At 43.5% G+C, this 56199-nt stretch carries 64 protein-coding genes and 1 pseudogene (2 of these 65 running past the window's edge); 37 read left to right on the plus strand and 28 right to left on the minus strand.

Annotated features, from left to right (window positions below; genetic code table 11):
* Positions 1 to 219 carry the 5' end (the start) of an RNA-guided endonuclease InsQ/TnpB family protein gene (locus ADH67_RS06440; protein ID WP_066593254.1) on the minus strand. 1104 nt of this gene lie to the left of the window's left edge, so the window shows 219 of its 1323 coding nt (coding positions 1–219); its start codon is at positions 217 to 219; its stop codon lies off the left edge, out of view.
* A 14-nt stretch (positions 220 to 233) separates the two neighbouring features.
* Here ADH67_RS06440 and ADH67_RS13790 point away from each other — a divergent pair.
* From ADH67_RS13790 to ADH67_RS06460, 3 genes and pseudogenes are all read left to right on the plus strand, one after another.
* Positions 234 to 416, plus strand: a pseudogene (locus ADH67_RS13790) (ESPR-type extended signal peptide-containing protein); the annotation flags it as partial.
* Positions 417 to 434: 18 nt separating this feature from the next.
* The gene (locus tag ADH67_RS06450) at positions 435 to 1790 is read left to right on the plus strand and encodes a hypothetical protein (protein ID WP_089275723.1); all 1356 of its coding nucleotides are present in this window, start codon (positions 435 to 437) and stop codon (positions 1788 to 1790) included.
* A 189-nt stretch (positions 1791 to 1979) separates the two neighbouring features.
* Positions 1980 to 2714, plus strand: coding sequence for a tyrosine-type recombinase/integrase (locus tag ADH67_RS06460; RefSeq protein ID WP_066593264.1), 735 nt, complete (start codon positions 1980 to 1982; stop codon positions 2712 to 2714).
* Positions 2715 to 2719: 5 nt separating this feature from the next.
* On the opposite strand, the gene ADH67_RS06465 is transcribed toward ADH67_RS06460, so the two are convergent.
* The 6 genes from ADH67_RS06465 to ADH67_RS06485 are packed head-to-tail and all read right to left on the minus strand — an operon-like array spanning position 2720 to position 7680.
* A complete protein-coding gene (locus ADH67_RS06465) occupies positions 2720 to 3343 on the minus strand; it encodes an ATPase (protein WP_089275724.1) in 624 nt (207 codons plus the stop codon).
* On the minus strand, positions 3315 to 3548 hold the full coding sequence (locus ADH67_RS06470; RefSeq protein WP_066593271.1) for a hypothetical protein: 234 nt from the start codon (positions 3546 to 3548) through the stop codon (positions 3315 to 3317). The genes ADH67_RS06465 and ADH67_RS06470 overlap by 29 nt, the downstream gene beginning before the upstream one ends.
* A gap of 54 nt (positions 3549 to 3602) precedes the next feature.
* Positions 3603 to 4553, minus strand: a complete 951-nt coding sequence (locus ADH67_RS13335) for a restriction endonuclease subunit S (RefSeq protein WP_201415722.1) — start codon at positions 4551 to 4553, stop codon at positions 3603 to 3605.
* Complete coding sequence (locus tag ADH67_RS06475; protein ID WP_066593275.1) at positions 4528 to 6150, minus strand: N-6 DNA methylase; 1623 nt, start codon at positions 6148 to 6150, stop codon at positions 4528 to 4530. Before ADH67_RS06475 ends, ADH67_RS13335 begins: the two co-directional genes overlap by 26 nt.
* 17 nt (positions 6151 to 6167) lie before the next feature.
* Complete coding sequence (locus ADH67_RS06480; RefSeq protein WP_066593276.1) at positions 6168 to 6746, minus strand: recombinase family protein; 579 nt, start codon at positions 6744 to 6746, stop codon at positions 6168 to 6170.
* A 4-nt stretch (positions 6747 to 6750) separates the two neighbouring features.
* Positions 6751 to 7680, minus strand: a complete 930-nt coding sequence (locus tag ADH67_RS06485; protein WP_066593277.1) for a Fic family protein — start codon at positions 7678 to 7680, stop codon at positions 6751 to 6753.
* Positions 7681 to 7977: 297 nt separating this feature from the next.
* Here ADH67_RS06485 and ADH67_RS06490 point away from each other — a divergent pair, with 297 nt between their 5' ends.
* Both ADH67_RS06490 and ADH67_RS06495 read left to right on the plus strand, forming a co-directional pair.
* Positions 7978 to 8736 (plus strand): hypothetical protein, encoded by a 759-nt coding sequence (locus tag ADH67_RS06490; RefSeq protein WP_066593278.1) that lies wholly within the window; start codon positions 7978 to 7980, stop codon positions 8734 to 8736.
* A gap of 346 nt (positions 8737 to 9082) precedes the next feature.
* Positions 9083 to 9871 carry a Fic family protein gene (locus tag ADH67_RS06495; protein WP_236578524.1) on the plus strand — a complete coding sequence of 263 codons (789 nt, stop codon included), beginning with the start codon at positions 9083 to 9085 and terminating at the stop codon, positions 9869 to 9871.
* A 341-nt stretch (positions 9872 to 10212) separates the two neighbouring features.
* Here the strand turns inward: ADH67_RS06495 and ADH67_RS06500 are convergent, their stop codons facing one another.
* Both ADH67_RS06500 and ADH67_RS06505 read right to left on the minus strand, forming a co-directional pair.
* Positions 10213 to 11508 (minus strand): L-cysteine desulfidase family protein, encoded by a 1296-nt coding sequence (locus ADH67_RS06500; RefSeq protein WP_066593281.1) that lies wholly within the window; start codon positions 11506 to 11508, stop codon positions 10213 to 10215.
* A 284-nt stretch (positions 11509 to 11792) separates the two neighbouring features.
* Positions 11793 to 12095 (minus strand): hypothetical protein, encoded by a 303-nt coding sequence (locus tag ADH67_RS06505; RefSeq protein ID WP_089275726.1) that lies wholly within the window; start codon positions 12093 to 12095, stop codon positions 11793 to 11795.
* Positions 12096 to 12308: 213 nt separating this feature from the next.
* On the opposite strand from ADH67_RS06505, the gene ADH67_RS06510 reads away from it, so the two are divergent.
* The 6 genes from ADH67_RS06510 (at position 12309) to ADH67_RS06535 (ending at position 17483) form a co-directional block, all read left to right on the plus strand.
* Entirely contained in the window at positions 12309 to 13073 is a 765-nt protein-coding gene (locus ADH67_RS06510) for a basic amino acid ABC transporter substrate-binding protein (protein ID WP_066593285.1), read from the plus strand.
* Between the two features lie 87 nt (positions 13074 to 13160).
* Positions 13161 to 13829 (plus strand): amino acid ABC transporter permease, encoded by a 669-nt coding sequence (locus ADH67_RS06515; RefSeq protein ID WP_084081492.1) that lies wholly within the window; start codon positions 13161 to 13163, stop codon positions 13827 to 13829.
* Between the two features lie 20 nt (positions 13830 to 13849).
* Positions 13850 to 14569, plus strand: coding sequence for an amino acid ABC transporter ATP-binding protein (locus ADH67_RS06520; protein WP_066595792.1), 720 nt, complete (start codon positions 13850 to 13852; stop codon positions 14567 to 14569).
* Between the two features lie 213 nt (positions 14570 to 14782).
* Complete coding sequence (locus ADH67_RS06525) at positions 14783 to 15775, plus strand: ABC transporter substrate-binding protein (protein ID WP_066593287.1); 993 nt, start codon at positions 14783 to 14785, stop codon at positions 15773 to 15775.
* Between the two features lie 12 nt (positions 15776 to 15787).
* Positions 15788 to 16675 (plus strand): ABC transporter permease, encoded by an 888-nt coding sequence (locus tag ADH67_RS06530; protein ID WP_066593296.1) that lies wholly within the window; start codon positions 15788 to 15790, stop codon positions 16673 to 16675.
* A gap of 1 nt (position 16676) precedes the next feature.
* The gene (locus tag ADH67_RS06535; RefSeq protein WP_066593297.1) at positions 16677 to 17483 is read left to right on the plus strand and encodes an ABC transporter ATP-binding protein; all 807 of its coding nucleotides are present in this window, start codon (positions 16677 to 16679) and stop codon (positions 17481 to 17483) included.
* Positions 17484 to 17538: 55 nt separating this feature from the next.
* Here ADH67_RS06535 and tilS read toward each other — a convergent pair whose 3' ends face one another.
* The 4 genes from tilS to cysS are packed head-to-tail and all read right to left on the minus strand — an operon-like array spanning position 17539 to position 21982.
* Entirely contained in the window at positions 17539 to 18936 is a 1398-nt protein-coding gene (tilS, locus tag ADH67_RS06540) for a tRNA lysidine(34) synthetase TilS (protein ID WP_066593298.1), read from the minus strand.
* Between the two features lie 8 nt (positions 18937 to 18944).
* Positions 18945 to 19913: an acetyl-CoA carboxylase carboxyltransferase subunit alpha gene (locus ADH67_RS06545; protein ID WP_066593299.1), complete on the minus strand. Its 969-nt coding sequence runs from the start codon at positions 19911 to 19913 to the stop codon at positions 18945 to 18947.
* Between the two features lie 2 nt (positions 19914 to 19915).
* Entirely contained in the window at positions 19916 to 20584 is a 669-nt protein-coding gene (locus ADH67_RS06550) for a DNA-3-methyladenine glycosylase family protein (protein WP_066593308.1), read from the minus strand.
* A 3-nt stretch (positions 20585 to 20587) separates the two neighbouring features.
* Positions 20588 to 21982, minus strand: a complete 1395-nt coding sequence (gene cysS / locus ADH67_RS06555) for a cysteine--tRNA ligase (RefSeq protein ID WP_066593310.1) — start codon at positions 21980 to 21982, stop codon at positions 20588 to 20590.
* Positions 21983 to 22092: 110 nt separating this feature from the next.
* Here cysS and ADH67_RS06560 point away from each other — a divergent pair, with 110 nt between their 5' ends.
* From ADH67_RS06560 to ADH67_RS06590, 7 genes are all read left to right on the plus strand, one after another.
* A complete protein-coding gene (locus ADH67_RS06560) occupies positions 22093 to 22641 on the plus strand; it encodes a tetratricopeptide repeat protein (RefSeq protein ID WP_066593313.1) in 549 nt (182 codons plus the stop codon).
* Between the two features lie 79 nt (positions 22642 to 22720).
* Complete coding sequence (locus tag ADH67_RS06565) at positions 22721 to 23281, plus strand: peptidylprolyl isomerase (RefSeq protein ID WP_084081493.1); 561 nt, start codon at positions 22721 to 22723, stop codon at positions 23279 to 23281.
* Between the two features lie 14 nt (positions 23282 to 23295).
* The gene (locus tag ADH67_RS06570) at positions 23296 to 23787 is read left to right on the plus strand and encodes a peptidylprolyl isomerase (protein ID WP_066593315.1); all 492 of its coding nucleotides are present in this window, start codon (positions 23296 to 23298) and stop codon (positions 23785 to 23787) included.
* Positions 23788 to 24576 carry a UDP-2,3-diacylglucosamine diphosphatase gene (locus ADH67_RS06575; RefSeq protein WP_066593317.1) on the plus strand — a complete coding sequence of 263 codons (789 nt, stop codon included), beginning with the start codon at positions 23788 to 23790 and terminating at the stop codon, positions 24574 to 24576. It begins immediately after the preceding gene.
* A 12-nt stretch (positions 24577 to 24588) separates the two neighbouring features.
* On the plus strand, positions 24589 to 25368 hold the full coding sequence (locus ADH67_RS06580) for a TatD family hydrolase (RefSeq protein ID WP_066593320.1): 780 nt from the start codon (positions 24589 to 24591) through the stop codon (positions 25366 to 25368).
* On the plus strand, positions 25358 to 26008 hold the full coding sequence (locus tag ADH67_RS06585) for an ankyrin repeat domain-containing protein (RefSeq protein ID WP_066593322.1): 651 nt from the start codon (positions 25358 to 25360) through the stop codon (positions 26006 to 26008). Before ADH67_RS06580 ends, ADH67_RS06585 begins: the two co-directional genes overlap by 11 nt.
* A 46-nt stretch (positions 26009 to 26054) precedes the next feature.
* Positions 26055 to 27941 carry a peptidase U32 family protein gene (locus ADH67_RS06590; protein ID WP_066593325.1) on the plus strand — a complete coding sequence of 629 codons (1887 nt, stop codon included), beginning with the start codon at positions 26055 to 26057 and terminating at the stop codon, positions 27939 to 27941.
* Here the strand turns inward: ADH67_RS06590 and ccmI (ADH67_RS06595) are convergent.
* The 12 genes from ccmI (ADH67_RS06595) to ccmA form a co-directional block, all read right to left on the minus strand.
* A complete protein-coding gene (gene ccmI / locus ADH67_RS06595) occupies positions 27924 to 28820 on the minus strand; it encodes a c-type cytochrome biogenesis protein CcmI (RefSeq protein WP_066593332.1) in 897 nt (298 codons plus the stop codon). The two genes, ADH67_RS06590 and ccmI (ADH67_RS06595), sit on opposite strands and share 18 nt — an antisense overlap.
* Before the next feature lie 12 nt (positions 28821 to 28832).
* Positions 28833 to 30068: an MFS transporter gene (locus tag ADH67_RS06600; RefSeq protein ID WP_236578525.1), complete on the minus strand. Its 1236-nt coding sequence runs from the start codon at positions 30066 to 30068 to the stop codon at positions 28833 to 28835.
* An 89-nt stretch (positions 30069 to 30157) separates the two neighbouring features.
* Positions 30158 to 31807 (minus strand): ammonia-forming cytochrome c nitrite reductase subunit c552, encoded by a 1650-nt coding sequence (locus ADH67_RS06605; protein ID WP_066593334.1) that lies wholly within the window; start codon positions 31805 to 31807, stop codon positions 30158 to 30160.
* 228 nt (positions 31808 to 32035) lie between these two features.
* Positions 32036 to 33433: a c-type cytochrome biogenesis protein CcmI gene (ccmI, locus tag ADH67_RS06610; RefSeq protein ID WP_066593336.1), complete on the minus strand. Its 1398-nt coding sequence runs from the start codon at positions 33431 to 33433 to the stop codon at positions 32036 to 32038.
* A complete protein-coding gene (locus ADH67_RS06615; RefSeq protein WP_066593341.1) occupies positions 33433 to 33939 on the minus strand; it encodes a cytochrome c-type biogenesis protein in 507 nt (168 codons plus the stop codon). Before ADH67_RS06615 ends, ccmI (ADH67_RS06610) begins: the two co-directional genes overlap by 1 nt.
* Complete coding sequence (locus tag ADH67_RS06620) at positions 33936 to 34472, minus strand: DsbE family thiol:disulfide interchange protein (protein WP_066593342.1); 537 nt, start codon at positions 34470 to 34472, stop codon at positions 33936 to 33938. Before ADH67_RS06620 ends, ADH67_RS06615 begins: the two co-directional genes overlap by 4 nt.
* A 12-nt stretch (positions 34473 to 34484) precedes the next feature.
* Positions 34485 to 36446, minus strand: a complete 1962-nt coding sequence (locus ADH67_RS06625) for a heme lyase CcmF/NrfE family subunit (RefSeq protein WP_066593343.1) — start codon at positions 36444 to 36446, stop codon at positions 34485 to 34487.
* Between the two features lie 15 nt (positions 36447 to 36461).
* Complete coding sequence (ccmE, locus tag ADH67_RS06630) at positions 36462 to 36905, minus strand: cytochrome c maturation protein CcmE (protein ID WP_066593346.1); 444 nt, start codon at positions 36903 to 36905, stop codon at positions 36462 to 36464.
* The gene (gene ccmD, locus ADH67_RS06635; protein ID WP_066593348.1) at positions 36902 to 37090 is read right to left on the minus strand and encodes a heme exporter protein CcmD; all 189 of its coding nucleotides are present in this window, start codon (positions 37088 to 37090) and stop codon (positions 36902 to 36904) included. Before ccmD ends, ccmE begins: the two co-directional genes overlap by 4 nt.
* On the minus strand, positions 37090 to 37824 hold the full coding sequence (ccmC, locus tag ADH67_RS06640) for a heme ABC transporter permease CcmC (RefSeq protein ID WP_066593350.1): 735 nt from the start codon (positions 37822 to 37824) through the stop codon (positions 37090 to 37092). The genes ccmD and ccmC overlap by 1 nt, the downstream gene beginning before the upstream one ends.
* 11 nt (positions 37825 to 37835) lie before the next feature.
* Positions 37836 to 38504, minus strand: coding sequence for a heme exporter protein CcmB (gene ccmB / locus ADH67_RS06645; RefSeq protein WP_066593352.1), 669 nt, complete (start codon positions 38502 to 38504; stop codon positions 37836 to 37838).
* Positions 38497 to 39180, minus strand: coding sequence for a cytochrome c biogenesis heme-transporting ATPase CcmA (gene ccmA, locus ADH67_RS06650; protein ID WP_066593354.1), 684 nt, complete (start codon positions 39178 to 39180; stop codon positions 38497 to 38499). The genes ccmB and ccmA overlap by 8 nt, the downstream gene beginning before the upstream one ends.
* Before the next feature lie 338 nt (positions 39181 to 39518).
* Between ccmA and ADH67_RS06655 the strand changes: the two genes are divergently transcribed.
* From ADH67_RS06655 to ADH67_RS06745, 19 genes are all read left to right on the plus strand, one after another.
* A complete protein-coding gene (locus tag ADH67_RS06655; RefSeq protein ID WP_066595802.1) occupies positions 39519 to 40619 on the plus strand; it encodes a hydrogenase small subunit in 1101 nt (366 codons plus the stop codon).
* Positions 40619 to 42379 carry a nickel-dependent hydrogenase large subunit gene (locus tag ADH67_RS06660; protein WP_066593356.1) on the plus strand — a complete coding sequence of 587 codons (1761 nt, stop codon included), beginning with the start codon at positions 40619 to 40621 and terminating at the stop codon, positions 42377 to 42379. Before ADH67_RS06655 ends, ADH67_RS06660 begins: the two co-directional genes overlap by 1 nt.
* 12 nt (positions 42380 to 42391) lie before the next feature.
* Positions 42392 to 43135: a Ni/Fe-hydrogenase, b-type cytochrome subunit gene (gene cybH, locus ADH67_RS06665; RefSeq protein WP_066593358.1), complete on the plus strand. Its 744-nt coding sequence runs from the start codon at positions 42392 to 42394 to the stop codon at positions 43133 to 43135.
* Positions 43136 to 43155: 20 nt separating this feature from the next.
* Positions 43156 to 43500: a HigA family addiction module antitoxin gene (locus tag ADH67_RS06670; protein WP_236578526.1), complete on the plus strand. Its 345-nt coding sequence runs from the start codon at positions 43156 to 43158 to the stop codon at positions 43498 to 43500.
* A 212-nt stretch (positions 43501 to 43712) separates the two neighbouring features.
* Positions 43713 to 44345 (plus strand): HyaD/HybD family hydrogenase maturation endopeptidase, encoded by a 633-nt coding sequence (locus ADH67_RS06675; RefSeq protein WP_066593361.1) that lies wholly within the window; start codon positions 43713 to 43715, stop codon positions 44343 to 44345.
* Positions 44346 to 44348: 3 nt separating this feature from the next.
* Positions 44349 to 44669: a HypC/HybG/HupF family hydrogenase formation chaperone gene (locus ADH67_RS06680; RefSeq protein ID WP_066593363.1), complete on the plus strand. Its 321-nt coding sequence runs from the start codon at positions 44349 to 44351 to the stop codon at positions 44667 to 44669.
* 2 nt (positions 44670 to 44671) lie between these two features.
* The gene (locus ADH67_RS06685) at positions 44672 to 45115 is read left to right on the plus strand and encodes a thioredoxin domain-containing protein (protein ID WP_066593366.1); all 444 of its coding nucleotides are present in this window, start codon (positions 44672 to 44674) and stop codon (positions 45113 to 45115) included.
* Positions 45109 to 46026, plus strand: a complete 918-nt coding sequence (locus ADH67_RS06690; RefSeq protein ID WP_066593369.1) for a hydrogenase expression/formation protein — start codon at positions 45109 to 45111, stop codon at positions 46024 to 46026. The genes ADH67_RS06685 and ADH67_RS06690 overlap by 7 nt, the downstream gene beginning before the upstream one ends.
* A complete protein-coding gene (locus ADH67_RS06695) occupies positions 46026 to 46256 on the plus strand; it encodes a rubredoxin (RefSeq protein ID WP_066593379.1) in 231 nt (76 codons plus the stop codon). The genes ADH67_RS06690 and ADH67_RS06695 overlap by 1 nt, the downstream gene beginning before the upstream one ends.
* Positions 46243 to 46806, plus strand: coding sequence for a [NiFe]-hydrogenase assembly chaperone HybE (hybE, locus tag ADH67_RS06700; protein ID WP_066593390.1), 564 nt, complete (start codon positions 46243 to 46245; stop codon positions 46804 to 46806). The genes ADH67_RS06695 and hybE overlap by 14 nt, the downstream gene beginning before the upstream one ends.
* Positions 46803 to 47909, plus strand: coding sequence for a hypothetical protein (locus ADH67_RS06705; protein WP_066593391.1), 1107 nt, complete (start codon positions 46803 to 46805; stop codon positions 47907 to 47909). The genes hybE and ADH67_RS06705 overlap by 4 nt, the downstream gene beginning before the upstream one ends.
* A gap of 1 nt (position 47910) precedes the next feature.
* Positions 47911 to 48252: a hydrogenase maturation nickel metallochaperone HypA/HybF gene (locus ADH67_RS06710; RefSeq protein ID WP_236578589.1), complete on the plus strand. Its 342-nt coding sequence runs from the start codon at positions 47911 to 47913 to the stop codon at positions 48250 to 48252.
* Positions 48253 to 48270: 18 nt separating this feature from the next.
* Entirely contained in the window at positions 48271 to 48477 is a 207-nt protein-coding gene (locus tag ADH67_RS06715; protein ID WP_099421376.1) for a hypothetical protein, read from the plus strand.
* Between the two features lie 62 nt (positions 48478 to 48539).
* Complete coding sequence (gene hypB, locus ADH67_RS06720) at positions 48540 to 49202, plus strand: hydrogenase nickel incorporation protein HypB (RefSeq protein ID WP_089275728.1); 663 nt, start codon at positions 48540 to 48542, stop codon at positions 49200 to 49202.
* 4 nt (positions 49203 to 49206) lie between these two features.
* On the plus strand, positions 49207 to 51516 hold the full coding sequence (hypF, locus tag ADH67_RS06725; RefSeq protein WP_066593395.1) for a carbamoyltransferase HypF: 2310 nt from the start codon (positions 49207 to 49209) through the stop codon (positions 51514 to 51516).
* A 2-nt stretch (positions 51517 to 51518) separates the two neighbouring features.
* Positions 51519 to 51737: a HypC/HybG/HupF family hydrogenase formation chaperone gene (locus ADH67_RS06730; protein WP_066593397.1), complete on the plus strand. Its 219-nt coding sequence runs from the start codon at positions 51519 to 51521 to the stop codon at positions 51735 to 51737.
* Between the two features lie 10 nt (positions 51738 to 51747).
* A complete protein-coding gene (gene hypD, locus ADH67_RS06735) occupies positions 51748 to 52857 on the plus strand; it encodes a hydrogenase formation protein HypD (protein ID WP_066593400.1) in 1110 nt (369 codons plus the stop codon).
* Positions 52858 to 52877: 20 nt separating this feature from the next.
* A complete protein-coding gene (gene hypE / locus ADH67_RS06740) occupies positions 52878 to 53927 on the plus strand; it encodes a hydrogenase expression/formation protein HypE (RefSeq protein ID WP_066593403.1) in 1050 nt (349 codons plus the stop codon).
* Between the two features lie 127 nt (positions 53928 to 54054).
* A complete protein-coding gene (locus ADH67_RS06745; RefSeq protein WP_084081495.1) occupies positions 54055 to 54639 on the plus strand; it encodes a LuxR C-terminal-related transcriptional regulator in 585 nt (194 codons plus the stop codon).
* 39 nt (positions 54640 to 54678) lie between these two features.
* Here the strand turns inward: ADH67_RS06745 and ADH67_RS06750 are convergent, their stop codons facing one another.
* From ADH67_RS06750 to secF, 3 genes are all read right to left on the minus strand, one after another.
* The gene (locus ADH67_RS06750; RefSeq protein ID WP_066593406.1) at positions 54679 to 55074 is read right to left on the minus strand and encodes a hypothetical protein; all 396 of its coding nucleotides are present in this window, start codon (positions 55072 to 55074) and stop codon (positions 54679 to 54681) included.
* A gap of 130 nt (positions 55075 to 55204) precedes the next feature.
* The gene (locus tag ADH67_RS06755; RefSeq protein ID WP_066593409.1) at positions 55205 to 55657 is read right to left on the minus strand and encodes a DUF805 domain-containing protein; all 453 of its coding nucleotides are present in this window, start codon (positions 55655 to 55657) and stop codon (positions 55205 to 55207) included.
* A gap of 75 nt (positions 55658 to 55732) precedes the next feature.
* On the minus strand, positions 55733 to 56199 hold the 3' portion of the coding sequence (gene secF, locus ADH67_RS06760; RefSeq protein ID WP_066593412.1) for a protein translocase subunit SecF. 469 nt of this gene lie beyond the right edge of the window; the window shows 467 of its 936 coding nt (coding positions 470–936); its start codon lies beyond the right edge, outside the window — the gene reads right to left on this strand; its stop codon occupies positions 55733 to 55735.

Below are 56199 nucleotides of genomic sequence, written 5' to 3' on the forward strand. Positions count from 1 at the left end.
CTGAGCGGATGCTGCGGACGGCATCCGGCGGTAGAGCGGGTCGTTGTTCTGTTTGAAGCACTTATCGATTTTTCGGTAATCCACGACTTCATGCTTGAAGAAAGCCTGACGCAGTTGGTAGTTACCACTGTTGTAGAGGGTACGGGTATGGAAACACGCCTTTTCACAAGCAGGGAAAAGGGCGTGATTTCGGCCGATTCTGATTTCCTCTACACGCATGGACCACTCGAAAATTGTTTACAGTTCAAAGTGTATTATGGTTTTTTAGGGTTTCCTCAAAGAGAGACAGGGTATTTACGCCCTTACATCCCCGCACTGAGGTACGGGGTATTACGGGCGTTTTAGATAAAAAAATATGGAACAAAGCTCGGGGATGCTTTGTGGTAGCTTCTGAAATTTCTTGCTCTACTTGCACAAGTTCTGGCAAGAGCTTCATGCTAATCATTCCATCGCTTTTACTGTCCAGTTCAGTTGCTATTTCAACTGAATACTCAAGCGAGCAAAAATTCACTGGCTATATTTTGAATACCGGGCAAACGGATGAGTTTTTTGTAGGTACCTCTCAAAGAGGACGATGGGAGACTCATGGCACAATGATTATGCATGGCACAATGCTTATGTCCGGAAGCAATCCTTCAGGAGGATCCACCGACGATATTCTGATACATTCTGACGGTGCCTATCAGCTTATGTCAGACGGAATAGTAAATGCAAAACAGTCCAATAGCGGAGACATAGCCGAGCACGGTTTCGAGAATCAAGGAACTCTATATAGTGCTACAGGATCCGTGATGAATTTCCTGTCCCCGTACAGCAAAATAAAAAATTATGGGAACGGTTACACGGAACTAAACGGAACACTTAACCTTTCCGGCCATATAGATAACAGTTCCAATTTTGTGATGAACGGGGCTTTGTCAGTAACTTCTGACGGACGCATCATGAATGCAGGAAGTTTTGCAAATAATTCAACAGTAGATTTTGCAGGAACGTGGAGCGGAACTGGAACCCTTACAAACAACGGGACATTTAACCAAAATGGCGGTTCGTTTAATCACAAAATAGCTGGGAATGGCAGGTATGTGTATGCAGGAGGTTCTTTTTCCACGCCATCGCTTACAAATAACCTAACTTTGCAGATCAATTCAGGCCTTTCTGCCTCTATAGCTTCTGCTAGCGGTGCTAATGTTGAGAACTACGGAAGTTTCACCCTTGGTGGTGGATTTCTTCACTCTCTGGACAACAAGGCTAATTCCACAGTTTGGTTTAATAATAGCTCCAAAGCTACTTCCATAAATAACGCTGGGATCATTCATACAGGAAATTTAGAAGTCAGTTCTCTAACCAACTCAGGTTCCATAAACGCCAACGGAAGTATCAGCTTTAAAGGAACTGCTAATAATTCAGGGATCTTGAACACTACTGGTATTTGGTCTTTTGCCGGAGGAAAACTAAACAACAACGGAACAATTGAAACAGATAGAGCCTCCAATATTTTCGAGTCCCTTGGCGCTCAGGGCCGAACTCCTTTATCGACTATCAGTCTTCAAGTTACAGGACCGGAAGAAACAAAAACGGCACTGACTGACTTATTTCGTCACTATGTTCCCGGAAGCGTTGCTCAGAATCTGATTGACCACGCCAAATTTACCGGCGGAAAAGTCATCGTTACCGGCGTCAATCTGACCCAGACGCAGGCAGATGATTTGATGGAAGCATTCAAATCAAAGTTTGTTGTCTTTGAGTTTTATAGACTTTCTTCTTTTTCTTCCTCCTGGAGAACCAAATGAGCGAATCAGAAAATGTACTGTCCCTTCCTTCCTGCCGTTCAAATTTATTTAATCCGGCCGATTCATATGTAAGAACTTTGGGATCGAAGCGTTCTCAGACAACCGTAGAAAATTGCGTCCGGAACATTGCAAAAATCTTGGGACACACTTCCTCTGACAGAGTTGAATGGTCTAAATTAAGAAGGTGTTTTGGGTGCTCTTGAAGAGAAAGGGAGCTCACCTTCAACTAAAAATCTTTACTTAACTGTGTTTAAAGGAGTTGCTAAGGAGGCATGGTCTAATGATTTGCTTCCGCAGTCGGCTTATCTGAAAATCAGTAGTCTGAAAAGTTTGAAATTTGAAAGACTTCCCAAGGGCCGCAGTTTAGACTTGGAAGAAGGAAGAAGACTCTTAGAGTCTTGTTTCAACGGCACCACAAAAGGCTTCCGTGACCGAGCCATTTTTGCCGTAATGATGGGTTGCGGGCTGCGCAGAGCCGAAGTCGTCTCCTTGAAACTTGCGAACTGGAATTGTATTGATAGAAGTTTTTCTTTTATCGGCAAAGGAAACAAAGAGAGGCGGGTTTATCTACCAAAGAATTTAGATAAGTACATTGATGAGTGGCTTATAAAAAGAGGACTGGGAGCCGGAACTTTTTTCCCTCCTATTTGTCAAGGGAAAAACACAGACAAATTAAAACTGGACAAGGAGCTCACTTCTACTTCAATTTACCGGTTGTTGATGAATCAAGCAGATTTTGCCGACTTGGGGAAAATCCGCCCGCATGATTTACGCCGTACTTTTGCAACTCGGATGCTGGAGGCCGGCAGCGACCTCTTTATATTGCAGAAAGCGATGGGCCACTCTTCAGTAGCTACCACCGCTCGCTATGACTACCGCAACGAACAAAGCCGCCGCAAGGTGTGTAAAGAACTTACTTTCTGAAACTTTTATCTTTCTAGCTCCTCTTTTTTTATTTTTGTCACATCTATGAACTCTTGTATCCACTTTTGGTTAATTCTCCCACGTATGAGTTTTTGTTTTTTTACAAGTAGAGAAAGAAATGGTTTTCCTCTGCTGTTATCCACTACATAGAGCCTATCGCACAAATTAACGATCTTTATGTAGTTAGCAGCAAGTCTTGATACTCTTCTTTCAACATCTGTCGGAGGTACAAAATGACCACCCAAAGAAACTCTCTGTAGGATTCTTTGAACATTGATACTAGAATCGCTTACACCAACTAGAACTCCGTTGATCTTATAGCCTCGGTTTTTATCCTCTTCCAATAATCGAAATTCTGACTTACCTGAAAAAGTACTTTCAAATACAAAAGGTATATTTAACGAAACCAGTTTCCTTCGTTTTGCAAGAGCCTCTTTTGCTCCAGCAAAGAAGTTGCCGTGATTTTTCTCGGTTAAGAGATCAGGATTAATGTACTGCATATAGGCCAGAGCTGGAATCTTCCTTTTAGCAACCTCGTAGATAGTAGATTTTCCAGCTCCATTTACGCCGGCAAAGAAAACAAGTTGAGGCTTGGGCAAGTCAGACATATTTAACCACTTTTTCCCCATTAGGGTACTCGGTTATTACTTTATTAGGATCTTTTGAATCTTGATAAGTAATAGGGATTCCTTTTGCAAAATGTTTCTCCCTAATCATTTTTTCAAATGAGCCATCCGAAGTCAATTCTTCCAACGTCTTCTCAAATTGCACCTCCATGATGTTATCTAGTATTCGGTTTTGAATATCAACAGCTTTTTTAGTTACTTCATCCATAACCTTTTCCTCTTTCTCTAATCCAACTTCGACATTTTGAGCCGACGCAGGCCCTTATCTATTTAATGGCTTGCTTACTTTGTTCAATGTTTTAACAACCTCTGTAACAATCAGTTCTTTTATCGCTCTAATAAAAGCCTCCATGTAGTCCCAATCCGGAGAGCCATTGTCCTTTACGGGCAAAGAAACCGTGTCTTTTTGAATCTTTTTAAAAGAAATTGAATTTCCCCATGAATATTTAGGTTTAAGACTTTTATAAACAGCACCAGCTAAAAAAAGACCTAAATCTTCTTTAAGAGAATCTTTCCGCTCCTTGAGATGCAAAGTAAGATTATGACTGTCATTAGAGTAAAAATCACTCTCCTGAAAGGATACGACTAACGTTTTGCCGCCAATGAAAACACAATGGCCTTTGTCTTTTCTCAGATTGTTGTCCTCAACAGCATAGGATGCGATTGAGTTGTCTCCTTCCTTGGCCGTTAGGTATGGAATTCCTATCTCAGAGGGAAGAATTTGGGACTTGAGAATACTTTCTGTGTTGGCAATTTCAAATAAAGAAGTAAGTGGGAAATCCCTCCAGCTACACGGTTTATTCAATATTTCAACTTCTTTTCCCAAAGAGTTACTCTCTTTTTGAATAATTTCCGACAACTTCCAAGATAAGTAATTTTTGACAGTCTTCCGAAAGTCTTCCAGCGTGGGCTCAGTATCCGGCTTGGCATGCTGGGAAAAAGTCCAGTCCTTACCCGTTAAGGAAATAGTGTCTCTGATGAGTTTGCCATTGGCCTCGGTGAAGTAGGCCGTAGAAGTTTTTTTGTTTAAGATTCGAGCAACCAGCTCGGCATACCGCCCTTTGGCATCATCTGTATCTCTCAAGTTCACATCTTGCCCGGACTTTCTTCTGTTCATTCGAGTGTACCCGTCTTCGGAAAAATCAACAAAGGTCACCAAATTGTCTTGATTGTGAGGTTTGCCGGCTTCAAAGAGATAAATAGCTGTCTGCACTGAAGCTTTCCCGGAAAATAAATCTACAGGCATCTTGATACTTGCAACCAGAGAACTTTTCTTTAATATCTTTTTTGGATACCCCCCCGTTTCCTGCGCCTGCACTTTCTTGAATCAAAACACAAGCGAACCCTTTTTGCATTTTCGAAAGAGCTTGTTCTACAAAGTTAAATCCTTTTCCGTCTGCTGAATACGGAGGATTAAGAAGGAAGACAGTTGCAGGGAAACTAATAGGATTCCTTAGACTGTCGGAATGCTGTAAGTTTGAAGATCCGTCCCCAACCAACACCATATTCATCACAGCAAGCATGAAAATGGTATCCAGAATTTCAACACCACAAATTTGCTCAGATTTAATTTTCTTTATCTTCTCTTGCAAAGCTTCTTGATCTGAAATCGAGTCTTTAGCATCTTGAAGCATTATTTCCAGGGCAGAAACTAAGAAACCGGCTGAGCCCATTGCACTATCGAGCACATAAGAATCTTTACTAGTTTGTGCTAGCTGGGCCATTAAGTTGGTTACATACCTTGGAGTAAGCACAACATCATTTACCAAATCAGTACTGATATTTGCCCATTCGCTGAGTTTGTTAAAAATTTTCCCGGTAAAATCTAAATGTAGATTTGAATTAAAATGGGGTATTATATCGTTTAAAACCTGGGTATAGAGGTTCCTTAGCTTACTTTCCCCATTTGTTGGACTATACAAAGTCGAATTATTAAATATATTACCAAGTAAGTTGAGAATAATTTGTCGTTTTTCGTCGGACGTTCCTCTATCTTTCAAAAACTCTTCTATGCGGGTGTACAGGGTCAGTCCGTCGTTATTTCTTGCCGATTTATTTCCCTTCAAATCGGCAGGAGTTAAGTTCGCCACGTCCTTAATAGGGAGAGCAGCCATAATCAAACCGCAGAACAGATAAAGTTTTTGATCGGTATTTAGAAGAGGTTTAAGAATTACATCGTCATAAAGGCTCTGGTGAATTTTTTGAATACTTTTCTCTAAACTCGACTCGGCTTCTTTTTTTAATTTTTCTAACTCTTCTTCCGATAAATTCACCTTATCCAACAGATCAACAAGGTGCTCCAAATTGGTTTCCTTAAACAAAGAAAAATCCGTTACATCATCCAATAATTTTGGATACAACTCATTATTGCGAGAGAGATAAAAGGCTTGAAACTCTGTTTCTAGAGAACCGTCCGGTTTTTTATACCCGTTCAATCCAACTGCAATTACCTCTTCGTAATCAGAGTGCTGAAGAACCACCTTAGCGTAATGCACAGCTCCGTTGACTGCATAGCCAGTTACCGCCGCAGTAGACTGATCAATATTTTTAGATTTATCAAGTTTGATAAGCTTGTTTTTTAAACCCTTAACCTCAATCATCACAGGGATGCGTCTTTGATTTTGTGTCTCCAGGAAAACCTTGATATCTGGAAAGTTTCCTCCGTCTTTATTAGCCTTTGATGGGCCTTTTTTTAATGCATTATCAATAGAAGGGTTAATGGGTTCAGTCTTAGTAAAGTACTTAACCTTTAATTTTTTTAATTCTCCCTTGAAGATATCTTCTACTTGTTCTTCTACACTTTTTGCCATAATTATTTCCAGTTTTTTTAAATCTTCCACTCATAGCCGGACGGCTTTTTCTTTGCGTACTTATACAAAGTACTTTGAGCAACTCCCAGCTGCTTTGCTACTTTTCCCATAGGCAGCCCGTTCTCAACCAGAACCTTTGCGCTTTTCAAAATTTCCGAATCTATAGGTTTTCGTCCTTTGAAAGCTCCTCTTTCCTTTGCTTTTGCAATTCCCTCTTTTTGTCTTTCGAGAATCAGAGAACGTTCAAATTGCGCAACGGCTCCCAGCAGATGAAGCAGCAGCACCGATATAGGATTCTTTTCCTTGTCTGGGCTAAATTCAATAGACTCTTTCTTAAACTTTACGGTCACTCCTCTTTTATTAAAAGTTTCAACCAGAGTAAGAAGATCCTGTAAGTTGCGTGCAAGTCGGTCCATGCTATGGACATAAACAACATCACCGGCAGAAACTTTTTCTAGAAGACAATGCAGTTGAGGCCGATCAGTATTCTTTCCGGACGCCTTATCAATGAAGGTCTGATCTAAGGCGATTCCATCCAATTGCCGGGCAGTATTTTGATCAACTGAACTTACCCGGATGTAACCCAAATTTGCCAAAGCTTTACCTTTCTAGTTCGATTGATGGTCTAGGGAAATCTTTTCTTTGTTGAGGCGTATAGAGTTCTTTCAAGTTATTTTCAAAGAACTTAAACATACCGTTAGCATCACCAGTTTCATAGAATTTTCCAAGTTCTTTATGAAATAGTTCGGCTTCACGATTTAAGACGGTTATGGGAAAATAACCATCTTTCATTAAGCAGCCGTTCATCATCAAAGAGGCAGTTCTTTTATTGGCATCGTAGAAGGGTTGAGTTCTTGCCATGAACAAAAAAGTTGCAATAGCTCTTTCCGCAGGAGATTTAATTTCCTTCGTCAGATAATTAAACCCTCCCTCTAAAATCTGGGATAGATTTTCTGTCGGCGGTACATATTTAATGTTATGGAGAGATACTGCTTTATTTCTGATCACTCCCCATTCAAGCGCATCTTCCTTCGCAACAAAAGAATGTATGAGACAAGCAGATTTAATACTTAAAGAAAATTCATCGTTAAACAGTTGCCAAATTAAATTTTTACAGCCGTCTCCATAATTTTTCACTTGCATTAAGTCAAAAATACTTATACCTCCAACAGATTGGCCTTCGAGAATTGTAGCTGTCTGTGGTAGAGTCGTTGGGTTGTTTTCAAGACTTCTCATGCAATTCCAAGTAATTTCAACCAGATTCTTCTTGAATATTGCACAAGCCTTTTTTGTATCTCCAATGTACGGCAGATCTAGATCAAATGAGCCTGTACTCCAAAACATACCGTTAAGTTCTTTTTGCATTCCTATATATCCGCCGGTAAAGAGGCTTGTTTTTCTATTTAGACTCTTTAAGTTAATCAGAATTTTTCCATTTTTATCGATTATAGACTCTAAATAGAAGAATTCTCCCGGTGATATTTTTCTAAATGAAGTGTACTTAAAAAGAATCAAAGTTCTTCTCTTCATAAGTTATTCAGGAAGTCAAACTTCCGCATGCGGAAGTTTTTAACTAATTCCGCAATAGCGTTAATTCATCTGCCGACCTGAAAATCTTCCTTCTAAGACCTCAATTTTCGAAGAACATTAACAATCCTGCGCTCCATACATTGAAAGAACTCATTTTTAAGGGACTTTCCCGCAAGTTCAAGATCTTCACTCTTTCAAAATAAAGATAGTTTCAACAATTCCGTTGAAACATTCAATAAGAGGTTTTTATCATGATGAAGCAAAAAAATACAATTATCTAAACCTTTGCTGGGTGCGGTGGTCGTTGATTTAGACGGCACCCTTTATGATGACAACATTGGCAGGGAAACTCTGACCAAGTCGGGCTGGACCGAATATTTCAAATTATGCGACTCCTTTCCTTTTGACGAAGATGTTTTTAGAGAACTTACTTTTTTCTCTATGGAAGGAATGCAGATCTTCTTTATCAGCGAGCAACCGGAATGTCTTAGACGGGTTGTAGAAAGAGGTTTAGTTAATTTTTCTGATTTTGAACCGTGGCAACTCATTCTCAAGCCAGAAGACTGCACGTTAAGCGGTCCTCGCTTCAAGATGTCGGAACTTCAAAAAATTTATGAGAATCATGAAATCTGCATAATTATTCAGAGCATGTCTCTGAAGAAATTGTGTAAAGAAGCAGGTTTTAAACGACTCTACCCGGTTAATCCGAAAAACAATTTTAATTGCCCCGAGCCTGTAGCTCTCTGTGCAGTTCCTCCCGAACAAGCCGTTGATTTCCTCCTCTTCGTTAACGAAGATGAGGAGGTTAACAACGTTTTTGCTAAAATTGCCGTACCTACTCTGAAGGACATGGCAGAGCAAGGAATTGGAAAGTTGCTGGTAATCTTTCCAGTCTGTGCAGAAACCAAGCAAAACGGCTCAGAACCTTCAATTCCGAGCCGCCTTATAAGGATGAGATCCATGTTCCAAACTAAATCTCACGCCTCTAGTATAAAGCGAATAGTCAGAAAAATCATTAAATTGATTCTGGCCATTACGCTCATGTTATACAGCTAGGCACTAAGGTAAAGAACCCCAAAGCGTAAGCCGAGGGGTTCAAGTGTTTTAGAGGGCTCTCTCACCTCCGGACCCTGAAAGTTTCGAAAGCAGACAAGCTATGGATAAGTACGAAACGGTTCGGAACAAAACGTTGCTCTGCAACATTAGCGAGGGGAATTATTATGACAACCTATGAGTATGCGGTTGTGTTCAAGCACGTAAAACTCTTTTTGGAGAATGTTTAAATAGAACCAATGTTCTCTCTTCGTTAAGGAATTCAAGGAAGTTTGGACTTCTTCTCGACAAGAGAAGGTATCATTATCAAATCTGAGTACTAATTATTAAGTTGATGAAAGAAGCTCTCTTGAAAACACTTTCTGAGTATTGCCGCCTAGGCATACCTCAACAGTTGGATTACTCAAAATTTTATTTATATTCAATCATTACTCATTCCACAGCTATCGAAGGATCTACTGTTACAGAAGTTGAAAATCAACTTCTTTTTGATGAAGGAATAACTTCTAATAAAAGAAGTCTCAGGGAACAGTTGATGAATCTGGATTTGAAAAATGCTTATGCATTGAGCAATAGGTTTATCAAAGAAAAAAGAAACTTTTCTCTTCCAATGCTCAGAGAATTAAGTGCTGCTGTAATGAAAAATACAGGGAGTATTTATAATACTCTCCAAGGCTCATTTGATTCGTCTTCCGGAGATTTTAGAAAACTGAACGTTAGTGCCGGAACCGGCGGACGCTCTTATTTAAGTTTCACAAAAATCGAGGATAGATTAACTAAGTGGTGCCAAGAAATAAACGCCCGAAGAAGCAGTCTGTTTAGCAACCCAGAAATCTATGAAAAATATTTATTCTCCTTTGATGCCCATTTTGATTTATTAACTATTCACCCTTGGGCAGACGGAAACGGAAGAACTTCACGGCTAATAATGAATCATCTTCAAAACGAGTTACACGTGTTCCCTTCAAAGATTCTAAAAGAGGACAAAGCTCAATACATTCAAGCTTTAATAGACTCTAGAGAAAAAGAGAACAAAGCTATTTTCTCGTCTTTTATGATAAGGAATCATATAAAAAATCTTCAGTTGGAGATCGCAGAATACAAAAAATCTAGAGAAACTCAAGATCTTCAAAGATAAAAATTCCCGAAAATTTTTATAAAATCGGTGACATTTTGGTGACATTAAAGTATTTTATTTATTAACTTTTTGATTTTACTATAGTTTAAATTCTCTCTTCTTCCGCCAATTTTCTTCTATAAAATCAATAAGTTATAAACGATTTTCTCTAAAATTCTAATAGTTTCACACCGATTTTGGCATTTCTTTCGGCTTTTTCGATACGAAATCATTCAGAAACTTTTTAGTTTGTCCAATCCAAATTCAATTCTCTTTACGGTCTTGATTAACGAAAAAACGAGATGCCTTTTGAATTGGAAGGACATCTCGTGCTTATCAATGTTCAATCGCTGAACAGAATCTTATTTGCAAATCATGATCTGAAGTACCTGTTTATCTGTTTCCATCATAGATTCTTTGCCGATAGCGGTTAAATTTCTAATCGTTTCATCAATATCGTCGCTTACTATGCCTTCCAGCTTAGTCACGCAATGTTCATTCATCGCGAGAAGCGCGGACATCATCGCAGTAGAGACACCGGATGAAATCTTCAGAGAACAAGCAGGTTTCGCACCGTCACACAACATTCCGGCCAAGTTAGCAATCATATTCTTAATTGCTGCGCACACCTCCTCATATTTGCCTCCCATCAGCCAAGTGATTCCGGAGGAAGCTCCGGTAGAAGCTACCACGCAGCCGCATAAGGCTGAAAGGCGACCAAGATTCTGTTTGATGTAAATACTGGTCAAATGACTTAAGGTCAGCGCTCTAATCAATTGTTCATCGGATGCATCGCAATCTTCAGCATAAGCAACTACCGGCATGGTTGCGGTGATGCCCTGATTTCCGCTTCCGGAATTGGACATCACGGCAATTGCTGCTCCGCCCATACGCGCATCACAAGCTGCAGAGGTATAAGAAATCATATGAGCTACGGTAGTGTCTCCAAAATACCTCGCCCCTCTATTTTTAATCATCGCCCCTAACGAGTGCCCATAATCATGCGCTAAGGCCAACTCAGCCGCCTTCTTATTCATATCTCTAGCTTTGAGAATAAAAGAGATCTCTTCAATGGGAGACTCAGTGGCAAACTCATAAACTGTCTTCATGTCGAGCTGAACTTCTTCAGCTTCAGCTTCGTCTTCTTCAGCGTCGGCATTGTTCCATCCCTCCTCCTCATAGAGTCTTTCTCCATTTTTTTCTAGAAAGACAAAGTGTGTATGGTTTCTTGAAATAACTGCACGTGCTGTTTGAGTTCCATGAGAAACCACGGTGTCGATAAAAAGATTAGAAGGAACCTCTTCATCGTGGATGATTTCGATGCAATCTTTATCCAGGAAAACTTTTGCCTTTTCTACGGCTTCTTCATTTACCTCTTGGAGAACTTCAAGACCCAAATCTGACTTTCCGATCAAAGCGCCCAGAGCCACAGCGATAGGCAGACCAATCATTCCCGTACCCGGAATTCCGACGCCCATTGCGTTTTTGATAATGTTTCCGCTCAAGGATAGCCGGATTTTTTCGGGCATCTCTCCGAGCAACTCCCGGGCCTTTGCAACGCATAACGCAACGGCAACTGGTTCCGTGCATCCCAAGGCCGGGACAACTTCTCGATTGATAAGAGAAATAATTTGATCACGTTTTGTCTTGTTGAGCATATTGATCTCTGAATACTAGAAACCTTTTGAGTTTCCGTTTCTTCCTTTGATGAATTAAAAGTTAAAATTTACCTTTTTCTACTGATTTCTGTAAGGGGTAATACAGCAGAAACAAAAACCTCTAACAAAAATAAGGATATACCCTAGGTATAAGCGTTTTCCGTTTCGAAATTTTTATTACTTTTTGCTGATTTTCATGAGAAAAAGCCGGAGTTTCCATACCAAAAGCAAGAAATCCTCTAATACAATTTGGTTGCCTTTAATGGTTTGTTCGCCATCTTGACTTACTTTTTCTTCTCTTGCTTTACGCAGTGATATTTGATGACGGCAGAGGCTCTCTGTGCATCGTAATTAAATACCCGGTTTTTATAACTTATAGAAAATACCTCCGGGACATAGTCGGGCCCAATAGTTTTGCACTGAGCGTCCGCCTGCATTTCAAGCCCTTGAACGACAACCGAGCCTTTCATTGTGAAATCAAAATAACCTGAAATTTCGTATGTATTAGGTCCGAGTTGGTCCGTCGACCAGCTGCAGCCGGCTAGGATAAAAGCTAAAGAAATAGACAACCCTGCAATCTTTTTCACTTTTCTTCTCCGCAACTAATTTTGCTCAGTCTATGTGAAGTCTCGTTACTCTTTTTTTCTTTTGACTCAATGCTGGCAATTTACAATCCACCTCCGATTTAACCCTAAGTTTGTAGCTTTATCCGTATTTGCTACTTCCTTCCGAGTTTCCAGGGCTTTCAACTATTAGACTAGGGAAGATCTGAACAGAATTCTTAAATTTAAGGAAAACAAATGCTGAAAAGAACCTTACTTGCACTTCCGCTTGTTGCATTGCTCAGCTCTAGCCTTCTGGCTGGCTGCGATGATAAAAAAGAAACTGCTGCTAAGCCTCAGGAAAAAATCCTTCGTGTCGGAACGAACCCAACATTCGCTCCGTTCGAATTCCAAGGAAAAGATGCTGAGCTTACCGGTTTCGATATGGATCTCATCAGAGCTATCGGCAAGCAGATGGGTTACAAAGTTGAATTGCACAACCTGGCATTTGACGGCCTGATCCCGGCTATTGCAACAGGCAATATCGATATGGCCATCGCAGGTATGACAATCAATGAAGATAGAAAGAAACAGGTTAACTTCTCTGTTCCTTACTACACTTCCGGCCTCATTATTTTGGTTAATCCCGACAATAATGAAGTCAAATCTTTGGATGATTTGAAAGGTAAAAGAATCGGCGTTCAATTGGGAACCACAGGTGCGTTCAAAGCGGCCACGGTTCCTGATGCAAAAGTCGTGACATTCAACAATTCTGATGAACAATTCTTGGAATTGTCTAACAAGGGTGTTGATGCCTGTATTAATGACCATCCGGTGGTTGCTTACTACCTCGTTCAAGGCGGTAAAGGCAAAATGATCGGAAACGTCATGGAAGAAGAAAGCTATGGCATCGCACTTAAGAAAGGCAATGACGAATTGACAAAGAAAGTTAACGATGCCATCGCTGAACTTAAGAAAAATGGAGAATTCGACAAAATCCATAAGAAATGGTTCGGCGCATAATTTTCCCTTCATCTCTTTGATTTAACTACTCAAAGCTTTCCTAGACGGTCCGTCTCTAGGAAAGCTCATTTACAAGAGGCGACATAAATGTCAATTGATCTTGACTTTGATCTCATAATCGACAATCTTCCTTTACTTTTAAAAGGCGCAGCTGTAACGCTTGAAATCACAGCACTCTCTGTTGGTATTGGTTTGTTAATCGGTATGGTAGTTGGTATTGCACGTCTTTCCAACTTCAAAGCCATCCGATGGCTGGCAGGTATCTACGTAGACTTTATTCGCGGAACACCGCTGTTGGTCCAAATCTTCTTGGTTTACTTTGCTCTTCCAAAAATCTTAGGGATGAGAATAGACCCATTTTTTGCGGCCGTCGCAGCTTGTTCCATCAATAGCGGTGCCTATGTTGCCGAAATCTTCCGAAGCGGCATCCAGAGTATTGACAAAGGACAGTTCGAAGCTTCCCGTGCATTGGGTCTTAACTGGTTCCAGTCAATGAAGTTTGTCATTATGCCTCAGGCATTTAAGAGAATCATCCCGCCTCTTGGCAATGAATTCATTGCAATGTTGAAAGATTCTTCTCTCGTGTCCGTTATCGGTTTCGAAGAGCTTACAAGAACAGGTCAGATGATTATCTCCAGAACTTACGCCGTATTTGAAGTCTGGATGGTCGTTGCGATCCTCTACTTAATTATGACTCTCTGTATTTCCAGGCTAGTTGCCGTTTTGGAAAAGCGTTTTAACACAAGCAAAAGGTAACGAACATGTCTGAAAAAACAATGATTTCCGTCAAGCATCTCACCAAAAAATTCGGAGATGTGTCAGTCCTAAAAGATATCAATCTTGAAATTAAAGAAAAAGAAGTTGTCTGCATTATCGGCCCGTCAGGCAGCGGTAAAAGCACAATCTTGAGATGTCTCAACTACCTGGAAGAACCATCCGGAGGCGACATCGTTATTGATAACATCAAGTTGGAAAAGGGAACAAATCTTAATGCCATCCGTAAAGAAGTCGGTATGGTGTTCCAGCGCTTCAACCTTTTTCCAAACATGACAGTTCTTCAGAACATCATGCTTGCTCCGGTTGAAGTTAGAAAGATTTCTAAACAGAAGGCTGAAGAAAAAGCTCTCGCTCTTTTAAGGAGAGTCGGCTTGGAGCACAAAGCTTCTTCTTATCCTGACGAATTGTCCGGCGGCCAGCAGCAGCGTGTTGCTATTGCACGTGCCCTTGCGATGAACCCTGAGGTTCTTTTGTTCGACGAACCGACAAGTGCTCTCGACCCGGAAATGGTTAAAGAAGTTCTCGATGTGATGAAAGCTTTGGCCAAAGAAGGCATGACGATGGTCGTAGTAACTCACGAAATGGGCTTTGCCAAAGAAGTTGCCGACCGAGTCATGTTCGTAGACGGCGGTTATATTTTGGAAGAGAACGAACCGGAAGAGTTTTTCTCTAATCCAAAGAACGAAAGAACCAAGAGTTTCTTGTCCAAAATTCTATAAGTTATTCTAGAAGGACTCCCCTGTCCTTCCTTTTTTAAACCTTTGTCCTCAGTGCACAAAGGTTTTTTTTGTTCATTGCCTTTTGATGTTCGAAAAAAAACGCCAAGTCTTCTCAGTGTTTTTCCTTCAAAAAGGTTTGTCAATTTTCGTCTTAAAAATTTCTCATTGATACAATCAGAAAGACGTTTATTTACTTATAAAAAGAGTTTTATTATGAAGTTAAACCGTTTAGTCCTTTTGGGAGCTGCCGTTTTGACCGCTTTCACCCTGACAGCTTGCGACGACAAAAAGGCCGCACCACAAAATACCGCAGCTGAAAAACAATATAACATCGGCGTTGTACAGCTTGTCGAACACAAAGCATTAGACGAAGCAAACAAAGGTTTTGTTGATGCGCTTACCGCCAGAGGTTTCAAAGAAGGAAAGAACGTCAAGTTTGACTTCCAAAACGCTCAGGCCGACCAATCTAATCTTAGAAATATTGCGCAGCGTTTTACAAGCAACAAGGTTGACTTAATCGGTGCTATTGCAACTCCGGCAGCCCAGACGATGGCTAATGCAACAAAAACTACTCCTATCGTTGCCACAGCTGTCACCGACTTTGAAATTGCTAAACTTGTCAAGAAAAATGATAAGCCGGGCACTAACGTCACGGGATCCTCCGACATGGCCCCAATCGACACATTGGTTGAATTAATGCTCAAGATTTATCCAGAAACCAAGAAAGTCGGAACTATCTATTCCTCCAGTGAAATTAACTCCGAACGACAAGTTCAGATTTTCAAAGATATTGCTAAAGCTAAGAACTTAGAAGTTAAAGAAGCTACAGTTTCCAGCGTCAATGACATTCAACAGGCAGCCCAAAGTCTTGTCGGAAAGGTCGATGCAATTTATATACCGACAGACAACACGATTGCTTCTGCAGTCCCGGCTCTATTGAAAATTACTGAAACGGCAAAACTTCCAATATTCGCGGGTGAAGGCGGCATGACCAAAGAAGGATGCTTTGCTTCCGTTGCTATTGACTATTATGAGTTAGGCAAGATTGCCGGCAACATGGCCGCCGATATTCTCGAAGGAAAGAGCAAACCTGAAGATATGGCAATTCAGTTCCAGAAAGAATTCAAAACTCTTATCAGTGAATCTTCTCTCAAGAACTTAGGTGCCAAGATTCCTGCCGGTCTTAACCATGAAGTCGTTAAATAATAAAAAATAAGAATGTTTGACTTAGTTGTATCCACTATTTCGCAAGGTCTCCTGTGGGCCATCATGGCCCTCGGAGTGTTCCTTACCTTCCGAGTCCTTGATATTGCAGACTTGTCGGTTGAAGGAACATTCCCCTTAGGAGCAGCCGTTGCAGCTATCCTGATTGCAAGTGATCAGCCTATTTGGCTGGCTACTTTGCTTGCAGTGCTTGCCGGCTGTGCCGCCGGTACCGTCACAGCTATCTTAACTACCAAGCTCAAAATTCCGGCACTTCTTTCCGGTATCTTGACCATGATTGGCTTATATTCCGTCAATCTCATGGTCATGGGAAAAGCTAATGTTCCTTTGCTCCGCAATGAAACTATCTTTACCCTGACAGAAAGCACGTTTGGCGTAAGCCAATCCATTGCGACATTTATTGTTGGATTTTGCGCCTGTCTTATCGTCGGACTCATCATGTATTGGTTCTTTGGAACGGTTCTAGGGACTGCCATCCGTGCTACCGGCTGCAATCCCCAAATGGCCCGTGCTCAAGGCATCAATACTGACCTGATGGTTATCCTCGGACTCCTCATCAGTAATGGTTTGGTTGCTCTTGCCGGCGCACTAGTAGCCCAAAGCAACGGCTTCGCTGACGTGGGGATGGGAACAGGCACCATCGTTATCGGTTTAGCTTCGGTCATTATCGGTGAGGTCTTATTCGGTACAAGAAGCTTTAAGAACTGGCTTATTTCCGTGGTTCTCGGTTCCATCGTTTATCGTATCGTCATCGCCTTAGTCTTAGAAATGGGTATGCCTCCAAACGATCTCAAGTTGTTTACCGCAATCTTGGTTGCCATCGCCCTCTCTTTGCCTCTTATCAGAAGCAAATTCGCTTACATGAAACAAAGGAGGTACTAAGATGCTTGAGATTGTTAACTTAAGAAAAACGTTCTTCCACGGAACTCCTAACGAAAAGAAAGCTCTTCAAGGCGTCAATCTGCGTCTAGAAGAAGGAGATTTCGTTACAGTTATCGGTTCTAACGGTTCGGGCAAATCTACCTTAATGAACTGCATTGCCGGCGTATTTCCACCGGATGAAGGGCAAATTAAGATCAATGACGTAGACGTCACTAAGATGTCGGAATTTGTCCGTGCCCGCTACATCGGCAGAGTCTTCCAAGACCCCATGAAAGGTACGGCCGGAGATATGCAGGTCGAGGAAAACTTGGCTATGGCAAGCCGCCGGGGTCAGCCTCTTTCTCTTCGATGGAGTGCAGACGCCAGCAGAAAAGAAACTTTTACTCAGCTTCTTAAAGAACTGGATTTAGGTTTAGAGAACCGTCTCACTACTCGCATCGGTACTTTATCCGGCGGCCAAAGACAAGCTATTACCTTGCTGATGGCCACTTTGGTAAAGCCGCAAATTTTGCTCCTAGATGAACATACTGCTGCGCTCGATCCGAAGACTGCTGAAAAAGTTTTAATGCTGACTAAGAAACGCGTCGAAGAAGGGAAACTTACAACTCTCATGATTACTCACAACATGAGAGACGCTTTGCGCTTCGGCAATCGTTTAATCATGATGCATGAAGGACGCGTGGTTGTTGATGTGGAAGGTGAAAAGAAGAAAAACTTAACTGTCCAATCGCTGCTTCAAATGTTCGAGAGAGCAAGCGGTTCCGAATTCTCTGATCCGGAAGCACTCCTTACTACACCGGCTAAATAAACGCTTTTCTTCAAGCTTTTAATGCGACGCCTCCGTTTCGGAGGCGTTGCTGTTATTAAAGGAGATGATCCTCAACCCATTCGAAGGAGTACTTCTTGCCGTTTCCTTGATAAAGTTTTTCTCGAATTTCTTCGCCGATTCCGGCCACATAAATTAATTTACCGTCACGAATAATCTTAGGCACCTTCCCTCTTTCATACTCGGAAATATTCATCTCTTGGTAAAGAGCTTTTAATGTCTTTGAAGGTCTTAATTTTTTTATTTTGATACGAGTACGGGATCTCTTAGCCAAAGTAAACAGAAGCGGTTTTTTCTTCAGATAACAATCCTCGAACCCGTCGGGACTTTCAACAAACCGCAAAGTACCCGCTAATCCCTTGAAGCGCATCTCTTTTTCGCCGTTCCAAGTAAATTCAACGGAATAATCCGGATTTTCATCAGAAGCTACTTCTCTTATAAGAAGAGTTCTTCCATTCACAACGATTGACTTTTTGCCTTGTGAGCGAAGACATATTGCCTTTTTCTTGCTCTCTCTAATCTGTCTGAGGATTTCCTCAAGTCGAGTGCGCGGAAGCGGAGGAAATTCTTTTTTCTGCAGCCACAATCTGAATACTCTAGCTTGCAGCGGAAGAGAAAATTTCTGCCACCTGTCTAATCGGACATTTCCATCCTCGTCTAAACACTTCTGAAGCGCTTTCTCATCAACCTCATTAAGAATTTGAGAGGTTTCTGCCAAAATTTCAATGCTGCGGCCGGCGGCAGATTTAAAGCCTGCCCTTGCGCGCTCAAGCTCCGGGATGACATTGAGCCGTAAAAAATTTCTAAGATAAGATTCGTCAGTGTTGCTGTCATCCTCCACCCAGCGCAAATGTTGGCTTCTTGCATACGTCTCAAGGCGTTTCCTGGGAATCTTCAAAAACGGACGGACGACAGGAATTTTTCCTTCCTTGATGTAAGGCATACCGATCAACCCGCTGAGCCCCGAACCTCTCATCCATTGAATCAAAAAGGTTTCGATTTGGTCATCTAAGTGGTGTGCCGTCACAATAGCCGAACAGTTTTCAGCCTCCGCTACTTCATTGAGCGCCCTGTAGCGTAAAGTTCTGGCCTCGGCCTCAAGCCCTTGTTCTTTGCTGCGAATAAAAACGTCTTTTTCTACGAACTCAACATTAAGTTTCTTTGCTCGGGCTTTGCATTTAGCCGCCCATTTATCCGCATTGGGAGAAATATGATGATTAACATAAACACAGATTACTCGGCCCTTCAAAGGTGATTCATACCCAGCGATAGCTTTAAGGAGACTGACGGAATCACAGCCTCCCGATACTGCCACGACAAGATCTACTTTCTTATTAACGAAACTCTCTAAGCCGTCACCGCGTTCAGAGAGATCCTTATAGAGCTTTTCTATAGCAGCGTTAACCTCTTTAGCAGCACTGGGCAGTATGCTCATCTTTCTCGTTATCCTTGTTCAGAAAAACTACCGAAATTCATTAACTTCCGATGTCGATTCTCCAAAAGTTCCTCCACAGACATTCTCTTAAGAACTCGGAGTGATTCATTTAAGTTCCGTTTTAAAGTAGCGGACATTGCAGCAAGATCGCGATGAGCTCCGCCTACAGGTTCAGGAATTACTTTGTCGACTAAGCCCAGCTCTTTCAACTTTGGTGCAGTTAAGCACAACGCCTCGGCCGCTTCCGGAGCTTTCGCCGCACTCTTCCAAAGAATGGAAGCGCAGCCTTCGGGAGAAATCACGGAATACGTACTGTTCTGAAGCATCTGTAAAACGTCGCAAACGGCAATCGCCAGAGCACCTCCGGAGCCGCCTTCGCCGATGATAGTGGTGATAATCGGAACTCGGAGCTGGCTCATTGCGTATAAGTTATGTCCGATAGCTTCCGACTGACCTCTTTCTTCCGCACCGATTCCGGGATAGGCTCCCGGGGTATCAACAAAAGTAAACAGAGGAATGTTGAATTTTTCCGCAAGCTTCATCAAACGCAATGCTTTGCGATAGCCTTCGGGACGGCTCATACCGAAATTTCTCAGAGTCCTTTCCTTGGTATCGCGCCCCTTCTGATGACCGATAACCATTACACTGTGACCGTTAAAACGAGCTAAACCCCCGACGATTGAGAGGTCATCCGCATAGCTTCTATCTCCATGAAGCTCATGAAAGTCGGTAAAAATGGTATTGATGTAATCAAGCGTATACGGTCTCTGCGGATGACGCGCAACTAAAGAAACATTCCATGGAGTGAGCTTGCTGTAGATATCTTTGAGAAGCTTGGTCTTTTTTCTTTCCAGCTTATCAATTTCACTTTGGATATTGATGGAATTGGGATCTTCGCTTACTTTTTGAAGTTCCGCAATTTTATCTTCCAAAACCGAAACTGGTTTTTCAAATTCAAGGTAAGTTAATTTAGCCATATTTAATATCTCACGGGCGAATTATTTAAGCTTCTCCACAAAAACCAGCTAGCAGCTGTTTTGTATGGTGCCCAGTTTTCAGAAAGTTTAAGTATTTTTATTTGCTTTTGCTGAGCGTCAAGAGCCTGAAGTTCCTCAGCAGAAAAGTAAAGCTTTTCTATTGCTTTAATTATGCCTAAGTCAGCAACAGGGAACACATTCTGCCTTCCCAAGGTAAAGATTAAAAACATCTCAGCCGTCCAACGTCCCACTCCTTTAATCGAGGTTAGGCAGTCAATAATTTCCTGTTCGGACATACCCTCCAATAACTCAAAGGTGATTTTTTCTTCCAGGAAATAACGGCAAATATCTAGGATGTAATCTATTTTTCTCTCGGACAGACCGCAGCTTCTCAAAGTTCTTCGGTGTTTCTTAGCGACTCGCTGGGGAGTCATCTCCGGGCAAGCCGCCGCAAAATTTCTCCAAATTGTTTGAGCTGCTTTTGTTGAAATTTGCTGACCGATGACGGATCTAATCAAAGTTCCAAAAGGATCTTGAACTGAAGTCAGAGCCGTATGGGAGTAAACATTAATCAACTCTGCCATCTTTTCATCACGTTTGCTTAACTCCTCACACGCTTCTTTCCACCAACCGGGAAGAACCGGCGTTACTCCGGCTAAGACATCTGCCATGGTTTAGGCCTTCTTCCATTCAGTAATTCCGCCCGGCTTGTCTTCAAGAACAATGCCTTTATCCTTCAATTCCTGACGGATAGCATCTGCAGTACCGAAATCTTTGTTCTTTTTAGCGTCCTTACGCTTTTGAATCATTTCCTCAACCCAGGCAGCATCCACTCCTTCTACTGCTCCCTTGATAAATTTTTCAGGATTCAGCTGGAGAAGCCCCAGAACTTCACCTAACTTTTTCAGCTGGCGGGCCAATTCGGGAGACTTTGTGGAATTGACTTCATTTGCCAATTCAAACAGCACGGAGACCGCCAACGCCGTATTGAAGTCATCGTCCATTGCCTCTTTGAATTTAGCCGCGTGCTTTTCATTCCAATCCAGCGGTTGTTCGTCAGGAGCAACTTCTTTTAAGGCATTGTAGAGACGAGTCAAGCCTGTATGAGCGTCTTCAACAAGAGCAGAGGAAAAATCAATAGGACTTCTATATTGAGACTTCAGTAAGAAGAACCGCAAGGTTTCGTTTCCGTTTCCTTGTCCGTATTGCTTGTTGGTTTCTTTCAATGCATCTCGGATAGTCCAGAAGTTTCCTAAAGACTTGCTCATCTTCTCTCCGTTGACGCGAAGAGGCCCCGAGTGCATCCAGGTGTTTACGAATTTCTTGCCCGTTGCTGCCTGGCTCTGAGCAATCTCGTTTTCGTGGTGAGGAAACTTCAAATCCGGACCGCCAGCATGAATATCGATTGTCTCTCCGAGGAGTTCGCATGCCATTGCGGAACATTCAATATGCCAACCCGGTCTTCCTTTACCCCATTTACTATCCCATTGCGGTTCACCCGGTTTTGCTTTTTTCCATAACACGAAATCTAACGGATCACGTTTTGTCTCATCAATAGAAACGCGTTCTCCGGCTCGGAGTTCATCAATCTTCTTGCCGGAGAGCTCTCCGTAATTCTTGAAATTACGCACGGCAAAGTCTACGTCTCCGCCTTTGTCTTGATAGGCATATCCTTTTTCTTCCAACTTCTCGATGAGAGAAAGCATTTGAGGAATGTAGGCTGTAGCGCGGGGTTCGTGAGTCGGAGGAAGGCAGCCAAGTTCAGCAAAATCTTCCTGCATTCTTTCTGCATAGATTTTGCTCAGCTCTTCAGGAAGAATTCCTCTTTCGGCCGATCTTTTGATGATTTTGTCGTCTACGTCGGTAATATTTCGAACAAATTTAACCTCATAGCCGCTTTTTTCCAACCATCTTCTTGCGACATCAAAAGCGATAAAGGTCCTTCCATGACCAATGTGACAATCGTCGTAAACCGTGACCCCGCAAACATACATTCCGGCCTTCCCCGGTTCAATGGATTTGAAAGGTTCAACTTTTCGAGTCAGAGTGTTATAAATTTTTAGGGCCATAAGTCATCCTAACTATTACCGTTCTAAATGACGGGGCTTCGCTCCCCGCGGTTCTAAGGTTACAATCTGTTGATTATAAGTTTTGTTCAATGACTTTGGATAGTTAAGAAATGCGCATTTCGAAATTAGTTTCCCTTCTTTGCTTCTCCTTGCTGCTAGGCTCCGCCCCTATGACATCAACGCAGGCCCAACTTTTTCAGCCTGAAGAAAATGAAGTTATTAATCCGGTAAGGGACGTCAACCAACTAATTTATCGCGGTAAACGTGCAGATGCCTTAGCTCTTGCAGAGAAAGAAATTGAAAACAATCCTAAGAATGTTCAGCTCCGATTCATCCGTGGCGTTATTCTTTCCGACCTCAAGAGAAACAAAGAAGCTAAGGAAGCTTTTGAAGAACTGATTCGAGAATATCCGGAAATCGCCGAACCTTACAACAACTTAGCCGTACTCTATGCAGGTGAAGGGAATCTAGGCCGTGCCAAAGAGCTGCTGGAACAAGCCCTATCCAACAATGCTAAATCCTTTACGACTTACAACAACCTCGGCGACGTATACCTTGCATTGGCAGCCCAATCTTACGGGGAAGCCTTAAAGCTTTCTCCGAAGAGCAAAAACACCAAGACAAAATTAGAAACGATTAGAGAGCTCATAAGTAAGTAATTTTTTCCATTTTCTTTTTGCTGCTAATACAATCCAAAGATTGGCTCAAGGAAGCCAGGAAACTTATTAGGTTTTGAATATGATATTTAATAAAAAAATTATTGCTTCTGCAGTCATTGCTTTAGCAGTCTGTACAGGTGCTTATGCCGGACAGAAGGTTGCAATCAATACCACTGAAGGCAGAATCGTAATTGAGCTTGATGAACAGAAAGCTCCTAAGACCTGTGCTAATTTTTTGAATTATGCTAAGGAAGGTTTTTACAACAACACTATTTTTCACCGTGTGATTCCGGGATTCATGATTCAAGGCGGTGGCTTTACTGCCTCCATGCAGCAGAAAAAAACTCATGCTCCGATCCCGCTTGAAGCTAAAAACGGACTGAAAAATAATGTAGGAACCGTCGCTATGGCGAGAACCAATGATCCGAATTCTGCTACAAGCCAATTCTTCATTAATGTCAAGGACAACGACTTTTTGAATGCTTCTGCTTCCAATGACGGCTATGCTGTTTTCGGTCATGTCATCTCCGGCATGGATACCGTGCGAAAAATCGTACGCCAGCCGACAACTTCGAAGGGCTTCCACGACGATGTTCCTGTAAGACCTATCGAAATTAAGTCTGTTGAAATTTTGAAATAAAGAAGGAAAAACAAATGATTCGTTTAACTACCAACTTCGGCGTCATTGACGTTGAACTAGATTTCAAAAATGCTCCTGTTACAGCCGCCAACTTTGAACAATATGTCAAAGACGGTTTTTACAACGGCGTTATTTTCCACCGTGTTATTCCCGGCTTCATGATCCAGGGCGGCGGCTTTACTCCCGACATGGTTCAAAAAGAAACAAGAGCCCCAATCAGAAACGAAGCTAACAATGGCTTAAAGAACAACAAATACACCATTTCGATGGCCCGCACAAGCGATCCACACTCCGCTTCCGCCCAGTTCTTCATCAACGTTGCCAACAACAACTTCTTAGACTTCCGCAGCGAAACTTCTCAAGGCTGGGGTTATGCAGTTTTCGGAAAAGTTGTCGCCGGGGAAGAAGTTGTTGATAAGATCGCCCAAGTCAGAACAACAAGTCATTTCCCTCATCAGGATGTTCCTGCTGAAGATGTGATTATCGAAAAAGCAGAGGTGATCTAAGTGTCTTTTGATGGCATCGCTCCTATCAATTCTTGTGTAAAGCAGCTTCCCGCTTTGGGAAAGCCTGTGTTTATTGCAGACCTTCATTTGTCTAATGACAAACAAGCTACGAAAGAAGCGTTTTTCCAGTTTTTGAGGCGAGATGCCATCAAATTCAATGAACTGATAATTTTGGGTGACTTATTTGAGTTCTGGGCAGGGGACGACCACATCGACGCCTTTCCGGATATTATCAACGCCCTTAAGAACTACAGGCTTTTAGGAAAAAGTCTGTATGCCATGCACGGCAATCGAGACTTTCTTTTAGGAAAAGTCTTCGAGAAACAGACCGGCGCAATCTTGATTTCCGATCCTGTTGTCACCTACGCAGGCCACGAAAGAATCCTTCTTTCTCACGGCGATGAATGGTGCACTCTCGACAAAGATTATCAACAGTTCCGCTCCACTCTCCGAAATCCCGATGTACAGGTTTCCATTCTGCAGGAAAAACTAAAACACAGAATCGACCTAGCCAACAGTCTTCGAGACCAAAGCAAAGACGAAAATACTCATAAAAGCTATGAGTTAATGGATGTCGTTGTCCATGATGTAGCCAGAGCAGCTCGTCAGGCAAATGTGGCTACTGTTATTCACGGACATACCCATAAACCGGCTCATCACACTCACGTCAATGACGACTTCCGTTTTGACCGTTGGGTACTTCCTGACTGGGATTTTGAAAATGGCAAGACTAGAGGCGGATATTTAAGCTATGAAGGCGGTTTCCTTCATTTTGAACGTCTTTCATAAGCTCTCTTACCTATGCTCATAGATTCACATTGCCATATCGACAGCCCGGAGTTCGTCGGAGAACTTCCGCGCATTTTTTCTGAAATGGAAAAGAATAATGTGAAAGGCGCATTGACGGTTTGCTGTGCTTTAAGAGAGTTTCCTCGCTGCCTTTCATTTTCTAAATCGCACAAAAATATTTGGTGCTCCGTTGGAGTTCATCCGAGCACGGATGACGACATTTCCGAGGCAACGATTGGAGAGCTGGTTGCTCTTTCAACCGATGAAAAAGTAGTCGGAATAGGAGAGTGCGGACTCGACTATTACTACAACTCCGAACCTTTGGACTGGCAAAGAGAAAGATTTGCACTGCATATTCAGGCCGCAAGAAAAGCCAATCTGCCGGTAATTGTTCACTCCCGCGATGCCAATGAAGATACGATGAGAATTCTTCAAGACAATCACGCAGAAGAATGCAGATTTGTCCTTCATTGCTTCTGCGGTGATCAAAAGATGGCTCAAGTTGCGTTGGAAATGGGCGGCTACATTTCGTTTTCAGGTATTGTGACGTTTAAAAATGCGGTTGATATTCAAAGCGTTGCTTCGTCTATCCCGCTTGAAAGAATATTAGTTGAGACAGATTGTCCTTATTTGGCTCCTGTGCCATTTAGAGGAAAGCGAAATGATCCGTCTAAAGTAATTTACGTAGCGAAAAAAATTGCTGAGCTTCGTTCGATTTCTTTAGAGGAGGTCGAAGAAGCCACGACAGAAAATTTTTTTCGACTTTTTAGTAAGGCTCGGTATGAAGGTTAAAAGATTTATTTTGACGGTCGCGGCGACCATTTTTGTTTCAGGAGCAGCTTTGGCTTCTTCTTATGAAGATGCTATTGATGCCGCCCTTAATAACCGTCCTGACGATTTAGCCCCGCTTCTCAAACAAGGTTTTGATCCCAATACGGCAACTCCGGGCGGAAACGCTGATCCTCTTTTATCCAGCGCAATCCGCAATAAGTCCTATAATGTAATCGACTTACTGCTCAATCAAAAAAATATTGATTTGAACAAGCCGAATGTGCTGTATGAAACTCCCTTGATGCTTGCCATTTTCTATAAAGAAAATGGTATCGCAAAGAAATTATTGGCTAAGGGAGCTTCCGTTAATAACCCGGGTCACTGGACTCCCCTGCACTACGCAGCTGCCTCAAGCAACAACGAAATTATTCCACTGCTTTTGAGAGGCGGTGCAGATCTCAACGCAAGAACTCTGCGCGGTATAACTCCGTTATATATGGCAGCAAGAGACGGTAATGCAGAAACCGTAAAGCTTCTCTTAAACGCCGGCGCCCGAAAAGATTTTTGCAACAATGATGCATTGGCCCCGTATGATATCGCCAAACAAAGGCAGACTAACCTAGAAGTTTTAGACCTTCTCAAATACGATCACTGCCGTTAACCCACTAACTTTTTTCTTCAACCCACATCCGTGGGTTTATTTTTTTATGTCCTCTCTACAAGAATTAGAACTTTTAAGCCCGGCTAAAAATGCTGATATCGGTATTGAAGCAATCTCTCACGGGGCTGATGCCGTTTATATCGGAGGTCCTTCTTTCGGTGCCCGTGCTAATGCCGGCAACAGCCTAGAGGACTTAGAGAGGTTAGTTAAATATGCACACCAATATCGTGCACGAGTCTATCTGACGTTAAATACCTTGCTGAAAGATAAAGAACTCGAAAAGGCAGTAGAACTCGCCCACAACGCCTGGAATATCGGCATTGATGCTCTAATTGTTCAAGACATGGGACTGCTGATGTGTGATCTTCCTCCCATTCAGCTACATGCCTCTACTCAATGCGATATTCGTACCGCTGAAAAGGCCAAATTCTTAGAGAATGTCGGTTTCTCACAAATCGTACTGGCCCGGGAACTGGAGCTCTCTCAAATTAAAGCAATCTATGATTCTTTGGAAAAAGCCAGAATCGAATTTTTTATTCACGGCGCACTGTGCGTGAGCTACAGCGGCCAATGCTACGCAAGTCAAGTTCTGAAAAATCGCAGCGCCAACCGCGGAGAATGTTCACAAGTTTGCCGTCTTCCCTTTGATGTTTACGATGAGGAAGGCAAAGTACTAGGCCTCAATGAGCATGTTCTTTCACTCAAAGACAACAACCAAAGTGCAAATCTTCCGGCCTTAATCGAAGCCGGTGTAAGAAGTTTCAAAATTGAGGGAAGATATAAAGACGCAGCGTATGTAAAAAATACGACGGCACATTATCGACGTTTGCTGGATCAATTCTTATCTCGAAACCCCTCTTTTGCTAAATCTAGTGAAGGAAAGATTGAATTTTTCTTTGATCCTGACGTCAACAACGCCTTCAATCGCGGAGGCACTGATTATTTTGTCAATGGAAGACAGGCCGATATAGCTTGTTTTAACTCTCCCAAAAAGACAGGCGACATCATTGGCAAAGTTGTCAAAATAGATAATTTTTCCATCACGGTAAGAAGCAAACACGAATTCAATAATGGTGACGGTCTAACCTTCTGGAATGATAAAGACGAGCTGTCAGGATTCTTGGTAAATAGGGCCGAAAAAGTACCTGATGCAACCAATCTTTGGACTCTCCATACACGCGAGCACACCGGGAGGATTTCAGGATTGTCAGTAGGGATGGAGCTGATGCGCAACAAAGATGCCGCGTGGCTGAAAAAGATGAATGCCACAACCTCTCTCAGAAAGGTTCCTATTAAGATTGAGGCGAAATTTTCCGATGATTCTCTGACAGTCTGTGCTTCTGACAAAGACGGAAATGTTTCAACCGTCTCGGTTCCAAATAATTTTGATGAGGCGAAGAACAGAGAAAATACTCTGAGCCAAATTAAAAAATCCCTTGGTAAATTAGGCAACACTATTTTTGATTCTGACGAAATCTCTGTCGAAGGCGATACCATCAGATTTCTCCCGGCTTCGGCGGTAAACAGTCTGAGAAGAACCGTTATTGAAGATCTAGAAAACAAACGGTTAACTTCTTTTTCTAAACTACCTAAGGCTCAGGCCAAAGAACCCGGTGCTTCCTTCGCAGAAAACTCTATGCTGGACTATAGAGGGAACGTCTTAAATCAAAAAGCCAGAGAGTTCTATGAGAAGCACGGCTTCAAGATAGTGGAAACCGCTTTAGAAGACGGTCACAAGAATCCTCAGGCCGAACTGATGAGATGCAAACACTGCATCCGCTACAGCTTAAATCTTTGTCCTAAAGAAGCTAGGAAACGCGGAGAAAAAATTAAACCTACTCCGCTTAAGCTAGTCTGCGGTAAAACCGTGCTAATTGCCAAGTTCCACTGCAAACCCTGTGAAATGACAATTTCCTTACCTAATGAAGTTTAGAGAAGCCCGATTCTTCGCTTCGCTAATCACGTCAAGAAGATAAGATCGAGTCGCCGAGTTTTCCGGGTAGTATCCCAGAGCTTCTGTCCAATACTTGGCGGCTTCTTCATACTTGCCTTCGTTGAAAAACAAGATACCTAAGACTTCGTATGGTCTTACATTTCCCGAGTTCATTTCAATCACTCTGGAAAGCTCTTTTTTAGCCTCAGAATAATTCTCAGGTTTTCCGGTCTCCAGCATGGTCAGTGCTCTTTCCATTACGGAATCAGGATCTTCCGAAATTTTTTTGGACAAAGAGAAAGCCTTATTGAACGCTTGTAGAGCTTCGTCAGTTTTTTTCTTTTGATTAAGAAGTCTGGCTAACGTCAACCATCCTCGAACATCTTTAGGTGATTCTTTTAGATACTCTCTTAGTTTATCTTCTTCCAAAGGAGCATTTTCATCAAAGAAGACTTCTCCTCTCTCATTCCAATGAGACTTCTCACTTTCAATATGGTACCCAATCAAAGAAGGATTACCCACGTAAAGATAAATTGCGATTGCGAAGATAGGAATTAAAAACCCAAGTCCTAAGAAAAACAATTTTTCTTTGGGATGACTTTTCACCGGAGCATCTAAATAATTTGCTTCTTCCAGAGCACGGCGTTCGAGCTCTTCTTTCCCCTCATCAAACTGTGCCCGGGTGATGCTGCCTCGATTTAAATCCCTTTCAAGTTCAGCTAGTTCATCTGAGTAAACATAGCTATTGAGTTCCTGCGTCTCAAATTCTTTGCGTCCTTGAAATAGTCCCTTCATTCCAACCCAAAGACATACCAGCAGTAAACCGATCAGCAAGGCTGCACATATAAAAAAATATATTTGAGACGAAGAAAAAGTCATAAATCAAATTTCTTAAGTTGCGAGATCTAGAGAAGACTTTTGTCCGCTGTCAACGCTAAGGGCCGTGAAAATTGCCAAAGTCTGAAGTATAGCTACTCCAAACAAAGCTGCCATAAACATCTGGGCATCCAACAGCGGAGCAAAAACCACGGGAGACAATGACTGCCCGACATCCATTCCACAGTAGGTAAAGCCATAGACTCTGCCGATAGATTTCATTCCTAGTTTATTGATTGTGGCTTTCCTGATCATGATGTCTCGGCTGGGACTTGCGATTCCGGTGCCTAAACCCATGGCGCCCATAAATAGAATGGCCCAATAACCGGTCAAAATACAGGAAGCCAACAGTAGGGACATCAAGGCAGAAAAGCTTAACGCAATGGCCACTACTGCTCCGTTGCTGAGTTTTTCCTGATTAGTAAAGAAGCCCCCTAAGAGACAGCCGACGCCAGAACATACCAAATAAGCTGTCAATGCGGTCGAAGCACTCTTTAAATCCAGGTTATATAAATGATTAAAGATAGTTTGACTGAAACTTTGAAGAACACCGAAGGCGCCAGCGGTAAAGAAAAAGAAGAAAAAGCACTGCCAAACAGCTTTCTCGGAAAGAAAACCAAAAGCATTTCCACTTGAAGCCTTCTTGTCAACGCTCTTATCATTACGTTGGTCGTTGGCAAACACCGAGCTTCTGGCCAATTCAACAATCAAAACGATAATTGCTATCGAAGAAGCTGCAAAAGCCGCCGCTCGCCATCCATAGTTTTCCGCCATCAAAACCATGAATAACGGACAAATTGCCCAGCCAATATTTCCGGTGAACGTATGCCAGGCAAACGCATGCCCCAACATCCTTTTGGAGATGTTGTAGTTCATCAAACTATAATCGGCCGGATGGAAAACAGAGTTGCCGGCTCCCGCTAAAGCAGCCGCTAGAAACAGCATCGGATAATTGACTGAAAGGCCCAACACAATGGCACTTGAGGCCAAAAGTATCAGACCTAAATACATTCCTGCTTTCGGGCCAGTCTTATCGACAAAAAATCCGCTCGCCGATTGTCCTACTGCGCTTGTCACAAAAAAAGTTGTCATTAAGGCCCCTGCTTGAACGAAATTCAAGTTGAATGCCGGCATCAGCCAAGGGAACAAAGACGGAATGACTAAATGGTAGAAATGAGAACTTGCGTGTGCAATGGAAACCAAAAAGATGGCTTCAAAATCTTTAGGACTTGAAAGGTTGTTATTCATCATGGAGGCCTTTTTTTCTGATTTTACCGTCCTAAAGACTCAAAAAAGGCCTAAAGGAGTGGAAACTACCCTTAGGCCTGGATAAGTACTTATTACTTCTTAGCTTGCTGTTGGCCTTGTACCTTAGCTGCAACTGCATCTCTTAAGATCTTTGTTGCGGCTTTGGCAGAATCAGTAGCCTTGGCTAAAGAAGCCTGTGCCTGCTGCGGATTGTGGAACCATGCTCCGTTAGCAGCTGTCCACCATTCCCAGTTTGTATGAGCAACGGAGTGAAGGTCTTGAGCCTGTTTGATAGGTTCGCCTGTGATGCCAGCGTCTTTAGCTTCTCTAAAGGCGATGAACATTTGAGACATTGCACCTTCAGTTTCTCTAAGCTTGCCCATGTAGTAAGCCTTCTGAGCGTCCATGACTCGTGTCATGTGTTCTTCCGTCTTATCTTTGTGGCATTGCAGGCAAGTTTCCTGAACATAAGCTCTCGGATTAGTTGCCCAGTGAGAAGTATAGGTTTCACCCTTTTCATTCTTGACTTTAGGCATATGGCATGCTGCACAACCAACGCCTGCTTTGTCGTGGGTAGAATTCCAATAGATTTCTGTATCAGGGTGCTGCATCTTAGTAAGAAGAGCGCCCGTCTGGTTGTGTTTGAAATCTTTGAAAGATGCATGTTTGTAGAAATCATCAATCTTGGTGACATCAACCAATGGGAAGAGATTGGTTCTGGCGTCATCCATCTTGATTGGCTTGCCTGTAGCAGGATCAGTACCCGGGTTGCAGTTGTATTCAACGTGGCACTGTGCACACATCAACTTGCTGTCCGGTTTACCTAAGATAGCAATCTTTCTTGTGAAACCGCGAAGACCCATATCCTTAACGTCTACCGGAGTCTTGTTGGCAGATTCTGAGTAGAGAGTCGGATAATCAGTACGTGTAACGGCTTGGATCAAAGCATCTCTGATAACGCGTGGCTGAGCGCTGTGCGGATCATGGCAGAGGTTGCAGTTCAAAGCATGATTGATGTTGCGGACAAGTTCAACGGGATTAGATGCTCTTGACCATTTTGCGCCGGCCTTAGGATCGCCCAGATAGGCCCAATCCATCATGAGGTCAGAAGACTTACATGTCCAGCAAACCGGATTGGCAGCAGCGGCAGTACCAGGTTTATGAGGTTTCTGCTGATTGTTATCCGGCATAGTGTCTTTAATCTTGTCCCAAACGCCAAAGAAACCGCCGTTTTCACCGAAGAATAACCAGCCGTCTTTAAGAACGAAACGTCCACCGAAAGAGCGATCAGCCAAGAATTGGTCAACAGCGCCATAAGCATGAGCTCTCAAAAGGTTATGTTCCTTAGTAAAGCCGTGGGCTCCCAGTGCTTCATCAAAGAATGGGTTAGGAGCGATGCTGTCAGAATTCTTCTTGGAGTTGCGAGCAATCGAATGAGGATTTGCTTGGTACATTGTCTTGAACTGATCAGCATGGCAAGTACCGCATTGCTGAGGATTCATAGACACAGTAGGTTTCTGTTTTGGATTCGTTAGGTGCTTATCTGTACCTTCGTGGCATGTTGCGCAAGGTAAGTTTTGATGCTTATTTCCTTGGTGCATAGCGCCAATGTTGGAGTGACAAGCCACACACGTTGCAGAAGCTGCATTTGGCTGGGCCGGAGCCTGCGCCAGAGCTGCAGAGGCCGTTCCAGAGAGAGCAAGAACCGCCAAAATAGAGAGCAGATTGTTCATCTTTCTCATGTTGTTCTCCGAGTTAGTGGGGTAAATTTTTTACCAACACTTACATTTTGATCGAGGAACTTTATTAAATCAAGCTTAACGCCTATCTCTATCACCTATTACCTTCTATCTACTCCAAAAGGGGTAGGTATAACAGCCAAAGCACTACCAAATATTTGTTCACAAAAGAAAAACGGAAATATAAAAAAAGGCCGTCGAAACGGCCCTAAGTTTTGCGTCTATTTAAGGTTATCTGACTTTATTCAATATAATTCTTACGTCTTTAGAGTTCACCGGTATCGGCTGGCCTGTAGTGCCCTCTAGATCACCGGCAGCAGGCATGATGGAGCCGGCTTTGCCAAGACGTGCGGTTACGATCACTTCTTTATGTTGATCCAAAGTTCCTGCGCCCATATCCATCGGAGGAGTCATCGTGTTGTCCACTGTGAAATGAGCTGGAAAGTCTAAAACCTTCATTTGGAACTGGGCGATAGGAGCGCGACTTCCGGAAGCCGGACGGGCGGTCACATAAAGTGTAGTGTGGTCCCCCACCTTCTCAATGAGATCCGGAGAAAGCTCTACAATGCCGGAGATGGCGTGAGTAGGCTTAGCCTTCTCAACTTTGTGATCCTCCGGAGAATGACCGTCACCAGGAACAATAGACTGGCTCATTGCAGAATTTCCGCCTTGCATCATCTGGCTGACCATTGGTACCGGAGAAGAGTTATTTCCATGAGGTTTTCCAAATGGAAGAGTATCTTGAACCGGACCAACGATCTGACCCAATGAGCGAGCCTCCTGGATACTGCCCTTCACTGCCGGGACAAGATTGTCGTTTGGTGAAAGATGCTTAAGAAGTCTTTCCCAATACATTACAGCCATCCGGTAGTCACCGTGGTTGAAGTAATCCGTACCTCCCATCATCAAGGCTTTCCAATTGGTTGGATCTACGGATAAGGCTTTGTTTACAAGTTCCCACGGACGGCCGGCGAGATCTTGATTCTGAACCATCGCAATAGCATCAGCTAAATCAACCATGATGACAGGATTGCCCGGTGCTAAATGGAGTGCATGCTCAAAAGCATCGGCTGCCTGAGGATATTTACGAAGAGTAAGAAGAGTTCTCCCGTACATCATCCAGCCGTTAATATCACCAGGCTCTGCATCAAGGTGCTGCTTCAACTTCAGAATAGCAGAATCCATATCATGCATTTCTCCCGTATTCTTAACCACTTGACCAGTGTTGTAATCGACGATACCTTCGTATTTACCACCGTCAAGTCTGAAATCGCCAAGAGGCTGTGTCATCAACCACATAGCGGCAGCCACAAACGGAACTAAAAGCACGAGAGCAAAAGCCGTGTAGATACCTGCTTTTCCATTGCTGTAAGAAACTTGATTGTCTACGGCGGTGTCTTCTAGAACTCTTCTTTCAAGTTCTTCTCTTCCCTCGTCGTACTCTTGCTGAGAGATAGCTCCTCGAGCCAGCTCATTTTCAAGCTCTTTAAATTGATCTCGGTAAATATCGACATTAATCTGCGGAAGACTTTCCTTTTGCTTCTTGGCTCGATTAGTACATAAAGGAACAATCAAGATCAAGAGTAAAAGGATAGTCAAAAACCCCATCCACAGGAATAAAGTAGTCATTAGACGGCTCCTTTTTTAGTGTTGCTCTTTGTACCTTTCAGCAACGCTTCAGCTCTCGCTTTTTCTTCTGCTGTCAAGGGCTTGGCTTTTTGCTGCTTTCTCTTAATTAATGTCCAGAACAAAGCAGCCAGGGCAAACACGAAGAATAAAGCCGGTCCAACCCATAAAAGCAAAGTACTTAATTTGAAGGGGGGATTGTAAAGAACGAAATCTCCGTATCTTTCAACCATAAAATCAATGATTTGCTCATTAGTCTTGCCAGCAGCAATTTGTTTAACTACCTGGTTCTTCAAATCAATTGCTAACTCAGCATTGGAATCTGCGATTGACTGATTTTGACAAACTAAACACCTAAGCTGGCTGGAAATTTCTGCAACCCTTTTATTTGCAACTGGATCAAGAATTGTCGGTTTAACGTCCGGAGCGGCTCCGGGTGACTGCGGCGCCTGAGCAAAACAGCTAAGAGAAATTAAAGCACAAAGTAAGAAAAGAAATTTTTTCATCATTCTGCCTTTAATTTTTTAATTAACGGATACATGGTCTTTTCCCAGACTTCATCAGTAATAGGTCCGATCTGCTTATAGCGAATCACTCCCTTCTTATCGATGACGAACGTTTCGGGGACTCCGTAGACTCCGAACTCAATGCCGGTTTCACCTGTCGGATCTTTAACAGAGAAGTCATAGGGGTCTCCTGTCGTTCTTAACGTACGTACGGCAGCCCCGTCCGTATCTTTGTAATTCAATCCAACTATAGGTAAGACCTTCTGACCGCTTTTACCAATTTTCACCAAGTTAGGATGCTCGTACTTACAGGAACCGCACCAGGAAGACCAAACGTTCATCAACCAAACCTGACCAAGCATATCCTTCTTGCTGACAACCTTTGAAGGATCGTCAAGTCTTGGAAGAGCAAATTCAGGAGCCGGTTTATCAATAAGCGGAGAAGGAACTTCACGAGGATCCCTTCCCAGGCCTACGACAAAGAAAATTACTAACGCCAGAAATAAAACCAGCGGAACGATATATTTCAATTTCATCTTTTATCTCGGTTATCTAGCGCCATATTTATCAGCATCCTTACGGCGAAGAATGCGATAACGTTTATCAAACATTGCTAACAAAGCGCCAAGGGACATAATGATGCATCCCCACCAGATCCAAGTTACGTATGGTTTGTCGTAAGCACGAACAATCCACGCACCGTCAGCTGTTTGTGCGCCCATAGATACGTAGAGGTCTCCGGTAATTGAAGAATCAATAGAGGATTCAGTCATCGGCATTTCACTGGAGAAATACTTTCTCTTCTCAGGTGTCAGCTCGGCAATGGTCTTCTGACCTTTAGTAACGGTAAAGAAGCCTTTGTCAGCGATAAAGTTGGGTCCGCGGATTCCGGTTTCAACTTTGTCAAATTTAAAGTTGTACTCACCGACGGAAACTTCATGACCCGGAGTCATAGTTACATCTCTTTCAAGGGAGTAAGTCATGACCATAGAAACGCCTACGATGAAGACTGCCACACCAAGGTGAGCAACCATCATTCCCCAGTAAGCTCTGCTTAAAGAGGAGATCTTGCGAAAGAAGTTGCCACGGATATTTCTAATGTTTTCTCGGACGCTTTCTAAGAAAGTGGTCAAGACCCAGAAAGAAAGGAAGAGACCAATGAACACCCATGTGCTCCAACCCCATAATAGCGGGACAGAAGCTCCCAGGATCGCAGAAATAATCAGACACCACAATGTTCTCTTGCCTAAGTCAGAAACACTTGCGTCTTTCCATCGAACCAGAGGTCCTATACCCATTAAGAAAATAACCGGAACCATGATTGGACCGAATACAGAATCAAAGTACGGAGGTCCTACGGAAATCTTGCCTGCATTGAGGGCATCAATAAATAGTGGATATAAAGTTCCAAGGAGAACAGCACCCATAGCAACAACGAGTAATACATTGTTGACAAGAAGCAGAGCTTCTCTGGAGAACAATTCAAATTGTCCGCCTGTCCCGACGCGAGGAGCTCTCCAGGCAAAAAGCAGCAAAGAGCCGCCGATTACGCAGACAAGAAGAGCCAAGATAAACAGTCCTCTCTGAGGATCCGTTGCGAAAGCATGGACGGAAGTCAAGACCCCTGAGCGAACTAGGAAGGTTCCGAGCAAGGAAAGAGAGAAAGTAATCAAGGCCAACAGAACAGTCCAGATCTTAAAGCTTCCACGCTTTTCAGTAACTGCCAAAGAATGAAGCAAAGCTGTACCAGTAAGCCAAGGCATAAAAGAAGCGTTTTCAACCGGATCCCAGAACCACCAGCCGCCCCAGCCCAGTTCATAGTAGGCCCACCAGGAACCAAGAGCAATGCCGAGAGTTAAAAAGATCCAAGCAATGCTTGTCCATGGACGTGTCCAGCGGGCCCAAGCAGCATCTAATCTTCCTCCGATAAGAGCAGCTACCGCAAAAGCAAAAGGAACCACCATTCCTACATAGCCCATGTAAAGAAGAGGAGGATGGAAAACCATTCCCGGGTCTTGAAGGAGCGGGTTTAGGTCTCGGCCTTCCGAGGCTGCAGGAAACAGGCGTACGAAAGGATCGCTGGTTAAAAGCATGAATAGTGTCAGGCCGACGGAAATCAAGCCCATAACACCGATCACGCGTGCCATTACTTCCTGCGGCAAATGCTTGGAAAATAGAGCAACGCAAAGACCCCAAACTGCCAAAAGCACTGTCCACAACAGAATAGAGCCTTCGTGAGAGCCCCATGTTGCGGATAACCTGTAGAACCACGGCAGAAGAGTATTGGAGTTACTTGCTACGTTGACAACAGAAAAGTCATTAACGTAGAAAGACCACATCAAGCAGCCGAAAGCAATAAGGCAGAATACAGAATTGGCAAATACTGCAGGTCTGGCCACATTAACCCAGCTTCTTACTCCCAAGGCGGTTCCCGCCAATGGCAAAACACCTTGAATCAGGGCCGCTATTAAGGCGAGAATTAACGCAAAATGTCCTATCTCTGGAATCATCCAACTCTCCGAAACTTATGACTTTGAAGCACGAGCTTTTTCATGCGCTTCCTTAACGGCTTTTTCCGCTTCAGGGGGCATGTAATTTTCATCATGCTTTGCTAAAACTTGATCTGCTTCGAAGACTCCATTCTTGAGCTTTCCTTGAGCAACTACACCCTTCCCTTCTTTAAAAAGATCAGGCAAGCTGCCTTTGTAAGCAACAGGAACTTCATGAGCTGTATCAGTAACGTAAAAATTAACCGTCAAACCGTCAGACTGTCTTTGAACAGAACCTTCTTTGACGAATCCGCCGATTCTGAAAGCCCTCCCTTCGGGAGCTTCCTTAGCAACAACCTGGCTTGGCGAAAAAAAGAAGACAAGGTTGTCCTGGAAAGCATTCATAACTAAACCGACAGCAGCCGCTGCGATTGCCAATCCGCCTCCAATTAAAGCTAAACGTTTCTGTTTGGTGTTCATAGGTCTTCCTCCGCCTGATGAGCGCGTGCCTCAAGCAATAATTCTTTTGCCGCTCTTTGACGGCGTCTGCTTAAACTCACTAATTCACAAATAAAACAAAAAATGACCATCCCGTAGGCGCCCCATACATATCGTCCGTAGCCGCCCATAGAAATAAAATCAGAAAAACTTCCCCACTGATCCATTACAGCTCTCCTTTCAAAGCAAGTTCCTGAGCCCACTCCTCACCTTTTTCGCGTTCCAAAATAATGGAGCGAAGACGGGCAAATGTTGCACCAAAGGTGTATAGCCAGAAGGCGGCAACCATAACGAGCAATGCAGTTAACATGATGGGATGAATGGAGGAACCTGAAGAGGTGAGAGAAGCACCTTGATGCAAAGTGTTCCACCATTGAACAGAAAAATAAACAATCGGAACGTTAATCACGCCGACAATTCCGATGACAGAACAGGCTTTATCCGCCCTTCTCCAATCCGGGATGGCGTTCTGAAGCGCCAAGTAGCCAAGGTAAAAGAAGAATAGAATTAAAGCACTTGTGAGGCGTGCATCCCATACCCAGTAAGCCCCCCAGGTTGGACGACCCCAGAGAGATCCTGTCCAGAGAGCTAAGAAAGCCATCAAGGCGCCGGTAGGTGCCAAAGAAGCAGCAATCATCGGCCAAAGCTTTTTCTCAGTAACTAAACCGAGGATGCAAAAAATAGCCATCAATACATAGAGAAGCATGGCCATCCAAGCACTGGCAACGTGAATATAAAGAATACGGTAGGAATTGCCTTGCGTTACGTCGACCGGAGCTACAAAAAAGCCTAGGTAAAAAGCTATCAGCGCAACAATAGCGGCAGAAACGAGACAAGGCACCGCAAGCTTGCCGGCAAAGCGGTACATCCCCTCAGGAGTAAAGATGGAAGTTGAGGTCATAAAGAAATCTCCTATTCAGCTGCAATCCTCAATGCCGCGGCAGTTGCGATTGGCATGACGACTAAAGAGAAAAGGGTTAAGGCACCAACAATTAAAAAATAGGCGGAGGAGGATACTCCAACTGAAACAGCTTCAGCAGCTCCTGCCCCAAAGATTAGTACGGGAATATAAAGTGGAAGAACGAGTAAGGAAGTGAGAACACTTCCTCCTCTGACTCCGAGAGTCAGAGCTGCACCGACAGAACCCACCAGGCTTAAAACCGGAGTTCCAATAAACAGAGCAGTAATCAGAGCTACCGTGACCTCAGCATTTAAATCAAACATTAAGGCGAAAACCACGGAAATTACAGTCAAAGGGATGCCGGTAGTCAACCAATGTGCAAAAACCTTCGCAATCACGATAACTGTAAGCGGCTCTCCCGATAGAAGCATCTGTTCAAGAGTTCCATCGGCAAAATCGTTAGCAAAAAGTCTCGGAAGGGAAAGAAGAGCCGCAAGAAGAGCCGCAACCCAAACCACTCCGGGTGCAATCAATCTTAATAATTGTTGATCGGGACCGATTCCCAGCGGAACTAAAGTAACGACGACAATGAAGAAAAATACTGTATTGAGAATGTCTGACTTTTGTCGAAGGGCCAAAGTAAGATCTCTTATCAAAACTGCTCGAAACAATCTAAACATTTTTCACCTTCTTCATTTCATGACGTCCGAGCCATACGCCACCTTTCAGAGTGATGACCTCTTTTTTATTTGCAGAAATCGGAACTTCTTGGTGTGTTGTCAAAATGACAATTCCGCCGCTATTAACATGCTCAGCAATTTGATTGGACAAATTTTCTACTGCAGCAACGTCCAGAGCAACGAAGGGTTCATCTAAAACCCACAGCTTGGCATGAGAGGAAGCATAAAGTCTTGCCAGTGCCACACGCCTTCTTTGCCCTTGTGAAAGAGCACGTGTGATTTGGTCCTCAAAACCTTCCAATCCAACCTTCTTAAGGCATTCGTCCGCATATTCAGAAGTGATCGGATGTTCTCCGATTTCGCAATTGATAAGAAGATTCTCTCTGGCGGCAAGCTCATCCTTCACCCCATTAAGGTGTCCGATATAAACCAGTTCTTTCCAGAAATCTTCTTTTAGTTTTTTGATTTCCTGACCGCCCCAAAGAATCTTTCCTTCCTGAGGGGACATAAGACCAACCAGAAGACGCAGCAAACTAGTCTTACCCGTTCCATTCGGACCGGAAATTCTTACCAGAGTGCCTTCTTGACAGGAAAAGTTAAGCTTACGAAAAAGCAGCCTTTCCCCGCGAATGCACTTTATATCCTTAAGCTCTAGTTGGGGGACGGATTGAGACATAAATTGAAAAATTTAACGTTAAATTCAGCCGAAGCTAGTTTAGGAATAAGGAATTAAATTAACCTTAGGCACTCTTGGTCCTTCACTTCACTAGGGAAAGCCCTACCATCTTCGATTCTGACGTTTTGTTTTTTATACCGGCCCTTCTCGAGAACCAGAAAGATTAAATGTTACGTATTGCGTTACAGCTAATTTATAAAATCATACTTATCTCTATGTTTTTATAGGAAACCCATTTTAAGCACGATTCCCTCTAAGTGTTTACGTTTAAGGTTACAGTTACTCAAGAGGTTCGATGCGTTGAACCTGCAATAACCCTTACTGATGGAATTGCTTCTATGACAGAAACTAACTATGAAATGATGCGGCGTCAGGGAGTTTCAAGACGGAGTTTTTTGAAATTCTGCTCCCTCACGGCTGCTTCTCTCGGATTAGGTGCTTCCGGCGCAGCTGATATCGCTCACGCTATGGAAACAAAGCCTAGAACTCCAGTTATCTGGCTTCACGGACTTGAATGCACTTGCTGTACAGAGTCTTTTATTCGTTCTTACCATCCGTTGGTTAAAGATGTCATTCTCTCTATGATTTCTTTAGCATATGACGACACATTGATGGCCGCAGCAGGTGAGCAAGATCACCAAGCTTTGGAAGATGTTATGAAGAAATTCGACGGCAACTATATTCTTGCTGTTGAAGGTTCTCCATGCTTGGGAGACGACGGTGTCTTCTGTATTCCCGGTGGCAAACCGTTTATTGAAAAACTCCTTCACTGCGCTAAAGGAGCAAAAGCCATCATTGCTTGGGGCTCTTGCGCATCTTGGGGTTGTATCAATACTGCAAAACCAAACCCGACTCACTCAGTACCTATTACCGATGTAATCAAAGACAAACCGATTATTCGCGTACCGGGTTGTCCTCCGATTCCTGAAGTCATGACCGGTGTCATCACTTACATGCTTACATATGATCGTCTTCCTCCGGTTGACGGTCAACTGCGTCCGAAGATGTTCTACGGTCAGAGAATTCATGATAAGTGCTACAGAAGAGCCCACTTTGATGCCGGTCAGTTCGTTGAAAAATTTGACGACATCGGTGCCAAGCTTGGTTACTGCCTGTACAAAGTCGGCTGCAAAGGACCTATCACTTACAACTCTTGTTCTGCTATTAGATGGAACGAAGCAATTTCTTGGCCGGTTCAGTCGGGCCATCCATGCCTTGCTTGTTCAGAAGCTGATTTCTGGGATAAAGGTTCCTTCTACGCACACGAACCAACTATTCTTCCTCCAAGCTGGGGCCTTGGTATTCAAGCAACTGCTGACCGCGTCGGTCTGGCTGCTCTCGGTGTAGTCGGCGCTGCAATTGCCGTCCACGTCGCTGCAAGTGCTGTTGCCAGAGCAAAGAGCAAAGAAGTTAATAAAGACATGGGAGCGAACTTATAATGGCAAACCAGAAAATTGTTGTTGACCCTATCACCCGTATTGAAGGTCACTTACGTATGCAAGCCGTCATGGACGACAACAACGTTATTGTCGATGCCATGTCCACAGGCACAATGTGGAGAGGTTTGGAAGTCATCCTCAAAGGCCGCGATCCACGTGATGCATGGGCTTTCGTAGAACGTATTTGCGGTGTATGTACCGGGATTCATGCTCTTTCTGCAGTTAGAGCCGTTGAAGATGCTCTGGGAATTAAGATTCCTAAGAATGCAAACATCATCCGCAACTTGATGAATGCTACCCTCTACTGCCAGGACCACCTTACACATTTCTATCAGCTCCACGGCTTGGACTGGATTGATGTAGTAAGCGCGCTGAATGCTGATCCGAAAAAAACCAGCGAAATCCAGGTAGCAATTTCTAATCACGCCCTTTCTTCTCCAGCGTACTTCAAAGAAATTCAAGACAGACTTAAGAAGTTTGTTGCAAGCGGCCAACTTGGTATTTTCGCAAATGCCTATTGGGGCAACCCAGCTTACAAGCTTCCGCCTGAAGTCAACCTTCTCGGTGTAACACACTATCTTGAAAGCTTGGACTATCAGCGTCAAATCGTTAAGGTCCATACAATTCTCGGAGGAAAGAACCCACACCCGAACTATTTGGTCGGCGGGGTACCGTGCCCAATTAACATGAACGACACGGGTGCTCAAGGCACAATGGTCAACCAGATTTGGGTTAACTACATCCGCGATATCGCCAAAGACACAATCAAGTTTATTGAAGAGGTCTACTATCCGGACCTTATGGCAATGGCTCCGTTCTACAAAGACTGGTTCAAGATTGGCGGAGGCCTCTCCAACCAGAACTTGCTCTGCTACGGCGACTTCCCAAGATATGCCAACGATCTCTCTGAAAAGAGCTTGTTGATGCCTAACGGCGCCATCATCGACGGCAAACTTGATGAAATCCACCCGGTTGACCTAAAAGATCCTAACCAGATTAAAGAATTCGTTGATCACTCTTGGTATCAGTATCCTCAGCCGGATGCAGGCTTGCATCCATGGGACGGTATCACTGATCCGAAATTTGAACTTGGAGCCGGTACTGAAGGTACCAAGACAGATATTAAGTGGCTTGGTGCTGAAAGCCGTTATTCCTGGATTAAAGCTCCTCGCTGGAACGGTCACGCTATGGAAACCGGCCCATTGGCCCGTATGGTGCTTGCATACGCTAAGAAGATGCCTGAACAGACAGAATTGGTTAATGAAGCCCTTTCAAAGGCAGGCGTACCAATTCAAGCGATGTTCTCAACTCTTGGCCGTACATTGGCTCGATGCTTAGAAGCTCGTATGATGGCTCGTGAAATGCTTCGTTGCGTTGATGAACTCGAAGCCAACATTAAGGCGGGTGACGAAGTTGCTGCCAATATGGAAAAATGGGAACCGAGCACATGGCCGCTCGAATGCAAGGGTGTTGGTCCTGCTGAAGCTCCGCGTGGCGCTCTTGGCCACTGGTGCGTCATTAAAGGCGGTGTCATTGCAAACTGGCAGGCTGTTGTTCCGTCTACTTGGAATGCTTCCCCACGTGATCCGAAGGGCCAATTGGGTGCATATGAAGCCGCATTGCTCGGTACTCCGGTAGCCGTCGCTAACCAGCCGCTTGAGATCTTGCGTACTATCCATAGTTTCGACCCGTGCTTGGCTTGCGCAACTCACGTACTTTCAACTGAAGGACAAGAACTCTGCAAAGTTCAAGTTCGCTAAGAAGGGGGTTTTATGAAAATCTCGAAATGGTCGTATGAAATTCTTGAAGGACCGATCGAGCCTGTATATGTCTATGAGGCCCCAGTTAGGTTTTGGCATTGGGCACAAGCGGTTGTTTTCTTTCTCTTGTGTATCACCGGCTTCTTAATCGGCTGGCCTCCGATCCCCAACTATGCGGATACATGGAGCACATATTTCTTCGGACATATTATCCTGATCCACTTAGTATGCGGCATGCTGTTTGCTGCTCTTCTTGCCTACCGTATCTACTGGGCATTTGTGGGCAACAAATACTCAAGAATGATCTTCATTCTGCCCTTCTGGGACATTATGTGGCTCAAAGGCATCTTCGGTTGCGCTGCTTATTATCTCTTCTTGAATAAGCATCCAAAAGAATATGTCGGACACAATCCTTTGGCTCAAACCGCAATGTGCTTAATGTACATTCTCGGCAGTGTTCTCATCATCATTACCGGGTTTGGTCTTTATGCTCAGCAATGGGGTTGGGATACAGGTTGGATGACATACTTCGGTTGGGTTACTGAATGGCTTGGCGGCCCGCAGCCGGTAAGAACCTTCCACCATTTGCTGATGTACTACATCCTTATCTTCCTCTGCGCTCACTTATACATGAGCTTCCGTGAAGATATTATGGGCGGCGGTACTCAGGTATCCACAATTATCAACGGCATCCGCTACTTCAAGGAACCTCAGTTCCCGGACGCGGAGATCGAAAGAACTTACTCCGGTAAGTAATTTCTAGGCGTTGTATAAAATTGGCTGCAGAATTACGGAATAAAGGATTCGGAAGAGAGGCCAAATTATCCGACCTCTCCTTCCTGAAGTCCTGCAGAAGCGCCCCTCACCCGGGAGCGTTCTTAGATTCCAGATTTCTGCAGCCCCTTTCTATTTCTCAGGCTCACCTTGCGAGGGCCTTAGGAATCTCAAGAAGAAGAGTTAATGAACTAGTAGTAGGAAAACGCTCAATAACTCCCTCTACCGCTATAAAGCTTGCCCGCTTCTTTAATACGGACCCCGAATTTTGGCTTACGCTGCAAATGCACTGGGATCTATACCAGGAACTGGAAAAAGAAAAGCGACAAAGTCTTCCCGCACAATAAGAAGCTCGTCTCTGACGAGTTTTGTTGTTTTTATATCCTCCTTTTCAGTCCTTCTTATATAACTTATTCATATTACTTTTAGTTAATTTCTTTATCTATACAAAAATTTCAATCCACTCGCTATTTAAGAGCCAATCATTAGTATTTCCACTTACTTTTACCGTATAATCACTTGGATAAGTAAGTGTAACTACGAAGGTTACTAATAGCGTATGACAAAAGAAATTCCAACTTTAATCCTCGGGATCGGAAACATTCTTTGGGCTGACGAAGGCTTTGGCGTAAGAGCTGTTGAAGAGTTCCATAAAAGCTACGCAGTGCTTGATCCGGCAGACAAAGTAATCGACGGAGGCACTCTCGGAATGTATCTGTTCGATGACATTTGTAGATGCGACAAGCTTCTGGTTTTTGACTGCTGTGATTTTCACGGAAAACCCGGTGAATTAAGAGTTCTTCACGATAAAGAAATTTCAATTTGGACATCAACCAAACTTTCCCCGCACCAAGACGGAATGAATGACTTATTAGCAGCTGCTCATCTACGCTTGTCTGCGCCGAACCAAATCATCGTTGTGGGCTTCCAGCCTGTGCTTCTTGATGATTACGGTGGTTCTTTATCTAATGAGGCCAAAAAACAGCTCGGGCCAGCCGTTGAGGCTGCTTTTAAAGAATTAAAAAACTGGGGTGTCCCTTTAAGAGAAAGAACTCTGAACGAATCTTACGAGCCTCTGAATGAAAACTCTGCCCTGAACATGGAAAGGTACGAAGCAGAAAGACCTTCTCAAGAAGAGGCTGATCGAACGGGTGATAGAAGATACGCCTTTATCCGCACTAACGAGGCATAACCTATGTGTATCGGAATACCAATGATCGTCAAGGAGCTTCCGGATGAAGGCGTGGCCATCTGTGAAGGCAGAGGCCTGCGGGAAAAAATCGACATTATGATGGTTGGCCCGCTTGAACCCGGAACTTGGATCCTGGCATGGAACGGAACAGCAATGGACGTTCTTACGGAAGACAGAGCTGCCCAAGTAAACAAAGCGTTAGATTCTCTGGAAAACGTGATGAACGGGAATCTTGATCCAAATACTGAGGACGCATTTGCCGACATCACTGCAAACACCGGACGTCTTCCTCCGCATCTGGCTGCCCAATTAAAAAAGAGGTAATCATGCTTATAGAAGTACCTAAAAAAATAGATCTGCAGACTCATCCTATCTTTAAAAAAATGACTGAGGAATGTGGTTTCGAGCAAATTGATTCCGATTCTTTTGAAGCATTTCTTAAGAAAGACGGTCTTTCTCTGATTCTCTTTGTAGACGATCCAAACCGCATGAAAGAAACTATGGATGCGATCGTCATTGCTCCAGAGTTGGCAAAATCCTGTCAATTAATCAAAAACAAAGCTGTCATCTGCCCTCCTCATGCCAGAAAACTTTCTGCTATCTACGGCTTCAAACGCTGGCCGGCTATGGTATTTGTAAGAGACGGTGCTTATCTCGGAGCGGTCGACGGCTTGCGTCTGTGGTCTCAACTTGTTGCTGAAGTTGATGAAATTATTCAGCGTTCTCCTTCCTTCCCACCATCAATCGGAATTCCTGTTAAATCATGCTAAACAAATTTACTTCTCGGCCAATCAACATTCCAATTAAAAGCATCGGCCCCGGTTCACAGCCCGATGAAGAAAAGGCAATGACCATCGGTGTTCCAGATACCGTGGAAACATACATCCGACCTCGTGCTCCGGAAATCAGCGATAAAGAAACGGCAACTCGCTGCCGTCAATTATTCATTGAGCTTTATCAAGAAATGAAGAATTGGAACCAAAATTCCAATGCGGCCGGTCCCTCTTTCGCTTTAAACCATCTTGATCCTGCTACCTTGAATTTGGTCAACCAAATGTTGGGTGAAGGCGAAGTTTCTATCATCATCAAACTTCCGCAGGATAATTTCGACGAGATCCGCATTCAAGAATCCATCTTCGTCGGTGTTTGGCGTGTCTGCTATTACAAAGATGGCAAACCAATTTCCGACCAGATCGAAGTAAGCGCCATACCCGCCTGCGTACCGGAAGCCGCTTATCTGACTTCTAAAGAGGGACTTAACCCTACAAAGGAAGACCCGGAGGCCATGAACAGCCCTGCCATCTTGGCTGAACTTAACGCCGCTCTTAAGAGCTGGGAACCGGGCGCACCAGCTAAGACATTTAATTTGAGTCATCTTCCAATGACTCCGGCTGACAATCAGATCATTGACACAGCTCTTGGCATGGGCGCCGTGCATATGATGTCCAGAGGATTCGGAAACTGCCATATTCTTTCCACCGACGTTCGTCATGCATGGAGAATTCAGTACTTTAACAACGCTCCGACTCGTTTGATGATTCTCAACACCATTGTCGTCTGCGGTCTCCCCGAAGAAGCACTTGCCTCTGCAGAAGATCTTCAGGACTCGGTCTTGCGAATCAAAGAATTGGTCGAATGGGTTACATCTAGCTGGGAGCTTTCTTCCGTGGAGTTGTCTTAATGCATGGCTTTGAAGGAACTTATTTAGGGGACGCCTCCAAGCTCAAGGACACAGACTGCTTGGAATGTAAGGTCTGCCACTATGTTTACGATCCGGAAAAAGGCGATATTGATCAGAATATCGAACCTTCTACTCCATTTTCTCAACTTCCTGACTATTGGTGCTGCCCGGTCTGCGGATGCGAAAAAGAACTGTTCATGGTAGTTCCCAAAGATTATGCAGAAAAGTGAGGTGTCTGCCGTTTGGAAACCAAATCCAGCCTCTCGTTTAGAGGCTGGGTTTAAGTACATTCATCAAAACCGAATGAAGGGACTCCCCTTTCTTCATCCGAAAGTTAAGGTCCACGCCGTTGGTTTTAAGAAATGGACGAACTTCTGGCTCGGAGTCATGGTCACGCCTTGGGCCATCAATCTTATTTTATGTGAGGGAGAAGAAGGATATTGGAAATCAGTTCCTGAAGGGAAAAAACTTCATTATCAATTTCCGGCCGGTCTCTATGACTTTATCAGCGTCAAGGATAAAATCCTTGGTGAATACAAAATGTGTTCCCTCCTTTCCCCTCTTGAGGAAATTACGGACGATCAAATGGCTGTCGAAGTCGCCTATGCCGCTCTCGATGAAATTATGAAAGATGAGCAGCCTGAAGAAGAAGGCACTCCTATGGTTGAATCTAAACGAGAAGTCGAGGAAGAGGCAGTAGAAAAAGCCGTAGAGAACACTTTATCTAAACCAATTTCTAGAAGATCCTTCTTTAGAAGGAAACAACAGGAGAACACATGAGCTTTGTCGGAAATCTCAATATTTTTCTCGATACAGACGATAACTGTGTAAGAAATGCAGCTGTGAAAGCTTCTTCTGAAGTTTCTGTAGAAAAGTTATTTATCGGCAAAACCGCAGAGGAAGTCTTTGAACTCATTCCTATTCTTTTTTCTCTCTGCCCCGACTCACAGAGTGCAGCTGCCAAACTTGCGTTGTATGAAGCTTCGGGACAAGACACCAAAGAAACCCTCAAAGACTGCGTTTGGCAGAATTACCTGGAAATCATTAACGAAGGAGTACGTTTCTTTTTGCTGCAGCTTGCTCCTGAAGCTTTCCGAAAAAGACACATTCACCGCATTGTCGAGATTCGTGCACAAGTAAGCGAACTTAAAAAAGTTGATCCTCGCGATTCGGAAAAAGTTAAACAAGAAAAAAGAAAATTAGCAGACTTGGCTCTTCCTCTTTTGCTGGCCGACTTCGGCGAAGATTGGGAGCAAGATCTTCTCAATGGATTCACCGACGAAACTTCTGAAGACATTCCGTCAATCTTTGCGGCTCTTAACTCTCACCGTAACTTAGGATGGTGCAGACTTCCTCTTCTTAAAAAGACTCCTCGAGTGCTTTTAGAAGATGTGAAGGAAAAGAAACTATGGATGTCAAAAGGACATAAGTTCGATATCAAACATCTAACGGGAGCAGTAGCACGTCAAAGAAAAGATCCTCTTATTTCTTATCTGCTCGCACAAGATGGAAACACGGCATACACCCGACTTTGCGCCAGATTCGTTGAACTCATTACAACTCTGATGGATGACTTCCCTTCCGAGATTTCTGCCTCAGTCTTGAAGTTGGAAGATAAATGCGCGCTAAGCGTTATTCAAAACTCTCGCGGCGTTCTTTTTCACTTTGCCAAATTGGAAGAAAAAAAGGGAAAAACCGTCATTGCAGATTACGGTATCTTGACTCCAACAGAGCTGAATGTAACTGACTCCCATGCTTTTAATGATTCTTTAAAAGACATTTCAGGACAGTCGGAAGATGAATTAAAAAAACTGGTTTATCTGGTGGTTTCTTCCTACGACCCGTGTGTTCAAATCAATATCGAGGTCAATAAAAATGCATGAGATGTCTTTGGCGCAAAGCATTGTGGAGATTGTTGAGAGCGTTTCACAACAGAACAACAATCGGGATGTAGCAAAAATTAAATTAATCGTCGGCGAGTTGGCTGGAGTTGAGCTGCAATCCTTGATGCAAAGTCTCACAATCGCCTCTCATGGGACTGTAATGGAAGGAGCAGAAATTGAACTTGAACGCCCGGAAGGAACAGCTTGGTGCATGAAGTGTGCTCAAACCGTTCCGTTCCATCATTTAGGCGATCCTTGTCCTATTTGCGGAGGGTATCAGTTAAGAATTAACGGTGGCAACGAGTTCAGGGTCTCAGAACTTGAACTTAAAACAGAAGATTAGTAACACTTGGAGGTTAATATGTGTATTACATGTGGATGCGGCGGCAAAGGCGCAACAATTGAAGATTTGGATCAATCAGGACAGCATATTCATGCTCATCACCATGGTGATCATGAACATTGCCACGGCCATGAACATCATCACGAACATGATTATGACCACCAACACGAACACAGCCATGAACATCATCATGATCATGGACAGGAACATGATCATACTAATTAATCAGTTAGATTCCCCGAACGAATAGAACTGAAAAAATAAATTAATTTCTAAAAAGGTATTTCATGAGCGATGTAGATGATCGTTTAATCAAACTTGAGATGGATGTTCTGGCAGCAAACGATAAAGTCGCTGCGGAAAACAGGAATTATTTTGCCGAACACAATATTCTCGCACTCAACTTGGTGTCCAGCCCGGGAAGCGGCAAAACTACACTGCTTTGTCAGACTATCGACGCTTTAAAAAATGAAGTCCCTCTGATGGTGATCGAGGGAGATCAGCAGACTATCAATGATGCAGAAAGAATCAGAGCAACCGGCTGCCGAGCTATTCAAATCAACACAGGAGAAAACTGCCATTTAGATGCTGAAATGATTAAAGACGCCTCAGCAAAATTAGTTCCAGAGGACAATTCCATTCTGTTTATCGAAAATGTCGGCAATCTTGTTTGCCCGGCAGCTTTCGACCTTGGAGAATTATGCAAGGTAGTCGTTCTTTCCGTCACTGAGGGAGAGGACAAACCTTTGAAGTATCCGTACATGTTTAATGCATCAAAGGTAATGATTTTGACAAAAATCGATCTCCTTCCTTATCTCAATTTTAACGTTGAGAAATGCAAACAGTACGCCAAACAAGTCAATCCGGATATCGAAATCATTGAACTTTCTTCAACTACCGGAGAGGGAATGGAAAAGTGGATTGACTGGTTAAAGAACCATCGTAAATAATCATATGGATTCAAATCTCTACACCCGAAGAATCCGAGTTCGCGGAACTGTTCAGGGAGTCGGTTTCCGGCCCTTTGTATACGTTATTGCTGTTTCCGAAGGGTTAAAAGGAACGGTTTTAAACGACGGAGAAGGGGTAGAGATTATTCTTCAGGGCACTAAAGAACAACAAGAGGTCTTTGACAGACGCCTCAAGAAAGAACTGCCTCCTCTTGCTTCAGTAGATTCTTTAGACGAAGCAGTCGTTGAGTATCCGGTGTTTTCTTCTTTCAGAATTATTGAAAGCAGATCCTCGGCAGTTAAAACAACGATTCCTGCCGATGCGGCCGTATGCAAAGACTGCTTGGCAGAGCTTGTTGATCCAAGCAACAGAAGGTACCGGTATCCTTTTATTAACTGCACTCACTGCGGTCCTCGATATACGATTACTGCTCATATTCCCTACGATCGACCACAAACCAGCATGAAGGACTTTCCAATGTGTTCTTTGTGCCATAAAGAATATACAGATCCTCTTGACCGTCGTTTTCATGCTCAGCCAAATGCCTGTTGGAACTGCGGTCCTCAACTAGCTTTGAAAGATAAGGACGGCAATCTTATAGAGACCGACGACCCAATTGCAGAAACTTTCAAATTAATAAAAAAAGGTGCAATCGGTGCAATCAAAGGATTGGGAGGCTTTCATCTAGTTTGTGATGCGTTAAATTCCCAAACCGTCAGAGAACTTCGCAAAAGAAAAAACAGACCAAGTAAACCGTTTGCGATCATGACTGCAAACGCTAAGAGTGCGAAAAGATTTCTTGTAATCGATCAAGAAGCCAAAAATCTTTTGGAATCGAGTGCTGCCCCCATTGTTCTTTGTCCAAAGAAGGACAGAACCGATGAACTGCTTGATGGAATAGCTCCCGATCTTTCTACAATTGGTCTGATGCTTCCTTACACACCCATCCATTGGCTTTTATTTTTTGAGGCAGTTAACCGGCAACCTCACTATCCGCTCGCCTCAGAAGAAGTTCCTCTTTATCTGGTAATGACAAGCGCCAATGCAGGAGGTGAACCTCTAGTTATTAACAATAAAGAAGCCGAAGAGCAGCTGCAAGGAATTGCCGATTTTTATCTCGAGCACAATAGGAATATTCTTATACGATGCGATGACTCAGTAATCCGCAGCGATCTTTCGGAACCGACAAAAATCATAAGAAGAGCCCGCGGATACGTTCCAAAGGTCACTAAGCTACCGAGGAAAGTGCCTTCCTGCATCGCTACAGGATCCTGGCTAAAGAACACCGCTTGTGTTTCAAAAGAAGATAGTGCGATTCTTTCTCAGCATATTGGAGATTTGGACAGAGTCTCTAATTGCACGACTTTATCTGAAGCTATTGAACATTTGATTGAAACGTTTGATATTCACCCGTCTATTATTGCCTGTGATTTTCATCCCGACTTCTTTTCAACTCGATTAGCAGAAGATTTAGCGGATAAATACGGAGCCAAGCTTTTTCCTGTCCAGCATCATCACGCTCATATCGCCTCCGTAATGGCTCAGCATGGGCTTGAAGAGCCTGTTCTGGGAGTTGCCTTGGACGGGGTTGGATTAGGGACGGACGGCACAAGCTGGGGAGGAGAAATTCTTCTCGTAGATCCGAGCGGATTTTTGCGTTTAAGCCACTTCAAACCAGTTGCCCTTCCGGGCGGAGATAAATGCGCAAAAGAGGGATGGAGAATTGCCGCAGCCTTTTTAGCAAAACACGGAAATCGTAACCTGGCTCGAGAATTGTTCCCGAACAGGAATGTTCAAATGATTTTTCATCTGATTGATTCAAACTTTCCTATTCCACAGTCCTCAAGTCTAGGCAGGCTTTTTGACATGGCGGCAGCACTTCTTCGGGTTAAGGACTTTTCCACCTACGAAGGCGAAGCCCCTGTTCTATTGGAATACGCAGCCAAAAATAAAAACGGCCGCTTTTTGAGAGAAATGGTCAAACGAGAAAACGGCATTCTAAATCTCGATGAATTTCTTCTGCATCTTGCTCAAAGGCAAGACACAGCAGAAGCGGCTGCGGATTTTCACACGACAATTGCTTCCGCTATTGCCGAAGAATTAATTGAACAAAGTACAAAGGCAGGCATCACGAAAATCTGTTTTTCAGGCGGCTGCTGCCTCAATAATCTCATGATAAGACAAATCAAAAATGCATTGAAGCATCAAAAGTTAAAAATTTACGAATCTACCGAAGTCCCTTGTAATGACGGAGGTTTATCTCTCGGACAGCTGTGGGTCGCCGGTATGGCAAATGTTATAGAGAAGGAATAAAAATGTGTTTAGCCGTTCCCGTACAAATTATTGAAGTGCTTCCCGGTGATGAAGCAATCGCAGAAATTGCCGGTGTTAAGAAAACAATTTCTACGGCTTTGATTGAAGATGTACAAGTCGGTGATTATGTCATTCTTCATGTCGGTTATGCTCTTCAGAAGATCGATCCTGAAGAAGCCCAAAAAACCATTCAACTTTTCAATTCTCAGGTCTCCGCTTAAGAATAGTTTTATGAAATACATTAGTGAATATCGCGACTCAGCAATAGCCAAAGAGATCACAAAGAAGATTGCGGAAGAAGTCAGACCGGAGCGTACCTATCGTTTAATGGAATTTTGCGGCGGTCATACTCACGTTTTAAGCCGTTACGGCTTAGAAAATATTCTTCCGAAAAATGTGGAAATGATTCACGGTCCGGGCTGTCCCGTTTGCGTCATGCCGATCGGACGAATCGACTCTGCCATTGAGCTAGCCGTTAAGCATCATGTTATTTTGTGTACTTATGCTGATACCATGCGAGTACCGGCATCCGGCGGAATCTCCATGATGAAGGCGAAAGCTCAAGGTGCAGATATCCGCATGGTTTACTCCGTCAGCGATGCGTACAAGATTGCAAAAGAAAACCCCGACAAAGAGGTTGTCTTTTTTGCCATAGGATTCGAAACTACGACACCTCCTACAGCCGTTGTTCTAAAACAGGCAAAGGCAGAAAATATTAAGAATTTCTCAGTGTTCTGCAACCATGTTTTAACCCCAGCCGCCATGAAGCACATTTTGAACAATCCGAACGGCGTCAAAATTGACGGGATTGTCGGCCCCGCCCATGTTTCCACCATTATCGGATCTGACCCCTACAAGGAATTGGCAGAGAAATATAAAAAGTCCGTTGTTGTCGCAGGTTTTGAACCGTTAGACATGCTTCAAGCTATTCTTATGCTCATTAGGCAAATTAATGACGGAAGAGCGGAAGTTGAAAACGAATTTATTCGTGCGGTCAAGCCCGAAGGCAACGTTAAGGCCATTAATCTAATGAAGGAAGTCTTTGACATCAGAGACTCTTTTGAGTGGCGAGGCCTCTCAAGCGTTCCCTATTCCGCTCTAAAGCTAAGTGAAGACTATGCCTTCTTTGACGCAGAAAAACGTTTTGATCTTCCCTACCGCAGAGTCCCGGACAACAAAGCATGCGAATGCGGCGCGATTCTGCGAGGAGAAAAGCATCCGTCCGACTGCCGTGCTTTCGGAACTGTCTGCACACCGGAAACTCCAATCGGAAGCTGCATGGTCTCCAGTGAAGGCGCCTGCGCAGCTTATTACACTTACGGAAGAAGAACAAAGAAATAGCCAGTATCGGTGCAAATAAAATGCAAGAAAAAAAGAAACATTATGTCCGTCCGCTGAATATTAAAAACGGAAAAATCGAAATGAACTATGGCGCAGGCGGCAAAGCCAGCGCACAGTTAATCTCCGAACTCTTTGCCAAGTACTTCAACAATGAATATCTCATGCAAGGCGATGACGGAGCATATCTTCCAGCCGCTGAAGGCCACATAGTGATGGCGACCGATTCTCATGTCGTCTCTCCCATTTTTTTCTCCGGCGGCGACATCGGTTCATTATCCGTTCATGGAACCGTTAACGATGTTTCCGTGTGCGGTGCAAAACCTCTTTACTTAAGCGCAGGTTTTATTCTCGAAGAAGGTTTCCCTTTAGCTGACCTGGAAAAGATTGTGAAGAGCATGGCCGAAGAGGCCAAGAAAGCCGGAGTCTATATTGTGACCGGTGATACCAAGGTAGTTGAAAAAGGCAAAGGGGACGGCATTTACATCAACACCACGGGTGTTGGTGTTGTACCTAAAGGCATTCACCTTTCCGGAGCAAACTGCAAACCAGGCGACGTGATTGCCGTGTCAGGCGACATTGGAGACCACGGCATTGCCATTATGAGTCAACGAGCCAATTTAGGCTTTGAGACCGAAATTCAAAGCGATTCCGCAAGTCTCAATTCCATGACAGAAGCATTAGTCAAAGAGATTCCTTCTTTACGCTGTATGCGTGATCCGACACGCGGAGGTCTTGGTACCACACTTAATGAACTTGCAACTCAATCTAAAGTCGGAATGAAAATTGAAGAGGCTAAGATTCCGGTGAAAGAACAGGTTACCGCTGCTTGTGAATTCCTCGGTCTCGATCCTTTATTTGTTGCCAATGAAGGAAAGCTTATCGCAATTTGCGGACCTGAAGATGCAGAAAAAATGCTGGAAATTATGCGTGCAAATCCCTTAGGAAAGAATGCTCAGATTATCGGGACTTGCGTAGAGGATGAGAACTGCTTTGTTCAGATGGAAACGCCCTTCGGTGGAACTAGAATGGTGGATTGGTTAAGCGGAGAACAGTTACCGAGAATCTGCTAGTCCACTACTATATAATCGTTCCTATCACGCATATTTAGGAGAAAGTATTTATGAAACAGCCTCATTTGGTGTTGTTGGTAGATGACCATTCTCTGATCACCACAGCAATGAGCGCGTTATTAAAAGCATGTACCCGGAAGTCCAAATTTATACAGGATCTTCGGCAAGAGATGCGCGTGAGTTAGCAAACAAATTTGGTGATTCCGCAGACTTGATGATTTTAGATTTATGCTTACCTGACTCAAGCGGTACCGGATTACTTGAACAATTATTATCTGAATATCCTGCTCTGAAAATTCTTGTGTTATCAGGAGTAGTCGATCCAGACAGTATTTTGAAGAGCCTATCGGCCGGCGCTGCAGGTTACGTTCCTAAATCCTTGGATGCTACACTCCTTAAACATGCAATTAGCTTTGTGCTTGAAGGCGGTGTTTATATCCCTTCCAAAGTTCTCTCTCAACAGCAGTCTGTTGGAATGAATCCTCAGCAGCCGCTTGAAAACCCGAGCTCCTCCGTGCACTTAACTCCAAGGCAGTGTCAAGTTCTTAAACTGCTTAGCCAAGGGGATTCAATTAAGACTATCTGCAAAAAAATGGAACTCTCTGAGGGAACCATTAAGACTCATGTCGCGGCTATTTACCGAGCATTTAATGCCAAAAATAGGACTGAAGCTCTTATAGCAGCACGTAAAAACGGCTTCAATGTAGATTAACTCATAAAAAATCCGCCAAATCGGCGGATTTTTTATGTTTTATTTTCTTCTTCTAATCTGTTTTCTTCCTTTTCTCTTAGAAGATTTCTTAACTTCTTTGACTGTCGCTGCAGGCGTCTCTGTAGACGGGGCAACTTCAGCTGCTTCTTCTTTAACTTCAGCTTTTGGCTCTTCCTTGATTTCTTCTCTCACCTCAGGTTCAGGAAGTTCCTCTTGGATGAGTTTTTCAGTTTCAGCTTGCTCTTTCTGTTCATCCTCTTTAACCAACTCCTTAAGGCTGTACTGAAGCTGTTCAAGAAAGTCGATTACCGCATACACCTGTTCATCAAGAGGATGCTTTTTAGAGCGTGATTTAAGAATCAGTTTAAAAATTTTGTCTTCTAACTTAATTCTTTTTTTGATTTCTTTTTTGGAAATATCTTTTTTTTTAGACATAATTCCCTCCGTCACTTGATATTGAGAAAATATTATTGCATTGAGTTATAGGTATTAATCGATTCTACCCGAAGATCAACACACTTCCTGCGTTCTAGAATAAGAAGTCAAACTGCCTCTTGAAACAGCTTTAAGACTGATAGGGTTCTCCGTTTTTTCTTCTCAACCCGTGATCCGTCAGTTCTTCGAATCCGTTCCCTTCATCAATTGGCTTAAAAGGTTTTGGAGAATCATTGACCAGCCGTTCCGTGAAACCAAATTGATTAGGTTCTTTATCTGAAGGGGAGAACATTAGATAAAGCATTAACGGAGGAACCAGAAAAAACAAAATGCACCAACATCCTGAGTGTCCTATGTCATGGAGTCGGCGAATAACCAAGAGAATTGAAGGAACAATGGCAAGGGCAAAATAAATCGAAACGATAATCGGATAATCAGAAACTATTGTATCCAGGCCGAAGCATAAGGCCGCAAAGAGAACAAAGAACAACACATACCAATTGAATTCTGATCTCCCTGCCCTTCCTCTGAAATCAGAAACTTTGCTTATTGCAAATTTGAACCATCTCAGCCCTGTTCTCATAAATCCTCCCTTCCTTCACAATAGCGCAAAGGGAAGCCGAAGCCTCCCTTCTAAAAACGAAGTGGGTATCAAATATTATGGGACCATGTCAGTAATTTCATCTTTTCTGACTTTCTTGACTAAGTCCTCTCTCTTAACTCCTAAGTAGAGAGCGATAGCCGCAGAAACGAACACTGAAGAGTACACACCCAACAAAATACCGATAGTTAAAGCTAAAGCGAAGTAATGGAGAGCAGGACCTCCAAAGAAGAACATCGCTAAAGTCACCATCAATGTCGAAGAGTGAGTAATGATCGTTCTGGATATGGTCTGGGTAATAGCCGTATTAACAATTTCTACCGGTGTTCCCTTTCGAATCTTTCTGAAGCATTCTCGGCATCGATCGAAAATAATTACAGATTCATTAACGGAATAACCTAGCACGGCCAGTACCGCAGCAAGCACCGGCAAAGAGAACTCCCATTGGAATAAAGAGAAGAAACCAAGCACCAAAATTACGTCGTGGAAGTTAGCGATAATGGCTGCCACAGCGAATTTCCATT

The sequence above is a fragment of the Turicimonas muris genome, from assembly GCF_002221595.1.
Lineage (GTDB): Bacteria > Pseudomonadota > Gammaproteobacteria > Burkholderiales > Burkholderiaceae_F > Turicimonas > Turicimonas muris.

Coding starts and splice junctions, on each gene's coding strand:
- ADH67_RS06730 (WP_066593397.1), top strand. CDS start 51,519: ATGTGTTTAGCCGTTCCCGTACAAATTATTGAAGTGCTTCCCGGTGAT.
- ADH67_RS06690 (WP_066593369.1), top strand. CDS start 45,109: ATGCTAAACAAATTTACTTCTCGGCCAATCAACATTCCAATTAAAAGC.
- ADH67_RS06750 (WP_066593406.1), bottom strand. CDS start 55,074: ATGTCTAAAAAAAAAGATATTTCCAAAAAAGAAATCAAAAAAAGAATT.
- ADH67_RS06515 (WP_084081492.1), top strand. CDS start 13,161: ATGTCAATTGATCTTGACTTTGATCTCATAATCGACAATCTTCCTTTA.
- ADH67_RS06550 (WP_066593308.1), bottom strand. CDS start 20,584: ATGGCAGATGTCTTAGCCGGAGTAACGCCGGTTCTTCCCGGTTGGTGG.
- ADH67_RS06655 (WP_066595802.1), top strand. CDS start 39,519: ATGACAGAAACTAACTATGAAATGATGCGGCGTCAGGGAGTTTCAAGA.
- ADH67_RS06590 (WP_066593325.1), top strand. CDS start 26,055: ATGTCCTCTCTACAAGAATTAGAACTTTTAAGCCCGGCTAAAAATGCT.
- ccmC (WP_066593350.1), bottom strand. CDS start 37,824: ATGACCTCAACTTCCATCTTTACTCCTGAGGGGATGTACCGCTTTGCC.
- ccmE (WP_066593346.1), bottom strand. CDS start 36,905: ATGAACACCAAACAGAAACGTTTAGCTTTAATTGGAGGCGGATTGGCA.
- ADH67_RS06470 (WP_066593271.1), bottom strand. CDS start 3,548: ATGGATGAAGTAACTAAAAAAGCTGTTGATATTCAAAACCGAATACTA.
- ADH67_RS06605 (WP_066593334.1), bottom strand. CDS start 31,807: ATGAGAAAGATGAACAATCTGCTCTCTATTTTGGCGGTTCTTGCTCTC.
- ADH67_RS06625 (WP_066593343.1), bottom strand. CDS start 36,446: ATGATTCCAGAGATAGGACATTTTGCGTTAATTCTCGCCTTAATAGCG.
- ADH67_RS06680 (WP_066593363.1), top strand. CDS start 44,349: ATGTGTATCGGAATACCAATGATCGTCAAGGAGCTTCCGGATGAAGGC.
- ADH67_RS06585 (WP_066593322.1), top strand. CDS start 25,358: ATGAAGGTTAAAAGATTTATTTTGACGGTCGCGGCGACCATTTTTGTT.
- ADH67_RS06545 (WP_066593299.1), bottom strand. CDS start 19,913: ATGGCTAAATTAACTTACCTTGAATTTGAAAAACCAGTTTCGGTTTTG.
- ADH67_RS06600 (WP_236578525.1), bottom strand. CDS start 30,068: ATGATGAATAACAACCTTTCAAGTCCTAAAGATTTTGAAGCCATCTTT.
- ADH67_RS06530 (WP_066593296.1), top strand. CDS start 15,788: ATGTTTGACTTAGTTGTATCCACTATTTCGCAAGGTCTCCTGTGGGCC.
- hypE (WP_066593403.1), top strand. CDS start 52,878: ATGCAAGAAAAAAAGAAACATTATGTCCGTCCGCTGAATATTAAAAAC.
- ADH67_RS06500 (WP_066593281.1), bottom strand. CDS start 11,508: ATGCTCAACAAGACAAAACGTGATCAAATTATTTCTCTTATCAATCGA.
- ccmA (WP_066593354.1), bottom strand. CDS start 39,180: ATGTCTCAATCCGTCCCCCAACTAGAGCTTAAGGATATAAAGTGCATT.
- ADH67_RS06685 (WP_066593366.1), top strand. CDS start 44,672: ATGCTTATAGAAGTACCTAAAAAAATAGATCTGCAGACTCATCCTATC.
- ccmI (WP_066593332.1), bottom strand. CDS start 28,820: ATGACTTTTTCTTCGTCTCAAATATATTTTTTTATATGTGCAGCCTTG.
- ADH67_RS06560 (WP_066593313.1), top strand. CDS start 22,093: ATGCGCATTTCGAAATTAGTTTCCCTTCTTTGCTTCTCCTTGCTGCTA.
- ADH67_RS06660 (WP_066593356.1), top strand. CDS start 40,619: ATGGCAAACCAGAAAATTGTTGTTGACCCTATCACCCGTATTGAAGGT.
- tilS (WP_066593298.1), bottom strand. CDS start 18,936: ATGAGCATACTGCCCAGTGCTGCTAAAGAGGTTAACGCTGCTATAGAA.
- ADH67_RS06755 (WP_066593409.1), bottom strand. CDS start 55,657: ATGAGAACAGGGCTGAGATGGTTCAAATTTGCAATAAGCAAAGTTTCT.
- hybE (WP_066593390.1), top strand. CDS start 46,243: ATGCAGAAAAGTGAGGTGTCTGCCGTTTGGAAACCAAATCCAGCCTCT.
- ccmD (WP_066593348.1), bottom strand. CDS start 37,090: ATGGATCAGTGGGGAAGTTTTTCTGATTTTATTTCTATGGGCGGCTAC.
- hypD (WP_066593400.1), top strand. CDS start 51,748: ATGAAATACATTAGTGAATATCGCGACTCAGCAATAGCCAAAGAGATC.
- ADH67_RS06745 (WP_084081495.1), top strand. CDS start 54,055: ATGTACCCGGAAGTCCAAATTTATACAGGATCTTCGGCAAGAGATGCG.
- ADH67_RS06450 (WP_089275723.1), top strand. CDS start 435: ATGCTAATCATTCCATCGCTTTTACTGTCCAGTTCAGTTGCTATTTCA.
- ADH67_RS06520 (WP_066595792.1), top strand. CDS start 13,850: ATGATTTCCGTCAAGCATCTCACCAAAAAATTCGGAGATGTGTCAGTC.
- ADH67_RS06565 (WP_084081493.1), top strand. CDS start 22,721: ATGATATTTAATAAAAAAATTATTGCTTCTGCAGTCATTGCTTTAGCA.
- ADH67_RS06715 (WP_099421376.1), top strand. CDS start 48,271: ATGTGTATTACATGTGGATGCGGCGGCAAAGGCGCAACAATTGAAGAT.
- ADH67_RS06620 (WP_066593342.1), bottom strand. CDS start 34,472: ATGAAATTGAAATATATCGTTCCGCTGGTTTTATTTCTGGCGTTAGTA.
- ADH67_RS06475 (WP_066593275.1), bottom strand. CDS start 6,150: ATGGCAAAAAGTGTAGAAGAACAAGTAGAAGATATCTTCAAGGGAGAA.
- ADH67_RS06675 (WP_066593361.1), top strand. CDS start 43,713: ATGACAAAAGAAATTCCAACTTTAATCCTCGGGATCGGAAACATTCTT.
- hypB (WP_089275728.1), top strand. CDS start 48,540: ATGAGCGATGTAGATGATCGTTTAATCAAACTTGAGATGGATGTTCTG.
- ccmB (WP_066593352.1), bottom strand. CDS start 38,504: ATGTTTAGATTGTTTCGAGCAGTTTTGATAAGAGATCTTACTTTGGCC.
- ADH67_RS06570 (WP_066593315.1), top strand. CDS start 23,296: ATGATTCGTTTAACTACCAACTTCGGCGTCATTGACGTTGAACTAGAT.
- ADH67_RS06710 (WP_236578589.1), top strand. CDS start 47,911: ATGTCTTTGGCGCAAAGCATTGTGGAGATTGTTGAGAGCGTTTCACAA.
- hypF (WP_066593395.1), top strand. CDS start 49,207: ATGGATTCAAATCTCTACACCCGAAGAATCCGAGTTCGCGGAACTGTT.
- ADH67_RS06485 (WP_066593277.1), bottom strand. CDS start 7,680: ATGAAGAGAAGAACTTTGATTCTTTTTAAGTACACTTCATTTAGAAAA.
- ADH67_RS06615 (WP_066593341.1), bottom strand. CDS start 33,939: ATGATGAAAAAATTTCTTTTCTTACTTTGTGCTTTAATTTCTCTTAGC.
- ADH67_RS06465 (WP_089275724.1), bottom strand. CDS start 3,343: ATGGGGAAAAAGTGGTTAAATATGTCTGACTTGCCCAAGCCTCAACTT.
- ADH67_RS06535 (WP_066593297.1), top strand. CDS start 16,677: ATGCTTGAGATTGTTAACTTAAGAAAAACGTTCTTCCACGGAACTCCT.
- cysS (WP_066593310.1), bottom strand. CDS start 21,982: ATGGCCCTAAAAATTTATAACACTCTGACTCGAAAAGTTGAACCTTTC.
- ccmI (WP_066593336.1), bottom strand. CDS start 33,433: ATGACTACTTTATTCCTGTGGATGGGGTTTTTGACTATCCTTTTACTC.
- ADH67_RS06705 (WP_066593391.1), top strand. CDS start 46,803: ATGAGCTTTGTCGGAAATCTCAATATTTTTCTCGATACAGACGATAAC.
- ADH67_RS06580 (WP_066593320.1), top strand. CDS start 24,589: ATGCTCATAGATTCACATTGCCATATCGACAGCCCGGAGTTCGTCGGA.
- cybH (WP_066593358.1), top strand. CDS start 42,392: ATGAAAATCTCGAAATGGTCGTATGAAATTCTTGAAGGACCGATCGAG.
- ADH67_RS06695 (WP_066593379.1), top strand. CDS start 46,026: ATGCATGGCTTTGAAGGAACTTATTTAGGGGACGCCTCCAAGCTCAAG.
- ADH67_RS06510 (WP_066593285.1), top strand. CDS start 12,309: ATGCTGAAAAGAACCTTACTTGCACTTCCGCTTGTTGCATTGCTCAGC.
- ADH67_RS06525 (WP_066593287.1), top strand. CDS start 14,783: ATGAAGTTAAACCGTTTAGTCCTTTTGGGAGCTGCCGTTTTGACCGCT.